Annotated in this window: 43 protein-coding genes, 1 tRNA gene and 12 pseudogenes (2 of these 56 only partly in view); 26 read left to right on the forward strand and 30 right to left on the reverse strand. The window is 70.8% G+C overall.

Going from position 1 to position 57671, the window contains the following annotated elements:
* Positions 1-1811 (reverse strand): annotated as a pseudogene (locus tag WJ438_RS24470) (S41 family peptidase); it reaches 1594 nt to the left of the window's first position.
* Between the two features lie 182 nt (positions 1812-1993).
* Here WJ438_RS24470 and WJ438_RS24475 point away from each other — a divergent pair.
* The 5 genes from WJ438_RS24475 to WJ438_RS24495 all read left to right on the forward strand — a co-directional run bounded on the left by WJ438_RS24475 (position 1994) and on the right by WJ438_RS24495 (position 6805).
* A complete protein-coding gene (locus WJ438_RS24475) occupies positions 1994-2593 on the forward strand; it encodes a TetR/AcrR family transcriptional regulator (protein WP_406727149.1) in 600 nt (199 codons plus the stop codon).
* Between the two features lie 113 nt (positions 2594-2706).
* Positions 2707-4935, forward strand: a complete 2229-nt coding sequence (locus WJ438_RS24480) for an MMPL family transporter (RefSeq protein WP_406727150.1) — start codon at positions 2707-2709, stop codon at positions 4933-4935.
* Positions 4936-5139: 204 nt separating this feature from the next.
* A complete protein-coding gene (locus WJ438_RS24485) occupies positions 5140-5472 on the forward strand; it encodes a hypothetical protein (protein WP_406727151.1) in 333 nt (110 codons plus the stop codon).
* Positions 5469-6314: an EamA family transporter gene (locus WJ438_RS24490; RefSeq protein ID WP_406727152.1), complete on the forward strand. Its 846-nt coding sequence runs from the start codon at positions 5469-5471 to the stop codon at positions 6312-6314. The genes WJ438_RS24485 and WJ438_RS24490 overlap by 4 nt, the downstream gene beginning before the upstream one ends.
* Before the next feature lie 206 nt (positions 6315-6520).
* Entirely contained in the window at positions 6521-6805 is a 285-nt protein-coding gene (locus tag WJ438_RS24495) for a DUF1876 domain-containing protein (protein WP_406727153.1), read from the forward strand.
* 15 nt (positions 6806-6820) lie between these two features.
* Here the strand turns inward: WJ438_RS24495 and WJ438_RS24500 are convergent, their stop codons facing one another.
* On the reverse strand, positions 6821-8005 hold the full coding sequence (locus WJ438_RS24500) for a serine hydrolase domain-containing protein (RefSeq protein WP_406727154.1): 1185 nt from the start codon (positions 8003-8005) through the stop codon (positions 6821-6823).
* Between the two features lie 229 nt (positions 8006-8234).
* Here WJ438_RS24500 and WJ438_RS24505 point away from each other — a divergent pair, with 229 nt between their 5' ends.
* Positions 8235-8606, forward strand: coding sequence for an SsgA family sporulation/cell division regulator (locus WJ438_RS24505; protein WP_406727155.1), 372 nt, complete (start codon positions 8235-8237; stop codon positions 8604-8606).
* Between the two features lie 45 nt (positions 8607-8651).
* Here WJ438_RS24505 and WJ438_RS24510 read toward each other — a convergent pair whose 3' ends face one another.
* The 3 genes and pseudogenes from WJ438_RS24510 to WJ438_RS24520 form a co-directional block, all read right to left on the reverse strand.
* The gene (locus tag WJ438_RS24510; RefSeq protein ID WP_406727156.1) at positions 8652-10325 is read right to left on the reverse strand and encodes a penicillin-binding transpeptidase domain-containing protein; all 1674 of its coding nucleotides are present in this window, start codon (positions 10323-10325) and stop codon (positions 8652-8654) included.
* Positions 10326-10480: 155 nt separating this feature from the next.
* On the reverse strand, positions 10481-12130 hold the full coding sequence (locus tag WJ438_RS24515) for a penicillin-binding transpeptidase domain-containing protein (RefSeq protein ID WP_406727157.1): 1650 nt from the start codon (positions 12128-12130) through the stop codon (positions 10481-10483).
* A gap of 294 nt (positions 12131-12424) precedes the next feature.
* Positions 12425-12638: pseudogene (locus WJ438_RS24520) on the reverse strand (ATP-dependent endonuclease); the annotation flags it as partial.
* 99 nt (positions 12639-12737) lie between these two features.
* Between WJ438_RS24520 and WJ438_RS24525 the strand changes: the two are divergent.
* Complete coding sequence (locus WJ438_RS24525) at positions 12738-14168, forward strand: S41 family peptidase (RefSeq protein WP_406727158.1); 1431 nt, start codon at positions 12738-12740, stop codon at positions 14166-14168.
* Between the two features lie 146 nt (positions 14169-14314).
* On the opposite strand, the gene WJ438_RS24530 is transcribed toward WJ438_RS24525, so the two are convergent.
* Positions 14315-14725 (reverse strand): DUF6069 family protein, encoded by a 411-nt coding sequence (locus WJ438_RS24530; protein ID WP_406727159.1) that lies wholly within the window; start codon positions 14723-14725, stop codon positions 14315-14317.
* A complete protein-coding gene (locus WJ438_RS24535) occupies positions 14722-15333 on the reverse strand; it encodes a TetR/AcrR family transcriptional regulator (protein ID WP_406727160.1) in 612 nt (203 codons plus the stop codon). The genes WJ438_RS24530 and WJ438_RS24535 overlap by 4 nt, the downstream gene beginning before the upstream one ends.
* Positions 15334-15562: 229 nt before the next feature.
* Between WJ438_RS24535 and WJ438_RS24540 the strand changes: the two are divergent.
* A pseudogene (locus tag WJ438_RS24540) lies at positions 15563-15761 on the forward strand (transposase); the annotation flags it as partial.
* Positions 15762-15949: 188 nt separating this feature from the next.
* Here the strand turns inward: WJ438_RS24540 and WJ438_RS24545 are convergent.
* Positions 15950-16507 carry a hypothetical protein gene (locus tag WJ438_RS24545; RefSeq protein WP_406729796.1) on the reverse strand — a complete coding sequence of 186 codons (558 nt, stop codon included), beginning with the start codon at positions 16505-16507 and terminating at the stop codon, positions 15950-15952.
* 121 nt (positions 16508-16628) lie between these two features.
* On the opposite strand from WJ438_RS24545, the gene WJ438_RS24550 reads away from it, so the two are divergent.
* Complete coding sequence (locus tag WJ438_RS24550; protein WP_406727161.1) at positions 16629-17672, forward strand: hypothetical protein; 1044 nt, start codon at positions 16629-16631, stop codon at positions 17670-17672.
* On the opposite strand, the gene WJ438_RS24555 is transcribed toward WJ438_RS24550, so the two are convergent.
* Together WJ438_RS24555 and WJ438_RS24560 are read right to left on the reverse strand one after the other, a co-directional pair.
* A complete protein-coding gene (locus WJ438_RS24555; protein WP_406727162.1) occupies positions 17594-18151 on the reverse strand; it encodes a hypothetical protein in 558 nt (185 codons plus the stop codon). The two genes, WJ438_RS24550 and WJ438_RS24555, sit on opposite strands and share 79 nt — an antisense overlap.
* Positions 18152-18523: 372 nt before the next feature.
* A complete protein-coding gene (locus WJ438_RS24560) occupies positions 18524-20287 on the reverse strand; it encodes a dolichyl-phosphate-mannose--protein mannosyltransferase (RefSeq protein ID WP_406727163.1) in 1764 nt (587 codons plus the stop codon).
* A gap of 115 nt (positions 20288-20402) precedes the next feature.
* Between WJ438_RS24560 and rsmI the strand changes: the two genes are divergently transcribed.
* From rsmI to WJ438_RS24580, 4 genes and pseudogenes are all read left to right on the forward strand, one after another.
* Entirely contained in the window at positions 20403-21251 is an 849-nt protein-coding gene (gene rsmI, locus WJ438_RS24565) for a 16S rRNA (cytidine(1402)-2'-O)-methyltransferase (RefSeq protein ID WP_406727164.1), read from the forward strand.
* A gap of 150 nt (positions 21252-21401) precedes the next feature.
* Positions 21402-22292: a TatD family hydrolase gene (locus WJ438_RS24570; protein ID WP_406727165.1), complete on the forward strand. Its 891-nt coding sequence runs from the start codon at positions 21402-21404 to the stop codon at positions 22290-22292.
* A gap of 34 nt (positions 22293-22326) precedes the next feature.
* The gene (gene rsmA, locus WJ438_RS24575; protein WP_406727166.1) at positions 22327-23205 is read left to right on the forward strand and encodes a 16S rRNA (adenine(1518)-N(6)/adenine(1519)-N(6))-dimethyltransferase RsmA; all 879 of its coding nucleotides are present in this window, start codon (positions 22327-22329) and stop codon (positions 23203-23205) included.
* A pseudogene (locus tag WJ438_RS24580) lies at positions 23202-24097 on the forward strand (4-(cytidine 5'-diphospho)-2-C-methyl-D-erythritol kinase). Before rsmA ends, WJ438_RS24580 begins: the two are co-directional and overlap by 4 nt.
* Positions 24098-24118: 21 nt before the next feature.
* Here the strand turns inward: WJ438_RS24580 and WJ438_RS24585 are convergent.
* A pseudogene (locus tag WJ438_RS24585) lies at positions 24119-24699 on the reverse strand (Uma2 family endonuclease); the annotation flags it as partial.
* A 156-nt stretch (positions 24700-24855) separates the two neighbouring features.
* On the opposite strand from WJ438_RS24585, the pseudogene WJ438_RS24590 reads away from it, so the two are divergent.
* The 4 genes and pseudogenes from WJ438_RS24590 (at position 24856) to WJ438_RS24605 (ending at position 31718) form a co-directional block, all read left to right on the forward strand.
* Positions 24856-26663 (forward strand): annotated as a pseudogene (locus WJ438_RS24590) (ABC-F family ATP-binding cassette domain-containing protein).
* Positions 26664-26950: 287 nt separating this feature from the next.
* Positions 26951-28773 (forward strand): annotated as a pseudogene (locus tag WJ438_RS24595) (PQQ-binding-like beta-propeller repeat protein).
* Positions 28774-28885: 112 nt separating this feature from the next.
* Positions 28886-30772, forward strand: coding sequence for a PQQ-binding-like beta-propeller repeat protein (locus WJ438_RS24600; RefSeq protein ID WP_406727167.1), 1887 nt, complete (start codon positions 28886-28888; stop codon positions 30770-30772).
* 220 nt (positions 30773-30992) lie between these two features.
* The gene (locus WJ438_RS24605) at positions 30993-31718 is read left to right on the forward strand and encodes a LuxR C-terminal-related transcriptional regulator (protein ID WP_406727168.1); all 726 of its coding nucleotides are present in this window, start codon (positions 30993-30995) and stop codon (positions 31716-31718) included.
* A gap of 55 nt (positions 31719-31773) precedes the next feature.
* Here the strand turns inward: WJ438_RS24605 and WJ438_RS24610 are convergent, their stop codons facing one another.
* The gene (locus WJ438_RS24610; protein WP_406727169.1) at positions 31774-32109 is read right to left on the reverse strand and encodes a hypothetical protein; all 336 of its coding nucleotides are present in this window, start codon (positions 32107-32109) and stop codon (positions 31774-31776) included.
* A gap of 30 nt (positions 32110-32139) precedes the next feature.
* Positions 32140-33822: a sodium:solute symporter family protein gene (locus tag WJ438_RS24615; RefSeq protein ID WP_406727170.1), complete on the reverse strand. Its 1683-nt coding sequence runs from the start codon at positions 33820-33822 to the stop codon at positions 32140-32142.
* A 225-nt stretch (positions 33823-34047) separates the two neighbouring features.
* Here WJ438_RS24615 and galT point away from each other — a divergent pair.
* From galT to galK, 3 genes and pseudogenes are all read left to right on the forward strand, one after another.
* A pseudogene (gene galT, locus WJ438_RS24620) lies at positions 34048-35132 on the forward strand (galactose-1-phosphate uridylyltransferase).
* The gene (galE, locus tag WJ438_RS24625) at positions 35129-36109 is read left to right on the forward strand and encodes a UDP-glucose 4-epimerase GalE (protein WP_406727171.1); all 981 of its coding nucleotides are present in this window, start codon (positions 35129-35131) and stop codon (positions 36107-36109) included. The pseudogene galT and the gene galE overlap by 4 nt, the downstream one beginning before the upstream one ends.
* A 29-nt stretch (positions 36110-36138) precedes the next feature.
* Positions 36139-37316 (forward strand): annotated as a pseudogene (gene galK, locus WJ438_RS24630) (galactokinase).
* A gap of 194 nt (positions 37317-37510) precedes the next feature.
* Here the strand turns inward: galK and WJ438_RS24635 are convergent.
* A complete protein-coding gene (locus WJ438_RS24635) occupies positions 37511-38008 on the reverse strand; it encodes a GNAT family N-acetyltransferase (RefSeq protein ID WP_406727172.1) in 498 nt (165 codons plus the stop codon).
* A 313-nt stretch (positions 38009-38321) separates the two neighbouring features.
* Between WJ438_RS24635 and WJ438_RS24640 the strand changes: the two genes are divergently transcribed.
* Positions 38322-39089, forward strand: a complete 768-nt coding sequence (locus WJ438_RS24640) for a LuxR C-terminal-related transcriptional regulator (RefSeq protein ID WP_406727173.1) — start codon at positions 38322-38324, stop codon at positions 39087-39089.
* Here the strand turns inward: WJ438_RS24640 and tamR are convergent.
* Positions 39048-39545: a MarR family transcriptional regulator TamR gene (tamR, locus tag WJ438_RS24645; protein ID WP_406727174.1), complete on the reverse strand. Its 498-nt coding sequence runs from the start codon at positions 39543-39545 to the stop codon at positions 39048-39050. The genes WJ438_RS24640 and tamR overlap by 42 nt on opposite strands.
* 113 nt (positions 39546-39658) lie before the next feature.
* Between tamR and WJ438_RS24650 the strand changes: the two genes are divergently transcribed.
* Together WJ438_RS24650 and WJ438_RS24655 are read left to right on the forward strand one after the other, a co-directional pair.
* Entirely contained in the window at positions 39659-40480 is an 822-nt protein-coding gene (locus tag WJ438_RS24650; RefSeq protein ID WP_406727175.1) for a trans-aconitate 2-methyltransferase, read from the forward strand.
* 3 nt (positions 40481-40483) lie between these two features.
* Entirely contained in the window at positions 40484-40846 is a 363-nt protein-coding gene (locus WJ438_RS24655) for a VOC family protein (protein ID WP_406727176.1), read from the forward strand.
* 13 nt (positions 40847-40859) lie between these two features.
* Here WJ438_RS24655 and WJ438_RS24660 read toward each other — a convergent pair whose 3' ends face one another.
* The 3 genes from WJ438_RS24660 to WJ438_RS24670 form a co-directional block, all read right to left on the reverse strand.
* On the reverse strand, positions 40860-41009 hold the full coding sequence (locus tag WJ438_RS24660) for a hypothetical protein (RefSeq protein WP_406727177.1): 150 nt from the start codon (positions 41007-41009) through the stop codon (positions 40860-40862).
* A 133-nt stretch (positions 41010-41142) separates the two neighbouring features.
* A complete protein-coding gene (locus tag WJ438_RS24665) occupies positions 41143-41820 on the reverse strand; it encodes a TetR/AcrR family transcriptional regulator (RefSeq protein WP_406727178.1) in 678 nt (225 codons plus the stop codon).
* A complete protein-coding gene (locus tag WJ438_RS24670) occupies positions 41817-42839 on the reverse strand; it encodes an acyl-CoA desaturase (protein WP_406727179.1) in 1023 nt (340 codons plus the stop codon). Before WJ438_RS24670 ends, WJ438_RS24665 begins: the two co-directional genes overlap by 4 nt.
* 290 nt (positions 42840-43129) lie before the next feature.
* Here WJ438_RS24670 and ppc point away from each other — a divergent pair, with 290 nt between their 5' ends.
* A complete protein-coding gene (gene ppc, locus WJ438_RS24675) occupies positions 43130-45871 on the forward strand; it encodes a phosphoenolpyruvate carboxylase (protein ID WP_406727180.1) in 2742 nt (913 codons plus the stop codon).
* 95 nt (positions 45872-45966) lie between these two features.
* Here the strand turns inward: ppc and WJ438_RS24680 are convergent, their stop codons facing one another.
* The 10 genes and pseudogenes from WJ438_RS24680 to WJ438_RS24725 all read right to left on the reverse strand — a co-directional run.
* Entirely contained in the window at positions 45967-46485 is a 519-nt protein-coding gene (locus WJ438_RS24680) for a hypothetical protein (RefSeq protein ID WP_406727181.1), read from the reverse strand.
* A 68-nt stretch (positions 46486-46553) separates the two neighbouring features.
* Positions 46554-47181: pseudogene (gene pth / locus WJ438_RS24685) on the reverse strand (aminoacyl-tRNA hydrolase).
* A 103-nt stretch (positions 47182-47284) separates the two neighbouring features.
* A complete protein-coding gene (locus WJ438_RS24690) occupies positions 47285-47869 on the reverse strand; it encodes a 50S ribosomal protein L25/general stress protein Ctc (RefSeq protein WP_406727182.1) in 585 nt (194 codons plus the stop codon).
* A gap of 302 nt (positions 47870-48171) precedes the next feature.
* Positions 48172-49152 carry a ribose-phosphate diphosphokinase gene (locus WJ438_RS24695; protein ID WP_406727183.1) on the reverse strand — a complete coding sequence of 327 codons (981 nt, stop codon included), beginning with the start codon at positions 49150-49152 and terminating at the stop codon, positions 48172-48174.
* A 163-nt stretch (positions 49153-49315) separates the two neighbouring features.
* Positions 49316-50764 (reverse strand): bifunctional UDP-N-acetylglucosamine diphosphorylase/glucosamine-1-phosphate N-acetyltransferase GlmU, encoded by a 1449-nt coding sequence (gene glmU / locus WJ438_RS24700; protein WP_406729797.1) that lies wholly within the window; start codon positions 50762-50764, stop codon positions 49316-49318.
* A gap of 134 nt (positions 50765-50898) precedes the next feature.
* Positions 50899-50974: transfer RNA gene (locus tag WJ438_RS24705), tRNA-Gln, on the reverse strand.
* 14 nt (positions 50975-50988) lie between these two features.
* Complete coding sequence (locus WJ438_RS24710; protein WP_406727184.1) at positions 50989-51237, reverse strand: hypothetical protein; 249 nt, start codon at positions 51235-51237, stop codon at positions 50989-50991.
* Positions 51231-51482 (reverse strand): hypothetical protein, encoded by a 252-nt coding sequence (locus WJ438_RS24715; protein ID WP_406727185.1) that lies wholly within the window; start codon positions 51480-51482, stop codon positions 51231-51233. Before WJ438_RS24715 ends, WJ438_RS24710 begins: the two co-directional genes overlap by 7 nt.
* Positions 51479-53203: an IS1182 family transposase gene (locus WJ438_RS24720; RefSeq protein WP_406727186.1), complete on the reverse strand. Its 1725-nt coding sequence runs from the start codon at positions 53201-53203 to the stop codon at positions 51479-51481. Before WJ438_RS24720 ends, WJ438_RS24715 begins: the two co-directional genes overlap by 4 nt.
* 66 nt (positions 53204-53269) lie before the next feature.
* Positions 53270-53695, reverse strand: a pseudogene (locus WJ438_RS24725) (hypothetical protein); the annotation flags it as partial.
* A gap of 166 nt (positions 53696-53861) precedes the next feature.
* Here WJ438_RS24725 and WJ438_RS24730 point away from each other — a divergent pair.
* A pseudogene (locus WJ438_RS24730) lies at positions 53862-55183 on the forward strand (sensor histidine kinase).
* 41 nt (positions 55184-55224) lie between these two features.
* Here the strand turns inward: WJ438_RS24730 and WJ438_RS24735 are convergent.
* Positions 55225-55665, reverse strand: a complete 441-nt coding sequence (locus WJ438_RS24735) for an SUKH-3 domain-containing protein (protein WP_406729798.1) — start codon at positions 55663-55665, stop codon at positions 55225-55227.
* Positions 55666-55821: 156 nt separating this feature from the next.
* The gene (locus WJ438_RS24740) at positions 55822-56352 is read right to left on the reverse strand and encodes a YwqJ-related putative deaminase (RefSeq protein WP_406727187.1); all 531 of its coding nucleotides are present in this window, start codon (positions 56350-56352) and stop codon (positions 55822-55824) included.
* A gap of 353 nt (positions 56353-56705) precedes the next feature.
* Between WJ438_RS24740 and WJ438_RS24745 the strand changes: the two genes are divergently transcribed.
* Positions 56706-57671, forward strand: partial view of an SMI1/KNR4 family protein gene (locus tag WJ438_RS24745; protein WP_406727188.1) — the 5' portion only. 24 nt of this gene lie beyond the right edge of the window; 966 of the gene's 990 nt are visible here — the first part of the coding sequence; it begins with the start codon at positions 56706-56708; its stop codon lies off the right edge, out of view.

Here is a 57671-nt window from a genome sequence, read left to right on the forward strand (position 1 = left end):
GTCTCGACGGTCACCGTGCCGCCGCTGTCGCCGCTGTCGTCCCCGTCGTCGGCCTCCACCGGGTCCAGGCCCCCGGCGGCCGGCCCTCGGGGCTGAGGGCGAACGGGGAGAGGGTCGCCGAGGACAGCGGTACCAGGTACGGGCGGCAGCCCAGCGGGAAGGACAGGTCACCGGTGTGCACGTCGTAGACCGGGTCGAAGCCGCGCCAGGACAGGAAGGCGAGGTAGCGGCCGTCCCGGGTGAAGACCGGGTTCTCGTCCTCGAAGCGGCCGTTGGTGACGTCGATGACGAACCGGTCCTTGATCCGGGCCAGTTTGATCTGCCGCAGCGTCCGCCCGACGCCGGGGTGCGACCAGGTGAGCCACCCGCCGTCGGGCGAGAACGCGAGGTCGCGCACGGGCCCGTTGACGGACCGGATCAGCTCGGTGACCCGGTTGTCGGGATCGGGGCCGGGGCCGGGGTCGGGGTCGGGGGAGCTGTCGGCGATGCCGGGGCCCTCGCCACCGGAAGCCTCCTCGCCGCCGGGGCCGGAGCCTTCGCTGCTGCCCCCGCCCAGGCCGTTGTCGGCCTCGCTGATGTCCACGAGTAGCAGGCGGCCGTCGTGGGAGGCGACGGCCAGGCGTTCGCCGTCCGGGTCGGCCACCATCTCCAGCACCCGGCCCAGCCTCCCCGAGGCCAGCCGTCGGGTGGGGCGGCGGCCGCTCGCCCGGGGCAGGGAGACGACCTCGATCGCGTCCTCGCCCTCGGCGTCCGTCACATACGCCACCCGCCCGCTCGCGCCGAGCATCTCCGGCAGCCGCACCCGCACCCCGGGGGTGTCGGTGAGGGTGCGCGCGGGGCCGTCGCGGTGGGTGAGCCAGTACAGGCTGCCGCGTACGACGACGGCGCTGGCGCGGCCCGTCTCGTCCACCGAGACGCCGTCCAGGTGGTGCGCGGCGGGCACCTGGTAACGGCGCCGCCCGGCGCGCGGCCCGCTCAGCGTGACGTCCAGCCGGCGCGGCACGGAGGCCGGGGACAGGTCGTCGACGAGCCACAGGTCACCGGCGCACTGGTAGACGACCCGGGTGCCGTCGCTGGACGCGTGCCGGGCGTAGAACGCGTCGTGGTCGGTGTGGCGGCGCAGGTCGGAGCCGTCGTACGCGCAGGAGTACAGGTTGCCGACGCCCTCGTGGTCGGAGAGGAAGGCGACCCGGCCGCCGACGAACATCGGGGAGTGTAGATGTCCGTCGACCTCGGCGAGCCCGTCGTGCCCGTCGAGCAGGCGCCGTCCGTGCAGCCACAGCCTGCCCGTCGCCCCGCCCCGGTACCGCTTCCAGGAGGCCGGCTCGTGCGGCGGGGTGCCGGTGAGCAGCAGGGTTCTGCGTTCTCCGGCGATCTCGGCGACCTGGATGTCGGCCACCGGGCCCCAGGGCAGTTTGCGGCCCGGACCGCCGTCGGTGGAGAGCTTGTAGGACCAGGTGAAGTACGAGAACGGCTCGCCGTGCGAGGCGACGGCGAGGATCTCGGGACTCCCGTCCCCGTTCGGGGGCGCCCAGCCGCAGACCCGGGTGTCGGAGCTGCCCCAGTAGGTCAGACGGCGGCCCGGACCGCCGTCCACCGGGACCAGATGGACCTCGGGGTCGAGGCTGCGCCAGCTCGTGTACGCGATGTGGCGGCCGTCGGGGGAGAAGCGGGGGTGGCCGAGCTTGGTGCGGTCGACGGTGAGTCGCCAGGCCCGGCCCGGGGCGTTCGAGCGGGGCGAGCCAGAGGTCGTCCTCGGCCACGAAGCACAGCAGGTCGCCGTTGAGGTGCGGCAGGCGCAGATAACTCACTCTTCCCATGCTTTTCCGGGCTACGGACCGCAGCAACTCGTGCGGAGCGACGGCGGCTCTCCCGGCGTGACCCAGCGAACGTACGAAACGGTTTCGTTCCTCTAGGGTCTGCGGTACATTCTTCGTGTACGAAACCGTGTCGTTCGGCGCGGTGAGATCCGGAGCGAGAAGAGGTGAGCGGGATGACCGAGGTCGCACCGGCGCGTCGCAGCCGGATCACCCCGGAGCGCGAGGCCGAGATCTACGCGGCCGTGCTCGACCTGCTTCGCGAGGTCGGGTACGACGCCCTCACCATGGACGCCGTGGCCGCCCGCACCCGGTCCAGCAAGGCCACCCTCTACCGCCAGTGGGGCGGCAAGGCCGAGCTGGTGGTGAGGGCGATGCGGCATCAGAAGCCGGGTGGCCTCGGCGATGCCGACACCGGTTCCCTGCGGGGTGACCTGCATGCCCTTGCCGGCCGCCAGGACGACTGCGCCATGGAGCAGAGCGCCGCCCTGATGCGGGCGCTCGCCATGGCGGTGCACACGAACGACGACCTGCGACGTGCGTTCAGGGACCTCCTCGTCGAAACGGAGATCGAGGAGGTCCAGCGGATCGTCCGGCGCGCGGTCGACCGTGGCGAGATCCGCCCGGACAACCCTGCGCTGGAGCACTTGGTGCACATGCTCGTCGGCGCGTTCGTCGCGCGGCCCCTGATCGACGATCTGCCGCCCACGCGGGAGTTCCTCACCTCGTACATCGACGCTGTGCTCCTCCCTTCCCTCGGGGTCCCCCTCCCCTGACCGATCCCCCTCAGACCGCCCCCCGGTCGACCACCGCCTGACATCACAGCTCCGTCGTCGGGCTGCTCCCCCCTGCCCTGAACAACCCGCGATCAGACCGGGAGTACTCTCTCGTGGCCACTTTCCTCTATCGACTCGGTCGTTTCGCCTTCAGGCGACGGCACTTCGTAGCCCTGCTCTGGGTGGCGCTGCTGGCGCTCGCGAGCGTCGGCGCTGCCGGCGCGCCCGCCACCGGCAACTCTTCCATCTCCATCCCCGGCACCGAGGCGCAGAAGGCCTTCGACCTGCTCGAGGAACGTTTCCCCGGCACCAGGGCCGACGGGGCGACCGCACGTGTCGTCTTCAAGGCCCCCGCCGGCGAGAAGATCACCGACGCCGGTCACAAGGCGACCGTCCAGCAGACCGTCGAGGAGCTCTCCGAAGGCTCCGAGGTGGCCGGTGCCACCGACCCGTACCAGGGTGGAGGCGTCAGCCAGGACGGCACCGTCGCCTACACCTCGGTGAGCTACAAGGTCTCCGTCCTGGAGTTGCAGGAGTCCTCGCGCGACGCCCTGAAAGGCGCTGCCGGGGACGCCCGCGACGCCGGGCTGACCGTGGAGATGGGCGGTGACGCGCTGCTGGCCACCGTCCCGCCCACCGGTGCCGCCGAGATCATCGGGATCGGTGTCGCCGCGCTCGCCCTGGTCATCACCTTCGGGTCGCTGCTCGCGGCCGGTCTGCCGCTGCTCACCGCGCTCATCGGCGTCGGTATCGGTGTGTCGGGCATCACCGCGCTGGCCAGCCCCCTCGACCTCAGCCCCACCACCTCCACCCTGGCCATGATGATCGGCCTCGCGGTCGGCATCGACTACGCGCTGTTCGTCGTCTCCCGCTACCGTGCGGAACTGACCGAGGGACACGGGCGTGAGGAGGCGGCCGGCCGCGCCGTCGGCACGGCGGGCTCCGCGGTCGTCTTCGCCGGGCTCACAGTCGTCATCGCCCTCGTCGGCCTCTCGGTCGTCAACATCCCGATGCTGACCAAGATGGGTTTCGCCGCCGCAGGAACGGTCGTCATCGCCGTACTGATCGCCCTCACCCTGATTCCGGCACTGCTCGGCTACGCGGGCCGCAAGGTCCGTCCGGCCGGTGAGAAGAGCAAGCTGCTCGGTGGTGGCCGCACCGAGAAGAAAGCGCAACGCCCGAACATGGGCACACGATGGGCGAGCTTCGTCCTACGCCGTCCCGTGGCCGTCCTCCTGCTCGGCGTCGTAGGCCTCGGTGCGGCGGCCATCCCGGCGGCCTCTCTGGAACTGGGTCTGACCGACGAGGGCTCGCAGCCGACGTCCACCACCCAGCGCCGCGCCTATGACCTGCTCTCCGAGGGCTTCGGCCCTGGGTTCAACGGTCCGCTGGTCGTGGTGGTAGACGCCAAGAACAGCGACGACCCGCAGGCCGGCTTCCGGCAGACCGTCGACGACATCGAGGGCCTGGAGGGCGTGGTCTCGGTGAGCCCGGCGTCACCCAACACGGCCGGTGACACGGCGACGATCACCGTGGTCCCGGACTCCAAGCCCTCGTCCCTGGCGACCGAGAACCTGGTGCACGACATCCGGGACGCCGGAGCGGACATCAAGGCCGACGCCGACGCCGACGTCCTGGTCACCGGTGCCACGGCGATGAACATCGACGTGTCGCAGAAGCTCAACGACGCGCTGCTGCCGTATCTGACCCTGGTGGTCGGGCTGGCGTTCCTGCTGCTGATCGTGGTCTTCCGGTCGATCCTGGTCCCGCTGAAGGCGGCCCTCGGCTTCCTGCTCTCCGTGATGGCCGCCCTGGGCGCCGTGGTCGCGGTCTTCCAGTGGGGCTGGCTGTCCGGCCTGGTGGGCGTGGAGGAGACCGGCCCGGTCATGTCGATGATGCCGATCTTCATGGTCGGCGTGGTCTTCGGACTGGCCATGGACTACGAGGTGTTCCTCGTGACCCGGATGCGGGAGGCCTACGTCCACGGGGAAAGCCCCAGCCAGGCCGTGGTGACCGGCTTCCGGTACAGCGCCCGGGTCGTGACCGCCGCAGCGGTGATCATGATGGCGGTCTTCGCCGGCTTCATCGGCTCCAGCGAGCCGATGATCAAGATGATCGGCTTCGGTCTCGCCGTCGCCGTCTTCTTCGACGCGTTCGTCGTCCGCATGGCGATCGTCCCGGCGGTGCTTGCCCTGTTGGGCAAGAAGGCCTGGTGGCTCCCGAAGTGGCTGGACCGCTTCCTGCCCAACGTGGACGTCGAGGGCGAGGGCCTGCGCACCGGCACCGACGCCGGTAAGAAGGGCGGAAACCCGGACGACGACCGGGACCTGGTCCGTGTGTGACAGCAGCGGATGACAGCACCGGACCGCAGGACGTCAGGTCCTGCGGTCCGCAGTACCAGCCGGTGAGGGCCCTGTGGGGACGGGGAGCCCTTACCGGCTTTTTCGTGCGCCTGACGCGCCTGACGCGCCTGACGCGCCTGACGCGTCTGCCGGCTGGGACGGCCGGGTCGCCCGCGGCCCGCGCCGGCCGCTAGCGTGCCCCGCATGACGACAGCCGCCACCGACAACGAGGGCTCCGCGGCCCACCCCCGATTCGCCGAGGCCCTGCGGGACTTGGGGCTCGCGGAGGTGGCCGGGCAGGTCCGGCGCTTCCCCGGCGCCGCCCGTACCGCCCCCGAGGCCGCCGCCGCGATCGGCGGCGTACCGCCCTTCGGGCACCGCACCACGACGCGCGTCCTCGCCGACCGCTCCCTCCTCGACCACGACCTCGTGCGGGCGGCGGCCGGCACCCCGTACACCGTCTCCCCGAGGGAACCCAAGACGCTGATCGCCCACGCCGGCGGCACCCTGGCGGACGTGCGCGAGCGCTCCGAGTGACCCCACTGGTCACCGCGGCCGTCCTGCTCGCCGCGGTCACCCACGCCGCCTGGAACGCCATCGCGCACCGGATCACCGACAAACTGGCCGGCTTCGCCCTGATCTCGGGCGGCGGCCTGCTGATCGGGCTCGCGCTGCTGCCGTTCGTGCCGTTACCGGCGGCGGGGGCATGGCCGTACCTGCTCGGTTCGGCCGCGATCCACCTGGCCTACTACGCACTGCTGATGAAGTCCTTCGAACTGGGCGACTTCGGGCAGGCGTACCCCCTCGCGAGAGGCAGCGCGCCCCTGCTCGTCACGGTCCTCGCCGCCGTGTTCGCGCACGAGGTGCCCGACGGGTGGGCCGCCGCCGGGATCGGGCTGTCCTGCGCGGGACTGACCGGCGTCGCCCTGTGGGGGCTGCGCGGGCACCGGCCCGACTGGGCGGCGATCGGGGCGGCACTGGCGACCGGCCTGACCATCGCCGCGTACACCGTCGTCGACGGCCTCGGCGTACGCGCCTCCGGCTCCTCCCTCGGCTACATCGCCTGGCTCATGACCATCCAGGGCACGGTGATCCCGGCGTACGCGCTCTGGCGTTGGCGGGGCGGCACAACCGCCCTGCTCCGCCCGTACGCCGCCCTCGGCCTGCTCGGCGCCGCCCTCTCCGTCACCGCGTACGCCCTCGTCCTGTGGGCCCAGACCCGCGCCCCCCTCGCCCCGGTCGCGGCCCTGCGGGAATCGTCGATCATCGTGGGAGCCGGTATCGGCGCGCTGTTCTTCAGGGAACGCTTCGGCGCCCCGCGCATCGCCGCGGCCGGCCTGCTGGTCGTCGGGATCGGGCTGATGCTGCGCGCCGGATAGGGGCGGCGTGAGCATCCGCGGCCGATGTGTCCGCGGCCGATGTGTCCGCACGGGCCTCAGAGGAGCGGGGTGTGAGCACTTCGCCGGGAAGTGCTCACGCCTTTCGTGGAGAGCCCACCCGCAGCTCGGGATGCGGCGGGCAACGGCCGGGTGCGATCGGGCGGGGGAGGGGCACCCTGGAAGCAGGACTTCCGGAGGTGATCGTCATGGCGGGCACGATGCGCACCACGGTCGGGTGGCACGTCGAGATGGAGTTCATGGAGGACGACCAGCACACGCGCGCGGTGGCGCTGCTCCGGCTGCCCGACGGGACCGAGGTACGGGCCCACGGGCACGCGAGCCGGCACCACGTCGACGCGAATCAGCCCAGGGTCGGGGAGGAGGTCGCCGGCGCACGCGCGTTGAACGAACTCGCGATGCGACTGCTGACCAAGGCGCACGACGAGATCGACGAGGTGTCCGGCCGGACCTCGCACCCGATCCACATATGAGCGACGGCGGGTGAGCTAGCCGGCGAGGGCGGAGCGCACCGCCCGTACCAGGGCCTGGGCGCGGGGGTCCGAGGTCACCGTCGTGCGGAAGCCGTTGGTGACGTAGCCGAAGGCGATGCCCGTCTCCGGGTCGGCGAAGCCGAGGGAGCCGCCGCGGCCGGGGTGGCCGAAGGAGCCCGGGGTCAGGAAGGGCGACGCGCTGCCGTGCAGCATGTAGCCGAGGCCGAAGCGGGTGCCCACGATCAGGACGCGGTCCGGGCCCGCCGACTCCTCGGCGCGGGCGCGTTCGACGGTGGCCGGGTCGAAGAGGCGTACGCCGTCGACCCGCCCGATCAGTGAGGCGTAGAAGCGGGCGAGCCCGTCCGCCGTCGCGATGCCGTTGGCGGCGGGCTGGGCCACCGCGCGGAACGCCGGGTCGTTCGGGTCGGGGAACGGACTGATCGCGGCGAAGGCCCGGCGGGTGACGGAGGAGGGGTCGCCGTAGGCCGCGGTGACCGAGCGCTTGGGGCGGGCGCGGAGCGCGCCGGACGGCTCGGGCCCCTCGACCGGGCCGACCCGCCCCACCCGGCCGGCCTCCGCGTCCGGCAGCCCCAGCCAGAAGTCGAGCCCCAGCGGAGCGGCGATCCGGTCCACGATCCACTCGCCGGCTCCCCGGCCCGTCACGCGCCGAACCAGCTCGTCGAGCAGCCAGCCGTAGGTGAGGGCGTGGTAGCCGTGGTCGGTGCCCGGCTCCCACACGGGTGCCTGGGCGGCGACCGCCTCGGCGCCCCGCAGCGGGTCGAGCGCCTCCGTCGGGGTGAGCGGGCGGTCGAGGAGAGGGATTCCGGCCCGGTGGTTCAGTACGTGCCGGACCAGCACCCGTTCCTTGCCGTGGGCCTTGAACTCGGGCCAGTAGTGGCCGACCGGTGCGTCCAGGTCCAGTGCGCCGTGCTGGTGCAGCAGCAGGGGTACGGCGGCGGCGACGCCCTTGGTCGCCGAGCGCACGATCTGGGCCGTGCCCCGCTGCCAGGGCTCGGTACCGTCTGTGCCGTCCGTGCCCTCGATGTTCTTGACACCGGCCCACAGGTCGACGACCCGGCGTCCGTTCCGGTAGACGGCGACGGCGGCGCCCCGGTCCCCGAGGCGTTCGAAGTTCCGTGCGAACGCTTCCCCGACCGGCTCGAAGCCCTCGGTCACTGTGCCGTGCACTTCGACGCCCACGTCGGCCGGTCCTCTCTGTTCGTCTGTCGCCAGTCCCGTCGTTCACCTCTGACATGGGGTGCAACAGCGGCCGTCCGCCTGCGATTCCTGGGCCGTGTCGGCCCGGTACCGGCACCGGCTCCTCAGTGACGAGGCGCACACGGAGAGTGGGATTCCGGAATGTGTGCGACATTGGAGGAACGAACGGGTATGCGGCTTTCGTACAGTTGGCGCACCGTGAGGGGCCCCCATGAACGTAGTCGAGCAGTACGCACGCGCTCAGATCGTCACGGACGCGGACGCCCCGCAGGCCGTGGGCCGTGGGGCGGTGTCCGTGATGCTGTACTACGACGCCGAGCGTGACCCCCGCACCGTGAGGGTGAGGCTGCCCGGCCTCGCGCACCGCGAGTGGGCCCTCCCCCGTGAACTGCTGGAACGAGGGCTGCGCACCCCCGTGGGAAGCGGTGACGTGCAGGTGTGGCCGTGCGGCCGGGTGCAGACCGTCGTGGAGTTCCACTCCGCGCAGGTGGTGTCGGTGGTGGAGTTCGAGACGAAGGCCCTGACACGGTTCCTGCGTCGTACGTACGCGGCCGCGGCAGCCGCCGAACCGGTCCCGCACTGACCGCACCGACGGGCGTCGGCCGGCGAACCGCCGCCGGCGCCCGGGTCAGCCGCCGAGCTTCAGCAGGCTCGCCACGATCGGGCCCGCCGTCGAGCCGCCGTGGCCGGCCGACTGCACGACACCCGCCGCCGCCAGGTCCCCGCGGTACGCGGTGAACCAGCCGTTGGGCTTCTTCTGGCCGTCGACCTCGGCCGACCCGGTCTTCGCGCCCTTGTCACCGCCCACCCCGGCCATCGCCTCCGCCGCCGTGCCGCTGGTCGCCGTGTACGACATCAACTCCCGCAGCTGCGCCAGCGTTGCCGGCGACATGGTGCGCGAGGCCGTGGCCAGCTCGCGGTTGTCCACCTCCGGCGACACCAGGTACGGCTGGTGGAACACGCCCGCCTTGACGGTCGCCGACACCGACGCCATGTTCAGCGGGTTCATCCGCACCCCGCCCTGGCCGATCAGGGAAGCCGCCATGGGGGCGTCCTTCTGCACCGGCACCGAGCCGTCGAAGGAAGACACCCCGATCTGCCAGTCGTTCTTCGAGAGCCCGAAGACCTGCTGCGCCTGCTTGGTCAGGTCGTCGTCCGCCAACTCGGGCGCCTGGCTGATGAAGGCGGTGTTGCAGGACGCGCCGAAGCTGTCCCGGAACGTGCCACCCTTGATGTCGAACTTGTCGAGGTTCTGGAACTTCCAGCCGCCGTAGCTGAAGTACTTCGGGCACGGGTGCTTCTCGTCGATGGACGCGAGGCCCTTCTCGATCAGCATCGAGGCGGTGAGCACCTTCATCGTCGAGCCGGGGGCCAGCGACCCCTGGAACGCGGTGTTGAAGCCGCGCGAGGCGTTCGCGGCGGCGAGGATCTCGCCGGTCGACGGCCGCAGCACCACCACCGACGACTTGGCCTTCTTGGCCACCTGCTCCTCGGCCGCGGCCTGGAGGGCCGGGTCCAGCGTGGTCCTCACCGTGCCGGGGGTGCCCTTGCTCAGCTCCAGCACGGTCTTGTCGGAGGCCTCCGCCTTCTTGGACTCCTTGCCGCGGACGACGCGCAGTTCGATGCCGGCCTCGCCGCCCGCCGTCTTGCCGTACTTCTCGCGCAGTCCGTCCAGGATCAGCCCGATGGACGGATAGGCGTCGGTGGTCAGTTCGCCGCCGTCCCGGTCCAGCGCCTTGACCGGCGGAGTGCCCGCCTCCCCGGTGACCAGCTTGTCGCCGTCCTTGAGATCGGGGTGCACGACGGAGGGCGCCCACGCCACCCGCGGTTCGCCGTCTTCGTCCCCGCGTACGACGGTCAGCGCGCTGTCGTAGGTGAGCGGCTCGGCGAAGTCCCCGTACGCCACCGTGCCCTTGACGGAGAACGGGACCTCGGCGCCGGTGCGGGCACCGGCGGTGAGGGTGACGTCCTCGACGCGGGCGTCCTTGGTGTAGCCGGTGAGCAGGGCGGTGGCCGCCTCCGGGTCGTCGGTGGCCTCGGCGGCCTCGCTCACTTCACCCTGCTGCCAAGCGGTGAGGAAACGGTCGGCCGCGGCGGTGACCTCGGCGGCGGACAGCGGACCGGTCTTGGCGTCCTTGGCCTGCTGGGTGGAGGACGTCCGGGTGTCGTCCTCGCCCCCGTCCCCGCCCCCGAACAGCGCGTAGGCGCCGAACCCGGCACCGCCGACGACGACGGCGATCACCCCGCCGAGCACGGCGGGCGGGGTCTTCCGTCGCTCGGCGACGCGCTTTCTGTTGCCCACTGCTTGTCCGATCCTCCGCAAAAAAAATTCCGCCGGGCTCCCCCGATGCCCGCACGCTGCCCTCGTGACGCTCACCCGCCGTGGCTCTCACCCGCCATGGCGCACACATGCCAACGACGGCCACCAGCCTAGAGTCCCCCTCCCGCGCGTCGCGCTCAGCCACCCGCTCGTAGCACGGCTGCGACAATCGGGCCTGCCGCGTCGCCGCCGTGGCCGCCCTGCTGGGTCATGGCCGCCGCCGCGACATCGCCCCGGAAGCCGGTGAACCAGCTGTCGGAGGTGGCGTTGCCGTCGACCTCGGCGGAGCCGGTCTTCGCGCCGATGTCGCCGCCGAGCCCGGCCATGGCCCGCGCGGCGGTGCCCTGCGTGGCGGTGAGCCGCATCATCTGCTTCAACTGGGCGGCGGTACCCGCCGGCAGGCCCTTCGCCTGCGCCAGCTGCCGGCCGTCGAGCTCCGGGGAGACCAGGTACGGCTGGCGGAAGGCACCGGTGATCGCGGTCGCCGTCACCGACGCCATGTTCAGCGGGTTCATCTGCACCTGGCCCTGGCCGATGGCACCGGCGGCACGGTCCGGACCCGCGACGGCGGGAACACTGCCGTCGAAGGAGACGATGCCGGTCTTCCAGTCGTCCCGGCCCAGCCCGAACCGCTCCTCGGCCTCCTGGCTGAGCGAGGCGTCGGTGAGCGGGTCCTCGTCGATGAGCTTGACGAAGGCCGTGTTGCAGGAACGCAGGAAGCTGTCGGCGAGGGTGGCGTTGTCGTTCGGCTCCATGCCGGTGAGGTTCTTGAAGGTCTGGCTCTGCCAGGTGGCGGTGGGCGGGCAGGGCGCCGGGCCGTTCATCGAGGCCACGCCGTTGTCGATGAGCATGGCCGCGGTGACGATCTTCATGGTGGAGCCGGGGGCGACCCGGCCCTGGAACGCCGCGTTGAACCCGTCCTCGCGGTGGTTGGCCACCGCCAGCACCTCGCCGGTGCTCGGCCGCACCGCCACCACCGACGACTCGGCGAACTCCTTCACCGCCTTCTCGGCCGCGGCCTGCACCCCCGCGCCGAGCGTCGTACGCAGCCGGCCGGGCCTGCCCTTGGCGAGGGTCAGCAGCGTGGTGTCGCCCGCGCCCTCGCCCGCGGTCCCGTCGGCGTGACGGATCACCAGCTCGACGCCGGGGGTGCCGCCCGCCTTGTCGCCGTACTTCTCGCGCAGGGTGTCCAGGATCGGGCCGAGGGAGGGGTACTTCTCCTTCGTGAGCACCGTGCCGTCCCGGCCCAGGGCCTCGATCGGCGGCTGCGCCGCCTCCCCGGTGATCAGGGTGTCGCCGTCCTTCAGATCCGGGTGGACGACGGACGGCTGCCAGTCGACCAGCGCGCGCCCGGTGGTCTTCCCGCGCACAACGGTCAACTCGCTCTTGTAGCTGAGCGGTTCGGACTTCCCGTCGTACGAGACGGTCGCCCGCACGCGGAACGGGACGGTGGTGCCGGTGGCCGTGCCCGGCGTGATCTCGACGTCGGCTATGCGGGCGTCCTCGCCGTAGGCCGCCAGCAGCGGGCCCGCCTCCCCGGCGTTGTTCGTGTACGACGCCGCCCGCTCCGCCTCCCCCTTCTCCCAGGCCGCGAAGAACGTCCCGCTCGCCTTCGCCACCTCCTCCTTGTCCGGCGGCCCGGACTTCCTGGTCACGGCCGCGTCCGAACCGCCGCTTTTCCCGTCGCCGTTCACGGCCGACACGATGTTGTGGACCCCGTACCCGGCCCCACCCACCATGACCGCGAACACACCACCGATGACGGTGGCCCTGACCCCCTTGCCCATCGGGCTTTTCCCCTCCCCGCCGGACCCCCCACGCCTTCTGAACGTGTTCGGGAAGTTCGGCGAGTGAGCACTTTACGCACAAGGAGTGACGACCGGGACGGCTGTTTCCGATTGTTGTCCGAACGGAGACGGGTGGTCCGGGTGGTCCGCCCTCAGCCGGTGGTGGGGTGCCGGCCACCGGCGCGCATGAGGAGATCCACTACCTGCAGGGCTCCGGTCACTTCGGTCCGGGTGAGTCGGGGGTCGAGCGGGGGCGGAGACGCGGTCCGGGTCGAGGGCCCCGACGAGGATGCGGCCCGTGAGGCGCAAGGCCAAGCCGGGGGGCCCGAGAACGCGGGCGAAGCGCCCGACGCTCATCGCACCGCCCATCACCAGGACGCGGACCCCCCTCCGGCCCCTCGGTCTCCAGATCCTGGTCGCGCCGCGCGGCCGGCTCGCGCGCGGGGCCGCCGGGCCCACCCGTCGCCCACACGGCGACCACCTCCCGGAACGCCTCCACGTCAGCCAACCGACGTCCGGCTGACCCCCGAGCCGCTCGCCCGGTTCGACGCCCTCCGGCGACCGGGGCGGCCGGATCGCTCAAAAGGCTTACGGTACGTTCGCGTTCATGGCACGGAAACAATGGCTGCTGGTGGGGCTCGCCGCGGTGCTGACCGCTTGCTCGGGTCCGGGCCGCACCACTGGCGACCGGACCGCGGCGATCGAAGGGGCATGGCAGAGCACCGGATACGGTTACGTCTTCGACATCGCCCGGGACAGTGCGGGGAAGACGCAGCTCACCTCCTACGACCAGACATCGGTGAGCTGCCTCGGCGGGGACGTGTCGGCACCGGTGGGCCGTGAGGGCGATGCGACGTCCTTCGGTGAGGACGGTGAGGCCGAGCTGGTCGTCCGCAGGCAAGGAGGCCATCTGATCGTGCGGGAGCCGGGGTCGTCCGGGCACATCCGCATGAACCGGCTCGAGGAGCTGCCCGGCTGCCCGTCTGCGATCTCGGGGAACGCGGCTGACCGTCGTCTGCAGACCTTCGACGTCTTCTGGCAGAACCTCGCCGAGCACTACCCGCCCTATGCGCACCGGAGGCTCGATGCGGCGGGCAGAGAGCGCGACCGGGCGGCCCTGGCCGAGCGCAACACCGACCGGATGCTCGGCAAGCTGCTGGGTGGCACAGTCCGCGAGCTCGGCGATATGCACACCGGTATCGAGGGGGAGGCCCTCAGCCTCTACGGCAAACGGCCGGGCACACGCGACTCGGCCGACATGGACACCGATGCCTTCCGACCCGCGATCGAAGCGAGGCTGGGCACGCAGCTCACACCCGTCATCGACGGCAAGGTGGAGTACGCCGGCGGGCTGCCGGGCCACCTGGGATACCTGCGCATCACACAATTCGACGACTTCGCGGACGAGTCGTACGACGTCGACCGGAAGAAGTTCGAACAAGCCCTGGACACGGTGTTCGCCGTCGCGGAGCAGGACGGCTGGCGCGGCCTCGTGCTCGATCTGCGCCTCAACGACGGCGGTTTCGACGGCCTCGGCCTCGAACTCGCCTCCCGGCTGACGGACAAGGCCCACTTCGCGTTCCAGAAGCGGGCACGCAACACGCAGGCAGCCTCCGGGTTCACGCCGTACGAGAAGCTGCAGGTGACGCCCAGCGCTCGCCCCGGCTTCCACGGACCGATCGCGCTGCTGGTCAGCGACCTCACGGTGAGCGCAGGCGAGACGGCGGTCATGACGCTGCTGAACCGTTCGCCAAAGCCCACGTTGATCGGCCGCCCGACGCAGGGCGTCTTCTCGGACCAACTGTCGCGGACACTGCCCGGCGGCTGGTCCCTCGACCTCAGCAACGAGGACTACCGGAATGCGGCCGGGCAGAGCTTCGAGGGCCGTGGCATCCCGGTGCCGCAGGAATTCCGTACCCCTGTCTTCACGGCCACAGAGATCAGACGCCGCTGCGATTCGGCCCTCGCCCGTGCCCTCGACCATCTCGCGGACAAGCCGCCGGCAACGACGGCGCCATGCCCCCGCGGATCCACCTGATGGCATTGCCACGTGGGCCGGCCTGGGATGACCCTGAAGTTGATCACGCCAAGGAGAGGAACGCCGTCGAGCGCCCGATCAGCAAGCTGAAGGCCTGGCGGAGCTGCCCCCTCTGGTGCCGTTCGCGGCGTACCTGGTGCCGGCGGTCACCCCCTGGCGGCACCGGCCCCCGCCCCCAGGGACCTGCCGCCCAGCCCCAAGATCAGCACCGCCGCCACCGCCAGGTGCATCAGAGCGAGAAAGACCCGGGTGCCGCCGTCCATGCCGTCGCCGGTCAACGGCAGGAAGGACACGGCCAGTACGGCGCCGGCCACCCCGGTCCAGACGGCGCGGGCGCGCCGTACTCCGAACCGCTCCAGGGCGGCCAGCAGTCCCCAGCCGGCAAGCGACGCGAGCAGTGCGACGACCGCCACGGGCCCGGCGCCGATGTCGAGTGTCTGCTCGCCGTCGGCGATCCGCAGCCGGTGCCCCAGCAGTGGGTCCGCGACCAGCCACACCAGGACGGGCGCCAGGACGGCCAGGGCCGTCGCCCCCAGGCGCCTTCTCCGCGCGCTCACTGGGCGCCCCCCGAGAGCGCCCCGTGCAGGAAGACCTCCACCAGCTCCTGCGAAGTCAGGTCGGGCTCGTCCTCCGTACGCGGCTGGGCGAAGAGCAGCCCGAAGAAGAGGGCCGCGATCTGCTCCGGCGGCCGGCGCAGGGCGGCCCTGTCGGGCTCCAGCAGCTCCGCGAGGGCCGCGCGGATACGGGTCGTCGACTCGTCGCGGCCCGCGCCGCGCACCGTGCCGGGGTGCTTGCCGCCGCGATGCCCCAGCGAGCCGGCGATCGCGCCCATCCGGGACAGGTGCGCCTGCAGCGCCTCGGCCGCCTCCGCGAGCCGGTCGGGCAGCGGCTGGGACACGTCGATCGCGTCGAGCTCGCGGACCGCGTGCTCGGGGGAGAGCGCCTCGGCCATGCAGGCCTGCAGCAGCTCGTCCTTGTCGGCGAAGACCCGGAAGATCGTGCCCTCGCCGATGCCCGCGGCGCGGGCGATCTTCGCGGTCGTCACCGTGGCGCCGTACTCGGCGATCAGCGGGATCGCGGTCTGGATGATCATCGCGCGCCGCTGCTCCGGCGACATGCCGGGGGCGCGGCGGCGAGTGGTCTGGTTCTCCTTGGGTGCTGTCATGGCCGCGAGAATACGGAGTGAGGACTCACTCCGTCAATGAGTGAGTCCTCACTCCGCTCATTTTCCCCGTACCCGCCTGCTTGCCGAGGGCGGCCCACCAAGATCCACGACTACGGCTGGAGTGCTAGGCCCTTGTTCCCGCGCCCGTCGGAGGCACTTCCCAGGTGAGTAAACGTATCGGGTCGTACCCGCGTACCCGCGTGTCCGTGTCGCGGGTGAGAGTCGCCGGGTGGTCTCGCAGGCCGGCGGGGTGCTGCTGGGGGAGACGGCCCGCCAGAGCGGACTGGACACGGTGATATCAGCGGCGCTGGCCCCGTGGCGTAAGCCCAGGGTGGTTGCGCGATCCGGGCAAGATCCTCCTGGATGTCGCGCTGGCGGTCGAGCTCGGCGGGGACTGCCTGGCCGATGTCGCGATGCTGCGGGCTGAGATCGAGGGATGCTCGGTCGCCAAGTTGAGGGCTTCGAGGTCGAGGTCGTCCGCGGTCAGGGGTGACCGGTGGCCGTCGTGCTCGTCGAGTGACCACCGCACGTGCTCGTTGGGCCGGCCCGACAGGAACGACTTCCACAGTCGCAGCCATAACCACCGCACGGTAACGCGCGTCACTGACAACGCCGTTCACTCACCGTCGGCGGTGGGCTCGCCCTCCTCCCGTTCGCCGTCCGGTCCCTGGGCCCGCACCCGCTGGACGTGCTCCAGGGACTCACGCAGTTCGGTGAGCCAGTCGTCGGCGTGCCGCTGGACCAGGCGCACGCACCAGGCCAGCGCCTCGCTGCGGCTGCGGGCCACCCCGCCGGCGATCAGCGTGTCGAGGACCAGGCGCTCCGGCTGGCGCAGCCGGGTCATGACGGGCGCGGCGACATGGGTGAACAGGGCGCGCCGCCCGTCGCACTCCAACCCCCAGGAGACCTTCCGGCCGAAGCGGTGCTCCGCGTCCCGGGCGACCGCGATCCGGGCGTCCCGGGTGCGTTCCCGGAACTCCTGGATCCGGCCCTCGATCGCCGCTTCCCGCTCGGCCGGAGAGGCGTCCTCGACCGGCCGGGGTCCGGAAATGCGTCCGATCACCGTGATTTCCTCGCGGTCGACCGTGACCTCGGCCAGTTCCTCGAAGAGGTCGTCGGGGAGCCGGCCGGTGAACCAGCCCCGCAGCTGCTCTTGCTGCTGTGCCGTAATCATGTAATAACGATTACTCGGCATCTTCATGAACACAAGGGGGTGCGGAACGGTCTGCCGACAGCAGAATCGGAATGTCTCAGGCCCATTGACCTCGCGCTTTCATGAAGCGGGCTCGGGCTTCATGATGTCCTACCCATGCTCTCGCTGCGGGACGGAGGACAAGCTCCACCGCGCACGGCTCTGCACTCGATGCACCATCGCCGACCGGCTCGACGAGCTGCTGGATGACGGAACCGGCCGCATCCGCCCAGAACTCCTCCCGCTGGCCGACTCGCTCCTGGCCATGGACCGCCCACTGTCCGGCCTCCCCTGGCTGAACAGGCGCAAAGGGAACCCCGGCTCCACCGCTGACCTCCTCCGGCGGCTCGGTCGAGGCGACATCGAGCTGACCCACGAAGCCCTCCCTCATTTCCAGCCTTGGCGAGCCGCCGCCCACTTGCGGGAACTCCTCACGGCATGCGGCATCCTGCCCGCCGTCGACAAACGAATCTGCTCGTTCGAACGATGGCTCATCGGGCATGCCGCCGACATGCCCGACCCCGCCCACGCACAGGTCATCCGCCGATTCGCTACCTGGGAGGTGCTGCCGCGGCTACGGACCCGCGCCGAGAAGAAGCCGATCACACCAGCCGCCCGCAGACGCGTCGCGGACCAGGTCAAGCAGGCCACCGCGTTCCTCGACTGGCTCGCCGATCGGGACCACACCCTCACCACCTGCGACCAGACCGGCATCGACGCCCGGCACGCCGAGCACAACGAATACGCCCGCAACACCATCCAGAGCTTCCTGCTGTGGTGGTCGGCCAACAAGCTCACCCGGCCCTTCCGGCTGCCTCCAGTACAGATCAGCCGGGCCACACCGATGCCGCAGACCGAGCGCCTGGAGCTGATCGGCCGCCTTCTCACCGCCCCGAGCCTGCCTCTGCGACCCGGGCTCGCAGAGGCAGGCTCGGGTCGCGGGGAGCATCGTCCTGCTCCGTGCCCAGCCGCTCAACCGCGTCGTCCGCCTCACGCTGGACGACATCATCCCGCCGAACAGCAGCCCCTTCTCCGGCTCGCCCGTCGAGGGCGTCGGACTGCGGCGCGTCAGACGGTTCGCGGTGTCCAGGTCTTCGGCGACGGGTTGTCGGCCGCCGACCGGGGAACCTTCGCGCAGGAGGTGTAGCCCGATAGGAAGAGGGAAGTGACCGAGTCGTTCCACGCCAGGTCGAACTGGTCGCCCGTCGCCGGGTTCTGGACGCGGAAGCCGAACTCGACGAAGTCCTTGCCCCGGCGGTTGCCGTCGTGGGTGAGGGTCCAGCCCGCCGAGGTGAACTTCCGGCGCAGGCGAGCCTCCGTGGCACGGGCGACATCGGCTGGGATGTCTTCGACCGTCCAGCTGAGGTCGAAGGTGACGACGTCTGGCAGAGTCTTTTCGATGCTGAGGCCGCCCGCGTAGCAGCTGTGGCCGGGGAGCACCTGGACGGGCCTCACTGCCTCGTGGGGCGGCAGGGCCATGCCGTCGTACGCCCACTGCGCGCGGTCCGTCAGGCGCTGGGAGAGCGTCGCAGGGTCGGCGGAGGGGTACTCCCGCTCCAGCACGGAGCAGCCCGTGGTCGTCAGGGCGGCGAGCAGCAGGGCCAGGAGCGCGGCGGTCTTCCTCATGGATTCGACCGTACGAACGAGGCGGCGCCGGCCGCATGAGCACAGGTACTCAAGCCCCGCAGGGAGGATCCGGGGGCGAGGTGCCAGCCTGGCAGCAGCAGCGGGACTCCTCGGGGGACTGACGATAGTTGAACAGGCGAGCCCGCCGGTATCACACCCAGTTCAGGCGGACCGGTGAAGTGCCAGGAAGACTGGACGGAACCGGCGGGATCATGACCGCTCGGGTCCGGTAGTCCCGGGGCCAGAACCCAAGATCTTCATGAGTCTTCCAGGCCGGACCGTCCTGGGGCCGTTCGAGGGGGACAGACGAGGACCACCAACGACCACGACGGCGCGGCGGTCTGCCGCGCCATCGTGGTCGTGTCTGCCCGGCTAGACCCAGGTGTCCAACCACATCCGGGACCGCCAGTCGTCGATGGGGAGGGAGGTGCCGGTGTAGATGGGCCAGAAGTAGATGAAGTTCCAGGCGATCAGGAGGGTCAGGACGCCTGCCGCCGTCGCGCCCGCGACCCTGCGGGTGTCGCTGGAGCGGGGCGGACCGACGAGCGCGCCCAGGAGCATCGCCACCGCCAGGCACAGGAACGGGAGGAAGACGATGGAGTAGAAGAAGAAGATCGTGCGCTCCTGGTACAGGAACCACGGCAGGTAGCCGGCCGCGACGCCGCAGGCGATGGCGCCCGCCCGCCAGTCACGGCGGAAGAACCAGCGCCACAGGACGTAGAGGAGCGCGAAGCAGGCCACCCACCACAGCATGGGCGTGCCGAGGGCCAGCACCTCGCGGGCGCACTTCTCGCCCGCGTCGGCCGGGCAGCCGTCCGTACCGGGCGCCGGGGACTCGTAGAAGTAGGAGACCGGGCGGCCGGTGACGATCCAGCTCCACGGGTTGGACTCGTAGGTGTGCGGCGAGGACAGGCCGACGTGGAAGTCGTACACCTGGTTCTCGTAGTGCCAGAAGCTGCGCCACCAGTCGGGGAACAGCCAGGACCAGCCGCTGTCCTTGCCGTCGGTCACCGCCCAGTCGCGGTAGTAGCCGCCGCTGCCGTCGTCCGCGGAGAGGAACCAGCCGAGCCACGAGGCGATGTACGTCGCGAGCGCGACCGGGACGGTGGAGAGGAACGCCCAGCCCAGGTCGCGCCTCAGCACCGCCCGGCGGGGGCGGCGGGCACCGGCGGTCCGGCGCGCGCCGACGTCCCACAGCACCGCCATCACACAGAGCGCGGCCATGACGTACAGCCCGTTCCACTTCGTGGCGAACGCCAGGCCCAGCATCAGCCCCGCCGCCGGCCGCCAGGGCCGCAGGCCCAGCCGGGTTTTCTCGGCGACGTCCGGGTCCGGCAGGGTCCGGCCGTCGGGGCCCACGGGCAGCGCGGCGGCGAGCCGCTCCCGGGCCCGGTCCCGGTCGACGACCAGGCATCCGAAGGCCGCGAGCACGAAGAACATCAGCACCCCGTCGAGCAGCGCGGTGCGGCTCATCACGAAGTGCAGCCCGTCCACCGCCATCAGCGCGCCCGCGAGGCAGCCCAGGAGCGTGGAACGGAACAGGCGCCGGCCGATACGGCACAGCATCAGGACCGAGAGCGTCCCGAGCAGAGCCGTCATGAACCGCCAGCCGAACGGGTCGAACCCGAACATCAGCTCGCCCAGCCCGATGACGTACTTGCCGACCGGCGGATGCACGACGTACGCCGCTTCGATCGGGATGGGGACGTCTCCGCCCCTGGAGAGGATCAGGTCGTTGGCGTTCTTGTCCCAGTTGACCTCGAAGCCGCGGTGGACGAGCGCCCACGCGTCCTTGGCGTAGTACGTCTCGTCGAATATCACCGCCTTGGGGCTGCCCAGGTTCCAGAACCGCAGCACCCCCGCGAACAGGGTGACCAGCAGCGGGCCGCCCCACGCCGACCAGCGGGTGATCCGGTCGGCGAGCACCGGCGGCACCCCGAGCGTCGTCCACAGCCTGCCGGACGGCTTCGTGTACGGCGGGACCAGGCGGTCACGGATGTCGGGAACCTCGGGGACACTGCCTCTGGGTCCCGTCACCGGGTAGCCGAAGCGGTGCAGCCGCTGCTGCCATGACGGTTGCCGCTCCTGCGGCGACTGGTCCTGCCGGGTGTCCGTGGAGGACGCGGTACTGGTCACCGCGCCATCGTAGGGAACGGCGCTGCGGGAGTCCCGCGCATGGGCGGTATGCCCGGCTCCGTCGGTTCGGACCGCCCGGACCGCCCGGCCCCTTCGGCCCTGGGAGGATGGGGGAGTGACCGGAACCCTCGTACTCGCAGGCACCCCCATCGGCGACGTCTCCGACGCCCCGCCCCGGCTCGCCGAGGAACTGGCCGGCGCCGACGTCGTCGCCGCCGAGGACACCCGGCGGCTGCGGCGGCTGGCCCAGACGCTCGGCGTCACCCCCAAGGGCCGGGTGGTGTCGTACTTCGAGGGCAACGAGTCCGCCCGTACGCCCGAACTGGTCGAGGAACTGGCCGGCGGCGCGCGCGTGCTGCTCGTGACGGACGCCGGGATGCCCTCCGTGTCCGACCCCGGATACCGGCTGGTCGCGGCCGCCGTCGAGCGGGACATCAAGGTCACCGCGGTGCCCGGCCCTTCCGCCGTGCTCACCGCGCTCGCCCTGTCCGGGCTGCCCGTCGACCGGTTCTGCTTCGAGGGGTTCCCGCCCCGCAAGGCCGGGGAGCGGCTCGGGCGGCTGCGGGAGGTGGCCGGGGAACGGCGCACCCTCGTCTACTTCGAGTCCCCGCACCGGCTCGACGACACGCTCGCCGCGATGGCCGAGGTGTTCGGCGCTGAGCGCCGGGCCGCCGTCTGCCGCGAACTGACCAAGACGTACGAGGAGGTCAAGCGGGGCTCACTCGCCGAGCTGGCCGCGTGGGCGGCCGAGGGCGTGCGCGGGGAGATCACCGTCGTGGTCGAGGGCGCGCCGGACCGGGGGCCCGAGGAGGTGGACGCCGCCGAGCTGGCGCGCAGGGTGCGCGTGCGCGAGGAGGCGGGGGAGCGGCGCAAGGAGGCGATCGCGGCGGTCGCGGTGGAGGCGGGGGTGCCCAAGCGGGAGGTCTTCGACGCGGTGGTGGCGGCGAAGCGCTCCGCGGGGTAGCCGACCGGCTCGGGGAGTGCCGTTGGGAGCGGTCCGCCGCGGGGTGGCGGTGGGTGGTGGCTGGGCGCGCCCACGCGGCGGAGCCGCAGATCGATACGGCCCCGCGCCCCTTCGGGGCGTACGTCCGAGGCTCTTAAATAGGATGGGGCCATGGCCTCGAACGACCCCGGCAAGAACGCCGCCCCGCCGCTCCCGGAGCCCCTGCGGGTACCGGTCGCGGATTCGCACACCCACCTCGACATGCAGTCCGGCACGGTGGAGGAGGGGCTCGCCAAGGCCGCGTCCGTGGGTGTGACGGCGGTGGTCCAGGTCGGCTGCGACATCGAGGGATCACGTTGGGCGGCACGGACGGCCGCCGCGTACGACAGCGTCCACGCGACCGTCGCGCTGCACCCGAACGAGGCCCCGCGCATCGTGCTCGGCGATCCTGGGGGCTGGTCGCGGCAGGGCGCGCGGGAGGCGGGCGGGGACGCCGCCCTGGACGAGGCGCTCGCCGAGATCGACCGGCTGGCCGCGCTGCCCCAGGTCAAGGGCGTCGGCGAGACCGGACTGGACTACTTCCGCACCGGGCCGGAGGGCAAGGAGGCGCAGGAGCGGTCCTTCCGCGCCCACATCGAGATCGCCAAGCGGCACGGCAAGGCCCTGGTGATCCACGACCGCGACGCCCACGCCGACGTGCTGCGGGTACTGAAGGAGGAGGGCGCACCGGAGCGCACCGTCTTCCACTGCTACTCGGGCGACGCCGAGATGGCGGAGATCTGCGCCCGTGCCGGGTACTTCATGTCGTTCGCCGGCAACGTCACCTTCAAGAACGCCCAGCACCTGCGCGACGCGCTCGCCGTGGCCCCGCCGGAGCTGGTCCTGGTGGAGACCGACGCCCCCTTCCTGACGCCGGCGCCGTACCGCGGCCGGCCCAACGCCCCGTATCTGGTGCCGGTCACGGTGCGTGCCATGGCGGCCGTACGCGGCGTCGACGAGGACACCCTCGCCACGGCACTCGCGGCGAACACGGCCCGCGCTTTCGGTTATCCACAGGCGTGACCTGCGGGGTCCCCGCGCCCCGTACCCTTGTCCCGTGACCAGCCCCACCCCCGACGCCCTCCTGGGCCCCGCCGACGTCCGCGAACTCGCGGCCGCCCTCGGCGTACGGCCCACCAAGCAGCGCGGCCAGAACTTCGTGATCGACGCGAACACGGTCCGCCGTATCGTCCGCACCGCCGAGGTCCGCCCCGACGACGTGGTCGTCGAGGTCGGCCCGGGGCTCGGCTCGCTCACCCTGGCCCTGCTGGAGGCCGCCGACCGGGTCACCGCCGTCGAGATCGACGACGTGCTGGCCGCCGCGCTGCCCGCGACCGTCGCGGCCCGCATGCCGGAGCGCGCCGAGCGGTTCACGCTGGTCCACTCCGACGCGATGCACGTCGGCGAGCTGCCCGGCCCCGCCCCGACCGCACTGGTCGCCAACCTGCCCTACAACGTGGCCGTCCCGGTGCTGCTGCACATGCTGGAAACCTTCCCGAGCATCGAGCGCACCCTCGTCATGGTCCAGGCGGAGGTCGCCGACCGGCTCGCCGCCCCGCCCGGTTCGAAGGTGTACGGCGTGCCCTCGGTCAAGGCCAACTGGTACGCGGAGGTCAAGCGGGCCGGTGCCATCGGGCGGAGGGTGTTCTGGCCGGCGCCCAATGTCGACAGCGGGCTGGTCTCCCTCGTCCGCCGGAGCGAGCCGCTGAAGACCACCGCTTCCCGGCGCGAGGTGTTCGCCGTCGTCGACGCGGCCTTCGCCCAGCGCCGCAAGACCCTGCGGGCGGCCCTCGCCGGCTGGGCGGGCTCGGCGGCGGCGGCGGAGACCGCCCTCGTCGCCGCCGGGGTGTCGCCGCAGGCGCGCGGCGAGTCCCTGACCGTCGAGGAGTTCGCGCGCATCGCCGAACACAAGGAGACCGAGGAGTCCGCCGCGTGAGCGTCACCGTCCGGGTGCCCGCCAAGGTCAACGTCCAGCTCGCGGTCGGCGCGGCCCGCCCCGACGGCTTCCACGACCTGGCCAACGTCTTCCTCGCGGTCGGCCTCTACGACGAGATCACCGTCATGCCCTCCGCCGACGGCCTGCGCGTCACCTGCGAGGGCCCGGACGCCGCCGAGGTGCCCCTGGACGGTACGAACCTCGCCGCACGCGCCGCCCTCGCGCTCGCCGGGCGGTACGGCCGGGACGCCGACGTGCACCTCCACATCGCCAAGGACATCCCCGTCGCCGGCGGCATGGCGGGCGGCAGCGCGGACGGCGCGGGCGCGCTGCTGGCCTGCGACGCGCTGTGGGGGACCGGCGCCTCGACCGAAGAACTGCTCGACATCTGCGCCGAGCTGGGCAGCGACGTGCCGTTCGCGCTGGTCGGCGGGGCGGCACTGGGCATCGGGCGGGGCGAGAAGCTGACGGCTCTGGAGGTGGGCGGCACCTTCTCCTGGGTGTTCGCGATGGCCGCGCGCGGGCTGTCCACTCCGGCGGTCTTCCGGGAGTTCGACCGGCTGGCGGAGGGCCGGGACCTCCCCGAGCCCGTGGCCTCGCAGGACCTGCTCGCCGCCCTCGCCAAGGGCGACCCCGACGCGCTCGCCGCGGCCGTCTCCAACGATCTCCAGCCGGCGGCGCTGTCGCTGTTCCCGAACTCACCGGCACCCTGGCCGCCGGACGCGGCGCCGGCGCCCTCGCCGCCCTGGTCTCGGGCTCGGGCCCGACCACGGCCTTCCTCGCCCGGGACGTGGAGGCGGCGGAGGCGATCGCGGACGCGCTGAGGGCCTCCGGCACCTGCCGCACCGTGCGTACGGCGGCGGGGCCGGTGCCGGGGGCGACGGTCATCTGAAGGGAGTTCGGCTCGAAGCTCGTCGATGGCGGTGAGGTCAATGTCGATGGCATACGGCTGGCCGACCTTGACGCGCTCGCGCTGCATCCCCATATGCACATACGCGCGAGTGAGCGGGTCCAGCTCGTAGACGTGGACCAGCGGGCTGCCGCCGTCCGTCGCGCTCGACGCGCCAGAAGTTGGGGATTCCGGCAGCCGCGTACTTCTGGGGTTTGGTCGTGCGGTCGCGTGACTCCGAGTCCGGGGAAACGACTTCGACAGCCAGCAGTACGTCCTGAGCCTGATAGCTCGTCTGGTCGGGTCCGCTGACCGCATCGGTCAGGACGACGCTCACATCGGGCTCCGGGCCGTTGCGCCGGTCGAGGATGATGGTCATCTCCCGCTTCACCTGAACTTCTTCGGCACGCTTCGCCGGAGGCCGCTGACCAGCAGGTCGATCACGTTGCGTGGAAATTGCGCTGCGGACTCACGAGTACGAGGCTCCCGTCGATCAGCTCGGTGTGCGGCGGGAGATCGGGCAGTGTGACCAGGTCGTCCACGGTGTAGCCGTCCCTGGGCGGCACGTGCCAGTGGCAGTGCCGCTTCACGGACTCGGCGGTCATGGTTCCTCCCATGGACGGGATCCGGCTGCCTGCCCCCCACGGTAGCCGCCCGTTTCGGATCACGTCATCACAAGGAGTTACTGCCCCCTCGCGCCCCGGCCGTCCTCGGGGACGCCCTACGCTTGAAAGCTGATCGATCCCCCAGGCAGGAGAGAAATGGCCGTCAATCTGGTCAATGTCGAGAACGTCAGCAAGGTGTACGGCACCCGTGCCCTCCTCGACGGCATCTCCCTGGGCGTCTCGGAGGGGGACCGCATCGGTGTCGTCGGACGCAACGGCGACGGCAAGACCACCCTCATCCGGATGCTCGCCAAGCTGGAGGAGGCGGACACCGGGCGGGTGACGCACTCCGGCGGGCTCCGTCTCGGCGTGCTCACCCAGCACGACTCCCTCGACCCCGCCGCCACCGTCCGGCACGAGGTCATCGGCGACATGGCCGACCATGAGTGGGCGGGCAACGCCAAGGTCAGGGACGTACTGACCGGGTTGTTCGGCGGGCTGGACCTGCCCGGGTTCCCCAAGGGACTGGACACCGTCATCGGACCGCTGTCCGGTGGTGAGCGGCGCCGGATCGCGCTCGCCAAGCTGCTCATCGAGGAACAGGACCTGATCGTCCTCGACGAGCCCACCAACCACCTCGACGTCGAGGGCATCGCCTGGCTCGCCCGGCATCTGCGGGAGCGGCGCTCCGCGCTCGTCTGCGTCACCCACGACCGCTGGTTCCTCGACCAGGTCTGCACCCGCATGTGGGACGTGCAGCGCGGTGACGTGTACGAGTACGAGGGCGGCTACTCCGACTACGTCTTCGCCCGCGCCGAACGCGAGCGCATCGCCGCCACCGAGGAGACCAAGCGGCAGAACCTGGTGCGCAAGGAGCTGGCCTGGCTGCGCCGCGGGGCACCCGCGCGGACGTCCAAGCCGCGCTTCCGCGTCGAGGCCGCCAACGAGCTGATCAAGGACGTCCCCCGCCCCGGGACACCGGCGAGCTGATGAAGTTCGCCTCGTCACGGCTCGGCAAGACGGTGTTCGACCTGGAGGACGTCACCATCCAGGCGGGGCCCAAGGTGCTGCTCAAGCACATCACCTGGCAGCTCGGCCCCGGCGACCGGATCGGCCTGGTCGGTGTCAACGGCGCGGGCAAGACGTCCCTGCTGCGGGCCCTGACCGAGGCGGCCCGCACCGAGGGCGAGGCGCAGCCCGCGGCGGGCCGGATCAGCGTCGGCCGTACCGTCAAGCTCGCCTACCTCTCCCAGGAGGTCGCCGAACTCGACCCCACCTGGCGGGTGCTCCAGGCCGTGCAGGCGGTGCGGGAGCGCGTCGATCTCGGCAAGGGGCGGGAGATGACCGCCGGGCAGCTGTGCGAGACCTTCGGCTTCAACAAGGACAAGCAGTGGACGCCGGTCGGCGACCTGTCCGGCGGTGAGCGGCGGCGGCTCCAACTGCTGCGGCTGCTCATGGACGAACCCAATGTCCTCTTCCTCGACGAGCCCACCAACGACCTCGACATCGAGACCCTCACCCAGCTCGAGGACGTCCTCGACGGCTGGCCCGGCTCGATGATCGTCATCTCCCACGACCGGTTCTTCGTCGAGCGCACCACCGACCGGGTGTTCGCCCTGCTCGGCGACGGCACCCTGCGGATGCTGCCGCGCGGCATCGACGAGTACCTGGAGCGGCGCAAGCGGATGGAGGAGGCCGCCGCGGCCACCGCGCCCGCGGCGAAACCGGCCCCGGACGTCGCCGAGAAGAGCGCCGCCGACGTGCGCGCCGCCAAGAAGGAACTGCAGAAGATCGAGCGGCAGCTGGACAAGGTCTCCGAGAAGGAGGCCAAGCTGCACGCCGCCATCGCCGAGCACGCCACCGACTTCGCGAAGGTGGCCGAACTCGACGCGGAGCTGCGCGAGACGGCCGGTCAGCGGGAGGCGCTGGAAACGCGGTGGCTGGAACTCGCCGAGGACGCCTGACCCCCGCACACGGGTCCGCGCGGAGGTCCGCACGGGTCCGCGCGTAGGTCCGTGCGCGGGGCGCGCGTGGTGTGAAGGGCGTGTGGAGGTGCGTGGGGGCGCGTAACGAGGGCATCACAGGCCGGTCCTCCCTTGGGAACAGGGGTGGACGCGGCCCGGTGATCCGCCGGTGCCGGTGATAGAAAGACCCCGTCTGAGAACTGTAAGTACCGGCTTTATACGACTCTGGGAACATCACGTCCCTCAGGGTGTGGCTAAAAATCAGTGAGCAAGGGGGGAACGCGCTGATGGCTCAGCCGCCCAACCAGCCGCCGCAGGGCGGCTTCGGGGCACCACAGGATCCGCCCGCGTCGGGTGGCGGCTTCGGGGCTCCGACCCCGCCGCCCCCGCAGGGCCCGCCCCAGACCCCGCCGCCCCCGCAGGGCCCGCCGCCCGGTGTGTTGCCGCAGCCGGGGTACGGCTACCCGCAGCAGACTCCACCTCCGCAGCAGCCGGGTCCGTACGGCCAGCAGTCGGGTCCGTACGCTCAGCAGCCGGGTCCGTACGCCCCGGCCCGTACGCTTCCGGGCCCTACGGCCAGCCGCAGCAGCCCGGCCCGTACGGGCAGCCGGGCTACGGCTACCCGCAGCCGCAGTACCCGGGCGCGCCCGGCACCCCGCCGCCGGGGTCCGGCCCCCGCAGCTCCTTCAAGGGCAAGCCCGCCGTGATCATCGGTGCCGCGGTGGTGGCGGCGCTGCTGGTCGTCGGCGGCACCGTGTGGGCGGTCTCCGGCGACGACGGGAAGAAGGACAAGAAGCCCGTCGCCCAGAAGAGCGACGACCCCAAGCCCGACGCCTCCGGTGCCCCGGTCGACCCGGGCGACGGCAGCGGCGACGGCGGCTCGGACCCGGAGGACCTCAACGAGGGCCGCAAGTCCGGCGAGTCCAAGGTGCTCTGGTACAAGGAGGCGCCCGACGCGCCCGGTTCCGGAGCCGACGCCCCCGGCATGTGGATCACCGACAAGACGGCGGTGAAGGCGGCCTATAAGGAGCTCTCCGCCTACAACGTCGCCGACGGCAAGCCGACCTGGGAGCCCCTCACCTTCCCCCAGAAGATCTGCGCGGTCACCACGGAGAAGACGTCCGACGACAAGGTCGTCATCGCGTACATGAGCGGCGGCAGCGACCGCGCCAAGTGCAACCAGCTCCAGCTCGTCGACCTCAACACCGGCGAGAAGGGCTGGCAGCAGGAGGTTGAAGACGGCGCGCTGTTCGACTCCGTGCTCTCCATCGAGATGACCCTCAGCGGCAACACGCTGATGGTGGGCCGCTCGCAGTCCGGCACGGCGTTCGACGTCACGTCCGGCGACAAGATGTACGACAAAAAGAAGTACGGCGACGCCTGCTTCCCCGCCGCTTTCGCGGGCGGCGAGCGGCTGATCCAGGTCGCGTCCTGCGGCGCCGGTGGCGACAACGAGCACGACGAGGTCCAGGAGCTCGACCCGAAGACCGGCAAGGTGAAGTGGACCCAGAAGTTCGACAAGGGCTGGCGCGTCGAGCGCGCCTACTCCGTCGACCCGGTGGTCATCTACAGCACCAACAAGGACAAGAAGGCGTGGAACATCTCCACGCTCGGCTCCAGCGGCTCGTTCCGCTCCCAGGTCGCCGTCGACGAGGACTTCGCCCCCCAGTGCGGCTGGGCCATCCTCGCCCGTGACCTCCAGGGCTGCGAGGGCGTAGCCGCCGACGCGGACACCCTCTACCTGCCCACCAAGGCGACCACCGGGGCCAACGAGATCGTCGCGGTCAGTCTCGCCACCGGCAAGGAGACGTGGCGGGTGAAGTCCCCGGCGGCGGACTCGATGGTGCCCATGAAGGTCGAGGGCGGCAAGCTCATCGCCTACGTGGAGCCGTCGTACGACGCGGGCGGCAGGATCGTGTCCATCCCGACCACCGGCAGCAGCCACGAGCCGGTCACGCTGATGCAGAACCCGCAGGGCGTCGCGAAGATCGAGAACGGCTTCTTCAGCAAGTCGATCGACTGGGTCGACGGCCGTTTCTACCTCTCGACCACCCGGTTGTCCGGCAATGACGAGTCGAAGGAGAAGCTGATGCTCGCCTACGGCAAGTGAGGCGCGCAGCAGTGGTGAGGTGCGTCGGCCGGGTACGGCCGGCGCCCTCGCTCCGTCCGGTCACTTCCCCGCCGCCCGCCCCCTCCTTCGATTCCTTCGAGGTCTACACGTCATGACGCAGCCGCCCCAGCCGCCCAACCAGCCTCCGCAGCAGCCCGGCTTCGGCCCGCCGCCGGAGCCGTCGCAGCCGGCGGGTCAGCAGCCGTCGGCCGCCCCGGGAGGGCCGGACCTCAACAAGGCCCCGGAGCCGGGGTACGGCTACCCGCAGCAGACTCCGCCTCCGCAGCAGTCGCCGCAGGCCGCCCCGCAGACACCGCCCACGCCGACGGGCCCGCCGACGCCGCCCGGGTACGGCTACCCGCAGCAGCCCCCGGCCGGTTACGGCTACCCGGGCCAGCAGCCGGGACAGCCGGGCCCGTACGGGCAGCCGCAGCAGCCGTACGGCCAGCCCGGTGCGTACGGGCAGCCGCAGCAGCCGTACGGCCAGCCCGGTTACGGCTATCCGCATCCGACCATGCCGATGCAGCCGCACCCCGGCGGGCCCGGCGGCGGACGGAAGGTCAACGCGCAGCTGGCCATCATCGTCTCGGCGGTCGTGGCCATCGCCCTGATCGTCGGCGCCGGCGTCTGGTACTCGTCCTCGTCCGGCGGCGGCGACAAGGAGACCACCGCGGACTCGGGCGGCACCGACGGCGGCAAGAAGGACGCCGAGAACGGCGGCGGCTCCACCACCGGCGGCAAGGAGAAGGCCCCGGCCGACCCCGCCGCCGAGGTCCTCTTCCAGATACCGGCGCCGAAGGTCCCGAAGGACAGCTCGACCATCGTCGTCTCCGGTTCCTGGCTGACCGACACGGTGTACGCCAAGAGCGGCGTCGCCGAGGTCGTCGGCTACGACGCCGTCAAGGGCAGCGAGCTGTGGACGCTCGACCTGCCCGGACCGGTGTGCGAGGCCAGCGACCACGTCACCGAGGACGGCAAGACGGCGATCGTCTACAAGCCGAGGATGCCGACCAAGAACGATCCGCAGCGGTGCACGCAGGTCGCGGCCTTCGACCTCGCCACGGGCGAGAAGCTGTGGTCCGAGACGGCCAAGTCCGGTACCCAGGAGATCAGTTTCAACAACGTCACCGTCAGCGGGAACACCGTCGCGGCGGCCAGCACCAGCGGCGGCGCCGCCTGGGACATCACCTCCGGCAAGCCCCTGTGGGCGCCCAAGACGTCCGACTCCTGCTACGACTCCGGCTACGGCGGCGGCCCGAAGCTGGTCGCGGTGCGCAAGTGCGGTTCGTACGACCAGCGTCAGCTGCACATCCAGAACGTCGACCCGAAGTCCGGCAAGGTGATCTCCGAGTACAAGATGACCGAGAGTATCGAGTACGCCGCGGTCGTGTCCACCGACCCGCTGGTCGTGGCCGCCGACGTCGGCGACTCCGCCGGTGACGGCAGCGGCATCTCGGACTTCTTCTCCATCGACAGCAAGAGCGGCAAGCTGCGTACCCGCATCTCCGCCCCCGGTGACGACTTCGCGGCCCGCTGCGACGGCATCACCAGGATCGAGCACTGCAGCGGGCTGGCGGTCGGCAACGACCGGCTGTACATCCCGACCGAGGAACACGAGGGTACGGGCGAGTACAGCCGGACCAACGAGATCGTCGCCTTCGACCTGGCCACCGGCAAGCAGACCGGCCAGCGCGCCGACGCGGGCGACGGCTACACGATCACCCCGCTGCGCATGGACGGCGGCAACATCCTGGCGTACAAGCGGCCGCCCTACGACAAGGGCGGGCAGATCGTGAGCATCGACGGCGGCACCTTCAAGCAGACCAAGCTGCTGGAGAACCCGGCGACGGAGTCGGTGCGGGACGTGGAGACGGGGATGTCGCCCGGGCACTCCGAGATCCTGTTCTCGCAGGGACGCCTGTACATGTCGGAGGTGTACGCCAGCGAGTCCACTTCGGACAGGGAGGAGTACCTGGCGATCGCCTTCGGTACCGACTGATCGTTCCGCCGGCCCGTTCGTACGGCCCCGCTCCTGTTCCGGGGCGGGGCCGTACGCGTACCGCTGATCAGGTGCCCCTCGCCACCGAATGCGAGAATTTCGGTGATCCGGGGCGATTCTCGCCGATAGGGGGAGCGCGACGTCGAACAAGCGTGTAGCTTCCGGGACCGGACGGGGAGGCGGCGCACGGGGGTGCGCTCGCGGTATGGGGGGTTGATACATGGGCGTGCGGTTGATGGTGGTCGACGACCACCGGCTGCTCGCCGAGGCGTTGGCCTCGGCGTTGAAGCTGCGGGGGCACCGGGTGCTGGCCGCGGCGGCACCGGTGGCGGGGGCGGCGGATCTGGTGATCAGCAGGGCGCCGGAGGTGTGCCTGCTGGGGACGGCGGCACCGGCGGAGCCCGGCATCTTCGACCCGGTGGTGAAGGTCAAGCGGGAGCGGCCGCAGGTGGCGGTGCTGGTGCTGGGCCCGGTGCCCAGCCCTCGCGGGATCGCGGCGGCGTTCGCGGCGGGGGCGTCCGGCTATGTGCGGCACGACGAACGCATCGAGGGCGTGGAACGGGCGATCATGAAGGCGCGGGCCGGTGAGGCCGCGGTGGCGCCGCAGTTGCTGCAGGGGGCGTTCGGCGAGCTGCTGAATCCGGCGGCGCAACCGGACGACGAGGGGCAGCGGTTGCTGCGGATGCTCACCCCACGCGAGGTGGAGGTCCTGGTCCGGGTGGCCGACGGTGAGGACACCCGGCTGATCGCGGCGGGCATGGGCATAGCACCGTCCACCGCGCGGACGCATGTGCAGCGCGTGCTGATGAAGCTGGGCGTGGGGTCCAGGCTGGAGGCCGCGGCACTGGCGGCCCGGACGGGACTGCTGGACCGGGCGGGACCGGTGCGGGGGGCGGCGCCTTCCGAGGAGTGGGGGAGCGGGGGAGCAGGGGAGCGGACGGAGTAGGGGTGCCCGCGGTGCGGACACCCCGTCCCGTCATCTTCCCGCCGGGGCGGGGCGGTCACGCGCCCCGCTGTTCCTCCGGTGCGCCGTCCGTGATGTCCACGGGCGGCGGAGCGATGGGCCTCAGCTTCAGCCAGACGAGGAAGAACAGGCCCAGGGCCAGCATGCCCAGGCCGGTCCACAGATTGATGTTGACGCCCTGGGCCTTGTCGATGTCCGCGTCGGACGCGGTGATGCCCGCGAGGGTGACGATGACGCCGTACACCACGAACAGGACGCCGATGAGGCGGCGGATGTCGAAGAGGCGGGCGGCGGTCACGGACTTGGTCCGCAGTTCGGAGACCTCCTCCTGGAGGTCCTTGTCCGAATAGTGTTCGGAGTGGTGCTCGGACATGGTCTCTCAGACTCCTCGGTCGGAACGTGGTCAGAACGAGAACGGGATGTAGCAGGCGGCCGCCAGAACCACCGCGCCCCAGCCGAGCAGCGCCGGCCTGCGGTACCAGGCGTCGTCGCCCTCGGCGGGCGGCTCGGCCATACCGGGCGAGGTGGTGCCGTAGACCAGGCCCTGGAGATCCTCGGCCGGCTTCGGCGCGGTGAACAGTGACACCGCGACCATGACCACCGCGCCGGCGACGAAGCCCGCGATCGCGGAGACGAAGTTGGCGCCCTGGTCGGAGGGGATGCCGACGATGCCCTGCTCGTAGAGGACGAAGTAGTTGACCATCGCGGCGGTGGTGCCGGCGAGCAGGCCCCAGAAGCCGGACTTCATCGACGCCCGCTTCCAGAACATGCCGATGATGAAGACCACGAACATCGGCACGTTGAAGAAGGAGAACAGCGTCTGGAGGTAGCTCATGATGTTAGAGAACGACGAGGCCAGGAAGGCCGTGCCGATCGACGCCAGGACCCCGATCACGGTGATCAGCCGGCCGAAGCGGACGTAGTACGCGTCCTCGCGGCCCCGTCGCACGTAGCGTGCCCAGATGTCGGTGGTGAACACCGTGTTGAAGGAGGAGATGTTGGCCGCCATGCCCGCCATGAACGCGGCCAGCAGACCGGTCACCGCGATGCCCAGGACACCGTTGGGCAGCAACTGCTCCATCAGGTAGGGGATGGCGTCGTTGTACTGGAGATCCGATTCGGGGGTGCCGATCGTGGGCACCAGGACGGCCGCGACCAGGCCCGGGATCATCACCAGGAAGACGATGAAGATCTTCGGGTACGCGGCGATGAGCGGGGTGCGCTGGGCCGCGGAGAGGTTCTTCGCGGACAGGGCGCGCTGCACCTCGGCGAAGTTGGTCGTCCAGTAGCCGAAGGACAGGACGAAGCCGAGACCGAGGACGATGGTCAGCCAGTTGGCGCCGAGCGGGTTGTCGCTGCCGATGCCGGTGCCGCCCCAGGAGGTCATGAAGTCGGCGCCGCGGGACTCGGTGAGGGACTCGGACAGCCCGTCCCAGCCGCCGACGCTCTTCAGGCCGAGCACGGTGATCGGGATGAGCGCGGCGAGGATGACGAAGAACTGCAGCACCTCGTTGTAGATGGCCGACGAGAGGCCGCCGAGGGTGATGTACGCCAGGACGAAGAAGCCGGCGACGACGATGGCCACCCACTGCGGCCAGCCCAGGAGGGCCTCGACCACGATCGCCAGCGCGTAGAGGTTGACGCCGGCGATGAGGATGGAGGCGCAGGCGAACAGGAGCGAGCTGAGCAGGTGGGCCGCCTTGTCGAAGCGCAGCAGCAGGAACTCGGGGACCGAGCGGACCTTGGAACCGTAGTAGAACGGCATCATCACCAGGCCGAGGAAGACCATCGCCGGGATGGCGCCGATCCAGTACCAGTGCGTGGTGTAGACGCCGTACTGCGCGCTGTTGGCCGCCATGCCCAGGATCTCGGTGGCGCCCAGGTTGGCGGCGATGAACGCCAGACCGGTGACCCAGGCGGCCAGGGAGCGGCCGGAGAGGAAGAAGTCGAGGCTGGTCTTGACGGAGCGGCGGGCGGCGAAGCCGATGCCGAGGACGACGACGAAGTAGATCCCGAGGATCGTGTAGTCGAGCCAGTTCGTGGGGAGCCGCAGCTCGGCCGCGAGGTGGTATGTGGGGGTTTGCATGAGTACTCGCTTCGTTGCGCGAACCGATACGTTGCGGAACCTACGCCTCCGCGCTCAGCGATTGAACACTTTTGATGGTGCTCTTTGTTTGATCGTGAGGGGGCTGGTCGTGGTGAGTTGCGTTTTGGTATGTTGGGTTATGTTGGAAGAGTGTGAAGGTAGTGCAGTGAACAAGGCAGCGAACAAGCCAGAGCAGCAGTGAACGGCTCGAATGGAGCGTCCGGCGTGAAGAAGACCTCGACCCGACTGGCCGACGGTCGCGAACTCATCTACTACGACCTGCGCGACGACACCGTGCGCGACGCGGCCGACCGCCGCCCGCTGGACGCCACCGTCACGACGTCCGAGATCCGCCGTGACCCGCTGCTCGGCGACCGTGTCGCCATCGCCTCCCACCGCCAGGGCCGCACCTACCACCCGCCGGCCGACGAATGCCCCCTGTGCCCCTCCGAGGGCGACCGGCTCAGCGAGGTCCCGGACTCGTCGTACGACGTCGTGGTCTTCGAGAACCGCTTCCCCTCGCTGGCCGGCGACTCCGGCCGCTGCGAGGTCGTCTGCTTCACCTCGGACCACAACGCCTCCTTCGCCGCCCTGAGCGAACGGCAGGCCCGGCTGGTCCTGGACGCCTGGACGGACCGGACGTCGGAGCTGTCCCATCTGCCCTCCGTTGCACAGGTGTTCTGCTTCGAGAACCGGGGGGCCGAGATCGGCGTCACCCTCCAGCACCCGCACGGGCAGATCTACGCCTACCCGTTCATCACCCCCCGCACCGCCCTGATGCTGCGCCAAGTGGCCGCACACAAGGAGGCGACCGGCGGGGAGAACCTGTTCGACGCCGTCCTGGAGGGGGAACTCGCGGACGAGCGGGTCGTCCTGGAGAGTGAACACTGGGCTGCCTTCGTGCCGTACGCGGCGCACTGGCCCTACGAGGTCCACCTGTACCCGAAACGCCGGGTGCCCGACCTGCTCGCGCTCGACGAGGCGGCACGCACAGAGTTTCCCCGGGTCTACCTGGAACTGCTGCGGCGGTTCGACCGGATCTTCGATGGGCGGGACGGAGGGGAAACTCCGAGGGCGAGCCTCCGACGCCGTACATCGCGGCCTGGCACCAGGCCCCGTTCGGCACGCTGGAGGAGTTCGACGGCGTCACGCGCGACGACTTCGCGCTCCACCTCGAGCTTTTCACCATTCGCCGCACATCCGGCAAGCTGAAGTTCCTCGCGGGCTCCGAGTCCGGCATGAACGTGTTCATCAACGACGTGCCGCCGGAGCGCGCGGCCGAGCGACTGCGAGAGGTAGCGAGTTCATGAGCGGGAAGTACCTGGTCACCGGTGGCGCGGGCTATGTCGGAAGTGTCGTGGCCCAGCATCTGCTGGAGGCGGGCCACGAGGTCGTCGTCCTCGACAACCTCTCCACGGGCCTGCGCGAGGCCGTACCGGACGGTGCTTCCTTCCTCGAGGGAGACATCCGCGGCGCCGCCACCTGGCTGGACCCCTCCTTCGACGGCGTCCTGCACTTCGCCGCGTTCTCCCAGGTCGGCGAGTCGGTCGTGCGGCCCGAGAAGTACTGGGAGAACAACGTCGGCGGCACCATGGCTCTGCTGGAGGCGATGCGCTCGGCGGGTGTGCGCCGACTGGTCTTCTCCTCGACCGCGGCGACCTACGGCGAGCCCGAACAGGTCCCGATCCTCGAATCCGCCCCGACCCGGCCCACCAACCCCTACGGCGCCTCCAAGCTGGCCGTCGACCACATGATCACCGGCGAGGCGGCGGCGCACGGCCTGGGCGCGGTCTCGCTGCGCTACTTCAACGTGGCCGGCGCCTACGGCCAGTACGGCGAGCGGCACGACCCCGAGTCCCACCTGATCCCGCTCGTCCTCCAGGTCGCCCAGGGACGGCGCGAGGCGATCAGCGTCTACGGCGACGACTACCCGACGCCGGACGGCACCTGCGTACGCGACTACATCCACGTCGCCGACCTGGCCGAGGCGCACCTGCTGGCGCTGACGGCGGCGGCCGCCGGCGAACACCTGATCTGCAACCTCGGCAACGGCAACGGCTTCTCCGTCCGCGAGGTCGTCGAGACGGTCCGTCAGGTCACCGGCCACCCGATTCCCGAGGTCGTGGCACCCCGCCGGGGCGGCGACCCGGCGGTCCTGGTGGCGTCGGCCGCCACGGCCCGCGAGAAACTGGGCTGGAAGCCGTCCCGCGCCGACCTCACGGGCATCGTCGCGGACGCGTGGGAGTTCGCGCAGCGGCACACCGGACGGGGCGTTCAGCGTACGTGAGGAACGTGACGAAGGGGCAGGGGCAGGGCATGAGCGAGTCCAACGCCGGCGAGGCGGCCGCGGGGACGGTCGGCGGACGATTCCGGGAACTGTACGGAGCCGCACCGCACGGCGTCTGGGCGGCACCGGGCCGGGTCAACCTCATCGGCGAGCACACCGACTACAACGACGGCTTCGTCATGCCGTTCGCCCTGCCGCACACCGCGGTCGCGGCGGTCTCCCGGCGCGACGACGGCGTCCTGCGCCTGCACTCCGCGGACGTGGACGCGCCCGTCGCGGAGCTGACGGTGGACTCCCTCGACCCCGGCACGGACAAGAACTGGACCGCCTACCCGGCGGGCGTCGTATGGGCCCTGCGCGAGGCCGGCCACGCGGTGACCGGCGCGGACATCCACCTCGCTTCGACGGTCCCGGCCGGCGCCGGTCTGTCCTCCTCGGCGGCCCTGGAGGTCGTCGTCGCCCTGGCCCTGAACGACCTGTACGGACTGGGCCTGCGCGGCTGGCAGTTGGCCCGCCTGTGCCAGCGCGCGGAGAACGTCTACGTCGGCGCCCCCGTCGGCATCATGGACCAGACGGCGTCCGCCTGCTGCGAGAGCGGTCACGCCCTGTTCCTCGACACCCGCGACCTCTCCCAGCGGCAGATCCCCTTCGACCTGGCCGCCGAGGGCATGCGCCTGCTGGTCGTCGACACCGGCGTCAAGCACAGCCACAGCGAGGGCGAGTACGGCAAACGCCGGGCCGGCTGCGAGAAGGGCGCGGCCCTGCTGGGCGTCGACGCGCTGCGGGACATCCCGTACGCCGAGCTCGACGCGGCGCTGGCGCGGCTGGGCGACGAGGAGGGGGTCCGCCGCCTGGTCCGCCACGTCGTGACCGAGAACGAGCGGGTGGAACGGGTGATCGCCCTGCTGGAGTCGGGCGACACCCGCGCCATCGGCCCGGTACTCGTCGCCGGCCACGCCTCCCTCCGGGACGACTTCCGCGTCTCCTGTCCCGAACTCGACCTGGTCGTCGACACGGCCCTCGCCTCCGGCGCCCTCGGCGCCCGCATGACCGGCGGCGGCTTCGGCGGCTCCGCCATCGTCCTTGCGGAGGCGACGGACGTGGACGCCCTCACCAAGGCGGTGGAGGAAGCCTTCGCGACGGCCGGCTTCAAGTCCCCCGCGTCTTCGAGGCGGTGCCTTCGGCGGGAGCCCGACGGGTCCGCTGAACACCGGGGGCCGCCGCGCGACAGGAGAAGCGAAGGCCCTCATGAAGGAGGAACAGCTCCTCGCGTATTCCGATGGCCGAGACACCGCGGAGATCACGCCGAGAGGCTGCGCATCGGTGGGGGTGTCGAGGCGGACGAGGAACGAATTCGCGCTCCCCGCTCGGGAAGTTCGGAGTGCCGGGCGGGGGGCGGCGTCACCTCCGATGTGCTCGACGTGCTCGACGAGTTCCGGCGTCCGGCTCCAGGCGTTTCGTCAGCGTGTACTCCGTGATGCCCGGTGGGTAGTCGGGGATCGTGCAGACCACCTCGTAGCCGTGACGCCGGTAGAACTTCGGGGCCTGGAAGTCCCAGGTCTCCACGCGGGAGGAGCGGCAGCCGCGCTGGTCGGTGGCGATGCGTTCCGCCGTGGAGAGGAGGAGGGTGCCGAGGCCCGCGCCGCGGTGGCGTTCGTCGACCCAGAGGTAGGTCACGTGCAGCCAGGTCGTCCAGGTGTGGCCGACCAGGCCGCCCGCCAGGTCGCCGGCCGGGTCCGATGCCCACACGTGCAAAGGGGACTCGCGTTCCTGCGGGGTTCCGCGCAGGGCGCGCAGCACCGGGGACGCCGCCGTGTTCGTGTCCCGCAGCCTCCTGCGGAGCAGATCACGTCGGGCTTTGTCGAATTCTGTCTCAAGACGAAACATGCGGCTCACCATAAACGCGCAGGAGCGCCAGTTCTGCGAATAGCCTTCCCCTCCGGGCCCCCGTCCGTACTCTGATGAACAGCGCCGGTGGGGGCCGGCGCTGTTCAGGGGGCGAGACACTCGGGTACGCGATCCGGGGCGGGGCGGTGGTGATGCGCGGCGGCGGCCGGGCGGCTCCCGGCGGCCCGCCCCGGGAGCGGTGGTTCCGGTCGGGGCCCGTTGGGCCGGAACCGGACTCCGGCGTCGTACCCGTGCCGATGACCGGTGTCGTCTTCCGACGACGGGTAGTCCCCTGCTCTGCGGAGAGCATGGGGAAGGGGGTTTCGTGCAACGTATCCGAGTGCTGGTCGTCGACGACCATCGCATCTTCGCCGAGTCGCTCGCCGCGGCCCTGGCCGCCGAGCCGGACGTCGAGGTGTCCGCGGCGGGCAGCGGCCCGACCGCACTGCGGTGCCTGGAGCGGGCGGCCGCCGAGGGGCGGCGGTTCGACGTCTTACTCGTCGACGCCGACCTGGGCGGCACGGTGCTGTCCGGCCCCTCCGCCGTACCGGCGCGAGCGGGCGACGAGGACGGCATCGTCGACGGGATGTCCCTGGTCACCGGCGTGCGCTCGGTCCACCCGCGGGTACGGATCGTCGTCCTCGCCGAGAAGGACGACCCGCGCCGTGCCGCGCTCGCCCTGCAGGCCGGCGCCGGCGGCTGGGTCGCCAAGGACTGCTCGCTGAGCCGGCTGCTCACCGTCATCCGGGGCGTACTGCGCGACGAGACACATCTGCCGCCCGCCCTGCTCACCGGGGTGCTGCGCGAACTGACCGCCGCGCGCAAGCACCGCACCGAGAGCGAACAGCTCGTGGAGTCCCTGACCCCGCGCGAGCGGGAGGTGCTGCGGTGCATGGTCGCGGGCCTGGGGCGCAAGGCCGTCGCCGAGCGCCTGTACCTGTCCCCGCACACCGTCCGTACGCACATGCAGAACGTGCTCGGCAAGCTGGGCGTGCACTCCACCCTCGCCGCCGTCGCCCTCGCCCGGCGGGCGGGCGTGGGGCCCGTCGACCTAACCGGGGATGTTGTCGAACGGGGCGGTCAGTTGGCGTAGCAGGCCCGCCAGTTCGCCGCGCTGGGCGCGGGAGAGCTCGGCGAGGATCGCCCGCTCCTGCGCCAGCAGCCCGGCCAGTGCCTGGTCGGCGCGGTCGCGGCCCTCGTCCGTGAGGCGGACCAGGACGCCGCGCCGGTCGTTGGGGTCGGGCAGGCGCTCCACCAGACCCTTCTTGGTCAGGCGGTCGATGCGGTTGGTCATCGTGCCCGAGGTGACCAGCGTCTGCGTGAGGAGCTGCCCGGGCGAGAGCTGGTAGGGGGCGCCCGCGCGGCGCAGCGCGGTCAGGACGTCGAACTCCCAGGGCTCCAGCCCGTGCTCGGCGAAGGCCAGCCTGCGGGCCCGGTCCAGATGCCGGGCGAGCCTGCTCACCCGGCTGAGCACCTCGAGTGGTTCCACGTCGAGGTCCGGGCGCTCCCGGCGCCATGCTGCGACCAGCCGATCGACCTCGTCCTCCATGGCGATCAGTGTAGTGGTTGTGTCGACATGAAGTCTCTTGAAGCCAAGCTTCTTGACGACGAGATAATTCTTGCGGGACGCTGGGTACCCGTCGGCCGACTCCAGGAGGCTCCATGCCCGCGGTCACCGATCCCCTCTGGGATCCCGTCCAGTACCTGCGCCACGCCGGGCCCCGTACCCGCCCCTTCCTCGACCTCCTCGCCCGTGTCCCCGAACTCCCCGGCGACCCGCCCCGCATCGCCGACCTCGGCTGCGGCGCCGGCAACGTCACCGCCCTGCTCGCCGGCCGCTGGCCGGCCGCCCGCATCACCGGCTACGACAACTCGCCCGAGATGCTCGACGCGGCCCACGTCGCCCACGAGGGCCCGACCCCGGGCGGCGGCCGACTGGACTTCGCCCGCGCCGACGTCCGCACCTGGACGCCCGGCCAGGCGTACGACCTGATCGTCAGCAACGCCACCCTGCAGTGGATCCCCGGGCACGCGGACCGGTTCGCCGACTGGATCGCCGGACTCACCCCCGGCGGCACCCTCGCCTTCCAGGTGCCCGGCAACTTCGACGCCCCCAGCCACGCCCTCATGCGTGAACTCGCCCACTCCCCACGCTGGCGCTCCCGCCTCCGGGACACCCTGCGCCACGCCGACGCCGTCCTCACCCCCGCCGCCTACCTGGACCACCTCACCGGCACCGGCTGCACGGCCGACGCGTGGGAGACGACGTACATCCACCTGCTGCACGGACAGGACCCGGTCCTGGACTGGGTCAGGGGCACCGGCCTGCGGCCCGTTCTCACCGCCCTCGCAGACGATCCCGAGGCGCGCGACGCCTTCGTCGACGAGTACCGCACCGCCCTGCGCGCCGCCTACCCGGCGGGCCCGCACGGCACCCCGTTCCCCTTCCGCCGCGTCTTCGCGGTCGCCGTCAAGGAAGCGTGACGGATGCCCACCGCCGTCGACCATGTGCGGCTCGCCGCCCCGCCCGGCTCCGAGGACCGTCTCCGCGCGTACTACGCCGCTGTCCTCGGCATGGCCGAGGTGCCGAAGCCGCCTATTCCGGCCGTGCGCGGCGGCTGCTGGTTCCGGGCGGGGGACATACGGCTCCATCTGGGCATCGAGGACGACTTCCGGCCCGCCTGGAAGGCCCACCCCGGCCTGAGGGTGACCGGCATCGAGGCGTACGCCACCCGCCTGGCGTGTCACGGCGCCCCGGTCATCTGGGACGACGGCCTCCCCGGCCACAGGCGCTTCTACTCCGAGGACCCGGTGGGCAACCTGCTGGAGTTCCTGGAGCCGAGCGGCTGACGTTCCCGTCGGCTCACGGACGCAGGCCCAGCAGGCGCCCGACCTCCGCGTGCGGAATGCCCTCTTTGAGGGTCCCCTCGGCCTTCCGGCGCCGGTAATCGGCGATGGCCAGGGCGTCTTCCAGATCCTCGATCACCCGGGGAGCGACGAGGGGCGCGGTCACGCCGCCCTCGTCGGCGAGAGCGAGGGGCTCGCGGCCGCCTCCCAGCCGGTGGACCGGATCCTCCAGAGGGAGGCGGCCTCGCTGATCGTCATCTCGGTCATGGGCACACGATCCACGCGGCCGGGCCGCGGATTCAGCTCTTGCGGTGGCCCATCAGGCGGGGCTTGGGCTCCAGGCCGTCCAGGCCGTGCCACGCCAGGTTCACCAGGTGCGCTGCCACCTCCGCCTTCTTCGGCTTGCGGACGTCCAGCCACCACTGGCCGGTCAGCGCGACCATCCCGACCAGTGCCTGCGCGTACAGCGGGGCCAGCTTGGGATCGAAACCGCGGCTCTTGAACTCACGGCCCAGGATGTCCTCCACCTGGGTTGCGATGTCCGAGATGAGGGAGGCGAAGGTCCCCGTCGACTGCGGGATCGGGGAGTCGCGGACCAGGATGCGGAAACCGTCCGTGTACTCCTCGATGTAGTCCAGCAGCGCGAACGCCGCCTGCTCGCACAGCTCCCGCGGATGCCCCGCGGTCAGCGAACCCGTCACCATGTCCAGCAGGCGCCGCATCTCGCGGTCCACCACCACCGCGTACAGGCCCTCCTTGCCGCCGAAGTGCTCGTACACCACCGGCTTGGAGACCCCGGCCTTCGCCGCGATCTCCTCCACCGACGTGCCCTCGAAACCCTTCTCCGCGAACAACGTACGGCCGATCTCCAGCAGTTGCTGACGGCGCTCCGCACCGGTCATCCGGGTGCGGCGCGTCCGCCGGGGCTTGTCGTTGCCTGAGGTGCTGCTGGAGTCGGTCGCCACGGCGACCATCATGCCGCCTCGGCGGTCTCCCGCCCGCGCCGGGAGCCGCCCTCCGTGGTGTGACGACGTGAATCGATACGCGAGCGTGACGGCCACCGCACGTCGTACGCCCAGCCCAACTGCTCGAACCAGCGGATCAGTCGGGCCGAGGAGTCCAGCTGCCCCCGCTCCACCCCGTGCCGCGCGGACGTCGGGTCGGCGTGGTGCAGGTTGTGCCAGGACTCACCACAGGACAGGACCGCCAGCCACCACACGTTGCCCGAACGGTCCCGCGACTTGAAGGGCCGCTTGCCCACCGCGTGACAGATCGAATTGATCGACCACGTCACGTGATGCAACAGAGCCACCCGGACGAGTGACCCCCAGAAGAAGCCCGTGAACGCCCCCCACCACGACATCGTCACCAGACCACCGATCAGCGCCGGCAGCGCCAGCGACAGCGCCGCCCACAGAATGAACTGGCGGGAGATCGCACGCAGCGTCGGGTCCTTGATCAGATCCGGCGCGTACTTGTCCTGCGGGGTCTGCTCCTCGTCGAACATCCAGCCGAGATGGGCCCACCACAGGCCCTTGAGCAGCGCCGGCACCGACTCCCCGTACCGCCACGGCGAATGCGGATCGCCCTCCGCGTCCGAGAACTTGTGGTGCTTGCGGTGGTCCGCCACCCAGCGCACCAGCGGCCCCTCCACCGCCATCGAACCCGCCACCGCCAGCGCGATCTTCAACGGCCGCTTCGCCTTGAACGAACCATGCGTGAAGTGACGGTGGAAACCGATGGTGATGCCGTGGCAACCGAGGAAGTAGAAGAACACCAGCAGCCCGAGATCCAGCCAGCTCACCCCCCAGCCCCACCCCAGCGGCACCGCCGCCAGCAGTGCCAGGAACGGCACGACGATGAAGAACAGCAGAGTGATCTGCTCGAGGGAACGCTTGCGCTCGCCGCCCAGCGTGGCGGACGGGACGGCGGCGGCGTCGGAGTCGGGCGCGGGCCTCCTGGAGGCTTCGTCGATGACGTCGGGGCTTGAGGTCATGCGTGTCCCCTGTGAGGTATGAGGGTTGGGGGTGATGCCGGGTCGGCGGAACCGCACCACACTTCCTACGGTTCCGTAACCTACTGCGTCGTAAGTATGACAGTGCGCGGCCCGGCGGCACGAGCCCACGAACCTGCGCGTCCCGGCCGACACCTATCCTGGAAGTCGGTCGGACAGCGCGGTCCGCTCTGATTCCTTCCCGGATGCCCGGCCCGTATGCGGCGCCAGCCGCCCGAGACGCCGTCCGGGTTCCCTCCAGACCAGCTTCCACACTGCAAGGAGCCGCACCTGTGAGCAGTGCCGACGACCAGACCGTGTCCACGGCGAGCACGAGCAGCGAACTGCGGGCCGACATCCGCCGACTGGGTGACCTTCTCGGAGAGACCCTCGTCCGCCAGGACGGCCCCGAACTCCTCGCCCTCGTCGAAAAGGTACGCCGACTCACCCGCGAGGACGGCGAGGCCGCAGCCGAACTGCTGCGCGGCACCGAACTCGAAACCGCCGCCAAACTGGTCCGCGCCTTCTCCACCTACTTCCACCTGGCCAACGTCACCGAACAGGTCCACCGCGGCCGCGAACTGCGCGCCCGACGCGCCACCGAGGGCGGACTGCTCGCCCGCACCGCCGACCGGCTCAAGGACGCCGACCCCGCACACCTGCGGGAAACCGTGCGGCACCTCAACGTCCGCCCCGTCTTCACCGCCCACCCCACCGAGGCCGCACGCCGCTCCGTCCTCAACAAGCTGCGCCGCATCGCCGCGCTCCTGGACACCCCCGTCATCGCCTCCGACCGGCGCCGCCTCGACACCCGCCTCGCCGAGAACATCGACCTCGTCTGGCAGACCGACGAACTGCGCGTCGTCCGCCCCGAACCCGTCGACGAGGCCCGCAACGCCATCTACTACCTCGACGAACTCCACGCCGGTGCCGTCGGCGACGTCCTCGAGGACCTCACGGCGGAACTCGAACGCGTCGGCGTCAAGCTCCCCGACGACACCCGCCCCCTCACCTTCGGCACCTGGATCGGCGGCGACCGCGACGGCAACCCCAACGTCACCCCCCAGGTGACCTGGGACGTCCTCATCCTCCAGCACGAACACGGCATCAACGACGCCCTGGAGATGATCGACGAACTCCGCGGATTCCTCTCCAACTCCATCCGCTACGCCGGAGCCACCGACGACCTCCTCACCTCTCTGAAGGCCGACCTCGACAACCTCCCCGAGATCAGCCCCCGCTACAAGCGCCTCAACGCCGAGGAGCCCTACCGGCTCAAGGCCACCTGCATCCGGCAGAAGCTCGAGAACACCAAGCAGCGCCTCGCCAAGGACACCCCGCACCAGCCCGGCCGCGACTACCTCGGCACCGGCGAGCTCCTCACCGACCTGCGGATCATCCAGGCCTCACTGCGCGAACACCGCGGCAGCCTCTTCGCCGACGGCCGGCTCGCCCGCACCATCCGCACCCTCGCCGCCTTCGGCCTCCAGCTCGCCACCATGGACGTACGCGAACACGCCGACGCCCACCACCACGCCCTCGGCCAGCTGTTCGACCGGCTCGGCGAGGAATCCTGGCGCTACACCGACATGCCCCGTGACTACCGCACCAAGCTCCTCGCCAAGGAACTGCGGTCGCGACGTCCCCTCGCCCCCACCCCCGCGCCCGTCGACGCGGCCGGCGAGAAGACCCTCGGCGTCTTCCAGACCGTCAAGCGGGCCCTGGAGATCTTCGGACCCGAGGTCATCGAGTCCTACGTCATCTCCATGTGCCAGGGCGCCGACGACGTCTTCGCCGCCGCCGTCCTCGCCCGCGAAGCCGGACTCATCGACCTGCACGCCGGCTGGGCGAAGATCGGCATCGTGCCCCTCCTCGAGACCACCGACGAGTTGAAGGCCGCCGACACCATCCTCGAGGACATGCTCGCCGACCCGTCCTACCGGCGCCTCGTCTCCCTCAGGGGCGACGTCCAGGAAGTCATGCTCGGCTACTCCGACTCCTCCAAGTTCGGCGGCATCACCACCAGCCAGTGGGAGATCCACCGCGCCCAGCGCCGACTGCGCGACGTCGCCCACCGCTACGGCGTACGCCTGCGCCTCTTCCACGGCCGCGGCGGCACCGTCGGCCGCGGCGGCGGCCCCACCCACGACGCCATCCTCGCCCAGCCCTGGGGCACCCTCGAGGGCGAGATCAAGGTCACCGAACAGGGCGAGGTCATCTCCGACAAGTACCTCATCCCCGCGCTCGCCAGGGAGAACCTGGAACTCTCGGTCGCCGCCACCCTCCAGGCGTCCGCCCTGCACACCGCACCCCGCCAGTCCGACGAGGCGCTCGCCCGCTGGGACGCCGCCATGGACGTCGTCAGCAACGCCGCCCACGACGCCTACCGCCGGCTCGTCGAGGACCCCGACCTGCCCGCCTACTTCTTCGCCTCCACCCCCGTCGACCAGCTCGCCGACCTCCACCTCGGCTCCCGGCCCTCCCGCCGCCCCGACTCCGGTGCCGGCCTGGACGGCCTGCGCGCCATCCCCTGGGTGTTCGGCTGGACCCAGTCCCGGCAGATCGTCCCCGGCTGGTACGGCGTCGGCTCCGGCCTCAGGGCCCTGCGCAAGGCCGGCCTGGACACCGTGCTCGACGAGATGCACGAACAGTGGCACTTCTTCCGCAACTTCATCTCCAACGTCGAGATGACCCTCGCCAAGACCGACCTGCGCATCGCCCGGCACTACGTCGACACCCTCGTCCCCGACCACCTCAAGCACGTCTTCGACACCATCCGCGCCGAACACGAACTCACCGTCGCCGAGGTGCTCCGCGTCACCGGCGAGAGTGAACTCCTGGACGCCGAACCGGTGCTCAAGCAGACCTTCGCCATCCGCGACGCCTACCTCGACCCCATCTCCTACCTCCAGGTGGCCCTGCTCAAGCGCCAGCGCGACGCCGTCACCGCCGACGCGCAGCCCGACCCCCTGCTCGCCCGAGCCCTCCTCCTCACCGTCAACGGAGTCGCCGCCGGCCTGCGCAACACCGGCTGACCCGACCCGCGTACGACACGACACAGGTGCCCCCGGGCCGGTGTGCGGCTCGGGGGCACCTGTGTCGTGTCACCGGACCGCCGGCGAACCCGCCCTCACCTCACCAGGAACGCCGCCGTCACCAGCGCCACGCCCGACAACCCCATCACCCACGCGGGCCGCGTCCGCAGCAACCCGCCCGCCACCACCACCGACGCCAGCATCAGCGCCCCGCCCAGCGGAACCCACGCGTGGAGCACCCCCGCCGGACCGGAACGCACCACCTCGGTCCCGCCCGGCTTCACCACCACCGTGTACGTCCGGCCCTCCGCCACGGCCACCGTGTCCTCCAGCACCACCTCGGCCCGCGGCTGCGACCCCGGCGACAACGGCGTGTACGCCCCCTCGCAGGTCCCCGCACCGCACGACGTCACGGCGACCGTGCCCCGCTCCCGCCCCTTCGTCAGCATCGCGTACTGCGCCGTACCCCACGACGCCCACACGCCCGCGATCAGGATCAGCACGGTGACCGTGCCCATCGCCGCGAACCGGCCGAACCGCAGCGCGGCGGAGAAACCCCGGGAGGGAGAGCCCCGGGAGGAGGAGCCCCGGGAGGAGGAGACGGCAGCAGGCATGGCCGAGATCCTTGGCCATGCCTGCACGGTCGGTCAACCTCGGCCGGGTGTGAGGCACCGAATCCGGCTCAGGAGTTGTACGTGCCCTGCGCCCGCTCCAGACCCTCGATCACCAAACACTCCACCGCGTCCGCCGCCCGGTCCACGAAGTAGTCCAGCTCCTTGCGCTCCGCCGACGAGAAGTCCCGCAGCACGTAGTCCGCCACCTGCATCCGCCCCGGCGGCCGCCCGATCCCGAACCGCGCCCGGTGGTACTCCCGCCCGAACGCCTTCGTCATCGACTTCAACCCGTTGTGACCGTTGTCCCCGCCCCCCAGCTTCAGCCGCAGCGTCCCGTAGTCGATGTCCAGCTCGTCGTGCACCGCCACCACATGAGCCACCGGCACCTTGTAGAACTCCCGCAGCGCGTTCACCGGACCGCCCGACAGGTTCATGAACGACATCGGCTTCATCACGATCACCCGCCTGGCCTGGACCCGGCGGCCCGATCCGCCCCTCCACCACCTGCGCCTGGGCCTTCCCGGCCCGCTTGAACCGGCCCCCGACCCGTTCCGCCAGCAGGTCCGCCACCATGAACCCCACGTTGTGCCGGTTCATCGCGTACTCCGGCCCCGGATTGCCCAGTCCCGCGATCAGCCAGGGCGCCGCCGCATCGGTCGTCACGTCCGTGTCTCCTTCATTCACGCATCCGCGCATCCGCGTCCTCATACGCGTCGGCCGCTGCCCCCGCACGGGAACAGCGGCCGACGCGCAGTGAAGAACACGAAGCCTCCACAGGCAACGAAGCCTACGAGGACGATCAGGCCTCGGCGGCCTCCTCCTCGCCCTCCGCTGCCTCCTCGGCCTGCGCGGCCAGCACCTGCAGCACCACGGTGTCCTCTTCCACCGCGAGCGTCACACCGGCCGGCAGCACCAGGTCCTTGGCGAGGATCGCGGCACCGGCCGCCAGGCCCTGCACCGAGACCGTCACGCCGTCCGGAATGTTCGTCGCCTCGGCCTCGACCGGCAGCGCGGGAATGACGTGCTCCAGCAGGTTGCCGCCCGGGGCCAGCTCGCCCTCGGGGTTCACGTGGATCTCGACGGTGACCCGCTCGCCCCGCTTCACCTTCAGCAGGTCCACGTGCTCCAGGAAACCGCGCAGCGGGTCACGCTGCACCGCCTTCGGGATCGCCAGCTGGCTGCCCTCACCGTCGATGACCAGCTCGATCAGCACGTTCGGCGTACGCAGCGCCATCAGCAGCTCGTGGCCCGGAAGCGTCAGGTGCAGCGGCTCGAGACCGTGCTCGTACACCACACCCGGAACCTTGTTGTCACGACGGATACGACGCGCGGCACCCTTGCCGAACTCGCTCCGCGTCTCGGCGTGCAGCTTCACCTGGGACATGCTCACTCCTCGAAGTCAGTTACCGGTGGGGGTACCCCCTGCTCCTTGGAGCTTGGGGGAGGTCACCCGGCCACGAACGGCCTGCTACGAAGAGCGCGTCGATTACGGACCGCCGTACCCCTCACGAAGTGGTACGGCCTCCCTCGCCGAGCAACTGCAGCAGTCTACTCGGACAGGGAGGCCATACCCAAAACGATCACCCGGGCGATGACCGGGGCCCCGGTGGGCCCCGCCGGGGCCCACTGCAGAACCCTTCCTGCACGATCAGCGCCCAGTCAGCACAAGCCCCAGGGGGCTACCGCCTACTGCTCGTCGAACAGGCTCGTCACCGAACCGTCCTCGAACACCTCACGCACCGCACGCGCGATCGTCGGCGCGATCGACAGCACCTTGATCTTGTCCAGATCGCCGTTCATCTCACCCGGCGTCGGCAGCGTGTCCGTGAACACGAACTCACTCACCCGCGAGTTCTTCAGCCGGTCCGTCGCAGGACCCGACAGCACACCGTGCGTCGCCGTCACGATGACGTCCTCCGCGCCGTGCGCGAACAGCGCCTCCGCCGCCGCACAGATCGTGCCACCGGTGTCGATCATGTCGTCCACCAGGACACACACGCGGCCCTTCACCTCACCGACCACCTCGTGGACCGTGACCTGATTCGCCACATCCTTGTCCCGCCGCTTGTGCACGATCGCCAGCGGCGCGCCCAGCCGGTCGCACCAGCGGTCCGCCACCCGCACCCGGCCCGCGTCCGGCGAGACCACGGTCAGCTTCTCCCGGTCCACCTTCGCGCCCACGTAGTCCGCGAGCAGCGGCAACGCGAAGAGGTGGTCGACGGGCCCGTCGAAGAAGCCCTGGATCTGATCCGTGTGCAGATCCACCGTCAGCACCCGGGTCGCACCCGCCGTCTTCATCAGATCCGCGATCAGACGCGCCGAGATCGGTTCACGCCCCCGGTGCTTCTTGTCCTGCCGCGCGTAACCGTAGAACGGCACGATCACCGTGATGGACCTGGCCGACGCGCGCTTCAACGCGTCGATCATGATCAACTGTTCCATGATCCACTTGTTGATCGGTGCCGTGTGGCTCTGCATCAGGAAACAGTCGGCACCACGAGCCGACTCCTCGTACCGCACATAGATCTCGCCGTTGGCGAAGTCGAAGGCCTTCGTCGGGACAACCTCGACCCCCAGCTGGCGGGCGACGTCCTCGGCAAGCTCGGGGTGGGCGCGGCCGGAGAAGAGCATCATCTTCTTCTGGCCGGTCGTCTTGATCCCGGTCACAGCACTTTCTCCTCAGAGGTTTCGCAGGTATCGCGGGGAATCGCGGGGTAACGCGGCTCGGTCACGAGCGGCCTCTCGGCCTGTACGCGAGGAGCCGTCTCAGCAGGTGGGGTGCGGATGTGCATTTATCACGGTACGCCGCATCAGGCGCGCCGTTTTCCGGTCAACCCTCCTCGGCCGACCCCCGCGAAGCCGCCTCCGCCGCCTTCGCGGAAGCACTCCCCGGACGCTTACGAGCCACCCAACCCTCGATGTTCCGCTGCTGGCCACGGGCCACGGCCAGTGAACCGGGCGGCACATCCTTCGTGATCACAGAGCCTGCAGCCGTGTAAGCACCGTCCCCGACGGTGACAGGTGCCACGAACATGTTGTCCGACCCCGTCTTGCAGTGCGAGCCGACCGTCGTGTGATGTTTGTCCTGCCCGTCATAGTTCACGAACACGCTCGCCGCACCGATGTTCGAAAACTCGCCGATCGTGGCGTCCCCCACATACGACAGATGCGGAACCTTCGTCCCCTCACCGATCGACGCGTTCTTCGTCTCCACGTACGTACCGATCTTGCCCTCGCGCCCGAGCCGCGTCCCCGGACGCAGATACGCATACGGCCCGACGGTCGCCTCCGGTCCGATCTCGGCACCCGCCGACACCGTGTGGTCCACCCGCGCGCCGGCCCCCACCCGCGTGTCCGTCAGCCGCGAGTTCGGACCCACCTCACAGCCCTCGGCGAGATGCGTCGCACCGTGCAACTGCGTCCCCGGATGCACCACCACGTCCCGCTCGAACGTCACCGCCACATCCACCCACGTCGTGGCCGGATCGACGACCGTCACCCCGGCCAGCATGGCCTCCGTCAGCAGCCGGTCGTTGAGGACCCGCCGCGCCTCGGCGAGCTGCACACGGTTGTTGATCCCCGCGACCTCCCGGTGGTCATCCGCCACCGACGCACCCACCCGGTGCCCCGCCTCACGCAGGATCCCCAGGACGTCGGTCAGGTACTCCTCACCCTGACTGTTGTCCGTCCGCACCTTCTTCAGCGCCTCCGCCAGCAACGCCCCGTCGAACGCGAACACACCCGAATTGATCTCACGCAGCGCCCGCTGCTCGTCGGTCGCGTCCTTGTGCTCCACGATCGCGGTGACGGCCCCGGACGCCCCGTCCCGCACGATCCGCCCGTACCCCGTCGCGTCCGGCACCTCGGCCGTCAGCACCGTCACCGCGTTCCCGTCGGCGGAGTGCGTGGACGAAAGCCGCCGCAGCGTCTCACCCGTCAGCAGCGGGGTGTCGCCACAGACGACCACCACGGTCCCCTCCACCGAACCGCCCAGCTCCTCCAGCCCCATCCGCACTGCGTGCCCGGTGCCGTTCTGCCGTGCCTGCACCGCGGTGCGGACGTCGGGGGAGATCTCGGCGAGGTGCGCGGCCACCTGCTCGCGGGCGTGGCCCACGACGACGACCAGGTTCTCCGGCTCCAGCTCACCGGCGGCGGCGAGTACGTGGCCCACCAGGGAACGGCCGCAGATGTCGTGCAGGACCTTCGGTGTGGCCGATTTCATACGGGTGCCCTCACCCGCTGCGAGTACGACGACGGCTGCCGGGCGGTTGGCGCTCACAAGGATGCCCTTCGGCTGTAAGGGGGCGGGGGTGGACAACCGCAGGATACCGGGGTGTTTCGAGGGGGACATGAGTGCGGGTCCTGACCGGGGGTTCGACCGGTCAGGACCCGCACTCATGTCTTGGTGGGCTGTGGCTCCCCCGCAAGGATTCGAACCTTGTCCTACTAGATCCAAAATCTAGTGTGCTGCCAGTTACACCACGGGGGACAGCGCCTCAGACCTTACCGGAGACGTGCTTGCGCGTGGGTCACGATGGCGCCCCACCAGCCCTCGATGCGACGGTACAGCTCACTGCCCTGTCGCACAGTGAGGACGAGGCACCCACGGTAGCTGTCGCCCGTGTTCTTACGCACGGTGTTCGGGTTATGCCGTTTCAGCGTTGTCTTGCCGAAGGCGCTCCGGTCGGCTTGGACCAGGTCCGCCCAGTACCTCTCGGCAGCCTCGACGTTGGCCGACTCGTGAATCACCATGCGTACCCGATGCGCCCCCGCTCCACTGAGAGTAGGTCCAGCCAGGCAAGGAAGAGACGGATCATGTCGGGGTCGCTGTTGACGAACGCGACGCGCTCACGCCGGGCGTGAGGTTTGTCTTTGGTGCCCTCGGCCCAGTAGAGGGCGACCCCGGTGAGAAACAGCTCGCGGGAAGTCATGGTGCCGATCTCACTCGCGGCGACTGCTTTGGTCCGCTGACGGACTCTGCTGCGCAATTCGTTCATGCGGAAAGTCGGTAGCTGAGTCGTTCGAGCCTGCTGCTGCGAGGGCGGTCGAGGGGCAGGGGCCCGGTGGTCCAGTGGGTGTCGAGTCTGACGAGGTTGAGTGCCGTGGCGGAGAAGGCGTGTTGAAGGCGGACTTTCGGCAGGCCGCGGTAGCGAGCCCGGCGGATGCCGGTGACATCGAGGGCCTGGTTGATGGTGCCCTCGACGCCGGCGCGCAGGGCGTACTTGTTCTTCCAGGTGTCGGTCTTCTGCTCGGCGCGGGCCCGGGCGAGGTTCTCGTGGAGTTCCTCGGGACGCAGGGTGAGCATGCGGCGCCCGGGTTTCGAGGTGGTGCACTGCTTCTGGAAGAGGCAGTCGCGGCAGGTCAGGACACTGAAGGTGATCACGATGGCGTCCTTGCCGTGCTGCTTGACCGGGTTCCAGTGGGAGCTGGTGCGACCGGCGGGGCAGCGGACCTGACGGGTCTTCCAGTTGATGGTGAAGGCGTTCTTGTCGAAGCCTTCGGCGGCCTTGGCCTGCGCGGAGTGGTCCAGGAGGACCGGGGTGACCATGCGGATGCCGTCCTGCATGGCCTTGGTGATCAGGTCTGCTGAGGGGTAGCCGGAGTCGAGGTAGTGCTCGGCGGGTTTCACGCCGCGCTCGGTGAGCTTGCGTTGGATCGGTGCGGTCGCCTTCACATCGGGCACGGTCGCGTCGGTGGTATGCACGTCGGTGATGAGGTTCGGCACCACCCCTGTCCCAGAACCTGCCCCAGACCCGGCGGCGGCGTCGGGGAGTGTGCCGCACGTCTCGGTCAGGTGGATCTTGTAGCCCATCCAGAACAGGTCCTCACCCTTGGCCGCCCACCGTGCGTCACGGTCATAGGGGGAGGACAGGCGGAGTTGACCGGGCGGGACACCGTCGTCGGCGTCCCGCTTCCTGATCACCTGCCGTCCCCGCGCGTCGCTGCGGATGAGGTAGGTCTGCACGAGGACCTGCCGCAGCAGGTCCACCGCCTCGATCTCGCGGATCCACCCCGGCGCGTCCTCGGCCCAGGCCGCCCGGCACAAGGCGAGGGCATCCTGCCCGAAGACCTGGGCGAGACGGTCGCGTCTGGTCTGCGAGGGCGGCATGCGCCAGCCGTCGGCCCGCGGCCCGTACCGCTCGGCGAACTCGGTGATGTCGATCTGCCCGGCCAGCCAGAGCGGGGCCGCGACCGCCAGGGCCTCCAGCGCCGCCCGCACGCTCTCCCCGGCCAGCTCCAGACGGTTCAAGTCCCGCACCGCACTGATCACATGGGTGGAATCGGTACGCTGCTTGCCGCCGGCCGCCACCAGACCGGCCTCCTTGCAGTGCGCCAAGAGCCGGTCGAAGACCACCCGCTCCATGCCGCTGTCCGCGAGCCGGGTACGGAACCTGGACAGGACACTGGCGTCGAAGCCGGTGTCGGTGAGCTCCGCACCGAGGGCGTACTTCCAGTCGATCGCCCGTACCGCCATCGCCGCGGCCTGCCGATCGGTGAGGTCCTCGGCGAACTGCAACACCGTCACCAGCGACAACACCCCCGGCGACAGGCCCGGAGCCCCACGCACCCCGAACGCGGCGGAAAACGGCTCATCAGCGAAGACCTCCGCCAGACGGTCCCGCACCCGTATCGCCAGACTCCCCTTCGGGAACGCCGCCCGGGCCACCATCACGGTCTGCTCCGGGATCTCCGGCAGCCCCGCCGGCCGCATCGACATCCGTACCGCCTCCACGGCCGCACGACAGAGAAGCGACCCCAGGAACGATCATCGCGGACCCGACCTCACCCCCGCAGCGAATTGCGCAGCAGAGTCCTGACGCTCTTCGTCCCGCACCGCCAGTTCGTGCTCCCACCTCTTCCGAGCCGCGAGCTTCGCCTGTTCCGTCGGGTCGCGTCGCTCTGGTTTCGGCAGGTCCCTGACCCACAGGGAGATCGAGCTCTTGGAGCAGCCCAGCACCACTTGGATCTGGTCGTACGTCCAGCCCTGGAGTCGGAGTTCTCTCGCCTTCTCGCGCAGGTCGTCCTTCGCGTTCGGGCGCTCCGTCCACTCCGGCGGCGGCTCACCCTGCAGGAGGCGGTTGAGGATGTCGTTGTTGTCGCCGTGGAGTCGGTCGCGGATCTGGCGGCGGCTCAGTCCCGCCTGCCGCAGCGCCACCGCCTGCTCCCGCAGTCCCTCGGAGTCGGCGTACTTGCCCGGTGCGTGTGCCATACGCATACCGTCCGGGCGGAATACGGGCTTCCGGGGTCGAACGGTGTGCGATTCAGCAGTTCGAGGGATTTCGGGCCGTATCGCATCCGAACGGTCACGGAACGTGGTGGGATCAGTCGGGGAAACTGCCCGGAAAACCGGCACCGCGCGCCCGTAGGCTGGAGGCATGACCACGACGGGGGAAGAAGACCATGTGGCGGCCCGGGGAGGGCCGTGGTGGTGGGACAGGCGGCGGAGTGCCGCGCTGGATGTGAGCCTTGCGGCGGTGTCCGCGCTGGAGTGCGGGCTGGAGGGGATCCCGTTCGCGCGGGACGCGGGGATTCCGGTGGCCGCGGGGGTCGTCTTCGGGCTGCTGGCGGGTTCCGTGCTGGTGGTGCGGCGGCACTGGCCGATCGCCGTGGTGCTGGTGGTGATCGCCATCACGCCGGCCCAGATGGGCTTCCTGATGGGCCTGGTCGGCCTGTACACGCTGGCCGCCTCGGAGTTGCCGCGCCGGATCATCGGGTCGCTCGCGGGGATGTCGCTGGTGGGGACGCTCATCGTGACGTTCGTGCGGGTGCGGCAGGACATGGCGCGGGGGAGCTGACCCTGGGGGACTGGTTCGTCCCGTTCGCGTCGATCACGACGTCGCTGGGCCTCACGGCGCCGCCGGTGCTGCTGGGGCTGTACGTGGGGGCGCGGCGGCGGTTGATGGAGAGTCTGCGGGAGCGGGCGGACAGTCTGGAGCGGGAGCTTCAGTTGTTGGCGGAGCGGGCCGAGGAGCGGGCCGAGTGGGCGCGTAACGAGGAGCGGACGCGGATCGCGCGGGAGATGCACGACGTGGTCGCGCATCGGGTGAGTCTGATGGTGGTGCATGCGGCGGCGTTGCAGGCGGTGGCGCGGAAGGATCCGGAGAAGGCGGTGAAGAACGCCGCGCTGGTGGGGGACATGGGTCGGCAGGCGTTGACGGAGTTGCGGGAGATGCTCGGGGTGCTGCGGGCCGGTGGGGACGGCGGGGGCCGGGGTGCGGGGGATTCGGTGCCGCTGGTGGCGGTGGGTGTGGCGGCGGCCGCGGCCGCGTCGCGGGCGGTGGACGAGGCCCGGGGTGCGGGGGGTGAGGGGCCGAGTCTGGCGGAGATCGACGAGTTGGTGGAGCAGTCGGCGGCTGCGGGGGTGGTGGTGGATCTGTCGGTGGAGGGTGAGGGCCGGTCGTATGCGGGGGAGGTGGAGTCGACGGCGTACCGGGTGGTGCAGGAGGCGTTGACGAATGTCCACAAGCATGCGCCGGGGGCGAAGACGTATGTGCGGCTCGCGCATCGGGTGTCGGAGATCGCGATGCAGGTGGAGAACGAGCCGCCGCCGGAGGCGGGGGCGTCGGCGCGGTTGCCGTCGGGTGGGAATGGTCTGGTGGGGATGAAGGAGCGGGTGTCGGCGCTGGGTGGGGTGTGCGTGTCGGGGCCGACGGATGCGGGGGGTTTCCGGGTGTCGGCGGTGATTCCGGCGCCGTAGCCGGGTGGCCGGGAGCTCGGCACGCGGTCCCGGAGGCCTGGTCAGCCGGTGGTGAGGCGGGCGGGTCGGGTGCCGGTGACGAGGGCGGTGAGGGCCTGGTCGATGTGGTGGCCGAGGTACCAGTCGCCGGTGTGGTCGAGGGCGTAGACGCGGCCTTGGGTGTCGATGGCGATGAGGGTGTGGGTGTCGGTTTCGGCGCCGAGGGGGCAGACGTCGGTGTCGAGGGCGCGGCCGAGGTCACCGAGGGTGCGGGCCATGTGGAGGCCGTGCAGGGGGTCGAGGTGGAGGGTGGCGGGGGCGAGTTGGCGGCCGGTGCCGGTGGGGGTGAGGTGGAGGCCGCCGAATTCGGCCCAGGCTTCGACGGCGGCGGGGAAGACGGCGTGGCGGTGTCCGGCGGGTGAGGTGTGGCCGCGCAGGGTGTCGGCCCAGATTTCGGCTTGCTTGATGTCCCAGCGGCCTGGTTGCCAGCCGGCGGTGCGCAGGGCGGCGTCGACGGGGTCGGGGAAGCGCGGTGGGGTTCCCCGGGCTCGGGTGGGGCCGGGCGGTGGGGGGAGGGGGTGCGGTCGGTGTGCATCTGCCGTTCGTTCGTCGTCGTGGTGGCCGGTCGGTGCGCGGAGGGTGGAAGTGGGGGGCGGAGGTTATCCGGGGTCGACGACGCGGACGCCGAAGTGGGCGGTGAGGGCGGTGCAGGCGCGGCAGGGGGCGGCGAAGCTTCCGTGGAGGGGGTCGCCGTCCTCGCGGATGTGACGGGCGGTGAGTTTGGCGTGTTTGAGCGCTTTGCGTGCTTCGCCGTTGGTCATGGGTTTGCGTGCGGCGCGTTTGCTGCGGGCGCTGTCGGCGGCGGTGATGTGCCGGGAGATGAGGATGGTTTCGGCGCAGCGGCCGGTGAAGCGGTCGCGTTGGCCGCTGGGGAGGGTGTCGAGGAAGTCCTGGACGAGGGGGTGCAGGTCGGGGGGTGTGTCACCGCGGGCGGCGGTGCCGGTGAGGGTGGCGCCGCGGAGGGAGAGGGCGGCGGCGATGGTGGGCAGGATGCCGTCGCGGCGGTGGTGGAGGAGGGGGGTGGGGAGGGCGTCGGCGGCGCTCCAGCCGACGCGGGGGTCGCCGGTGCGGGGGGCGCCGGGTCGACCTGTGTGGGTTCCCGTGTGGATCCCTGTTCGCGTCATATTCATGGTCGTCTTTTCCTCCCGCGCATCCCCCGGAAGGTCACAGAGTGCCAAATGGCGTGGCTGATGGGGAAGCTGGGGCGGGGTGACACGCCCAGGTTTGGGCTGACTGTCACGGGAGGGTGACGTTTGGTCACGGAACCGGAGGGGTGAGCGGCCGGTGCCCGGTGACCGGTGTCGTCGTACCGCATAGGCTGTCGGCACCGCGATTCCTGCGGTGATCCGTGCGGATGGAGTGCGGGGCGCCGGCGGGGGTACGGCGGTGAGCAGTCGAAACAGACGTGACAGTCGAATACGTTCCGTAGTGGCCCGAGGGTGGTCGGTGCGGGCCGTACAGAGTGCCGCAGGGGGCAACCGCCATGACGACAGGTCGGCTCGGGCAGAAAACCGTGCCGCCGAATGCGGCCTACGCCGGGCAGGTCGTGCACTTCCCGGATCCGGTACGGGCGGCCCGTCACCCGAGAGGGGTACGGGTGGACGAGCGTGGTTACCCCGATTTCTCGCCGTACGCGCGTGCGGCCGCGGAGATCGCGGAGCCGCCGGAGGGTTTCGGTGTCGACGAGCTGCGGCTGACGGACTACGTGTCGGCGAACGCGGCGCTGGCGGCGACCGGTCATGAGCTGTGGGACACGGTGCCGGCGGTGGCGACGCCGCACGGCTGGACGTGGCATCACGCGGTGGCGTCGCGGCGGCTGGAGCTGGTGCCGGTCGAGGTGAAGGCGTTGCTGCGGCACCACGGTGGGGTGGCGACGTCGGGCGTGGACCAGGACAAGCGGGGGACGCGGCCGTTGCAGGAGACGCGTCCGGCGCATTTCGGGCTGCCGAAGTCGGGGCTCGCGGTGACCGAGGCGCAGGTGCTGGAGGTCGAGGAGGATCTCGGGTACCGGCTGCCGGGCGCGTACCGGTCGTTCCTGAAGGTGGCGGGCGGTTGCGCCCCGGTGGGGACGGCGCTGGACGCGGAGCTGGGGCTGCTGGTCGATCAGCCGTTCTTCACGGTGCGGGACGAGGCCGCGGTCAACGACCTGGTCTATGTCAACAAGTGTCTGCGTGATCACCTCACCAAGGACTACCTGGGTGTCGCTTTCGTCCAGGGCGGTCTGCTGGCGGTGAAGGTGAAGGGCGACCGGGTGGGTTCGGTGTGGTTCTGCGCGTACGACGACGCGCGGGACGTGGATCCGTCGTGGCCGCCGGCGGAGCGGATGGAGCGGCTGCTGCTGCCGTGCGGGGACGACTTCGACGCGTTTCTGGCACGGTTGGCGGGGTCGCCGCCCGAGTTGGAGACGGTGGCGAATCTGATGGTGGACGGCGGCTTCGCGCAGGTCGTT

Source organism: Streptomyces sp. GD-15H, assembly GCF_045291515.1.
Classification (GTDB): Bacteria; Actinomycetota; Actinomycetes; order Streptomycetales; family Streptomycetaceae; genus Streptomyces.

Bases quoted from the DNA above. Each gene is read 5' to 3' on its own strand.
- WJ438_RS24635 (WP_406727172.1), bottom strand. From the start codon at position 38,008: ATGGTGAGCCGCATGTTTCGTCTTGAGACAGAATTCGACAAAGCCCGA.
- WJ438_RS24690 (WP_406727182.1), bottom strand. From the start codon at position 47,869: ATGTCCCAGGTGAAGCTGCACGCCGAGACGCGGAGCGAGTTCGGCAAG.
- WJ438_RS24615 (WP_406727170.1), bottom strand. From the start codon at position 33,822: ATGCAAACCCCCACATACCACCTCGCGGCCGAGCTGCGGCTCCCCACG.
- WJ438_RS24670 (WP_406727179.1), bottom strand. From the start codon at position 42,839: ATGACCTCAAGCCCCGACGTCATCGACGAAGCCTCCAGGAGGCCCGCG.
- WJ438_RS24650 (WP_406727175.1), top strand. From the start codon at position 39,659: ATGCCCGCGGTCACCGATCCCCTCTGGGATCCCGTCCAGTACCTGCGC.
- WJ438_RS24570 (WP_406727165.1), top strand. From the start codon at position 21,402: ATGGCCTCGAACGACCCCGGCAAGAACGCCGCCCCGCCGCTCCCGGAG.
- WJ438_RS24515 (WP_406727157.1), bottom strand. From the start codon at position 12,130: ATGGGCAAGGGGGTCAGGGCCACCGTCATCGGTGGTGTGTTCGCGGTC.
- WJ438_RS24715 (WP_406727185.1), bottom strand. From the start codon at position 51,482: ATGAACGAATTGCGCAGCAGAGTCCGTCAGCGGACCAAAGCAGTCGCC.
- WJ438_RS24525 (WP_406727158.1), top strand. From the start codon at position 12,738: ATGGCACGGAAACAATGGCTGCTGGTGGGGCTCGCCGCGGTGCTGACC.
- WJ438_RS24665 (WP_406727178.1), bottom strand. From the start codon at position 41,820: ATGATGGTCGCCGTGGCGACCGACTCCAGCAGCACCTCAGGCAACGAC.
- WJ438_RS24710 (WP_406727184.1), bottom strand. From the start codon at position 51,237: ATGGTGATTCACGAGTCGGCCAACGTCGAGGCTGCCGAGAGGTACTGG.
- WJ438_RS24555 (WP_406727162.1), bottom strand. From the start codon at position 18,151: ATGAGGAAGACCGCCGCGCTCCTGGCCCTGCTGCTCGCCGCCCTGACG.
- WJ438_RS24740 (WP_406727187.1), bottom strand. From the start codon at position 56,352: ATGAATATGACGCGAACAGGGATCCACACGGGAACCCACACAGGTCGA.
- tamR (WP_406727174.1), bottom strand. From the start codon at position 39,545: ATGGAGGACGAGGTCGATCGGCTGGTCGCAGCATGGCGCCGGGAGCGC.
- WJ438_RS24550 (WP_406727161.1), top strand. From the start codon at position 16,629: ATGATGTCCTACCCATGCTCTCGCTGCGGGACGGAGGACAAGCTCCAC.
- WJ438_RS24680 (WP_406727181.1), bottom strand. From the start codon at position 46,485: ATGCCTGCTGCCGTCTCCTCCTCCCGGGGCTCCTCCTCCCGGGGCTCT.
- WJ438_RS24505 (WP_406727155.1), top strand. From the start codon at position 8,235: ATGAACGTAGTCGAGCAGTACGCACGCGCTCAGATCGTCACGGACGCG.
- WJ438_RS24485 (WP_406727151.1), top strand. From the start codon at position 5,140: ATGACGACAGCCGCCACCGACAACGAGGGCTCCGCGGCCCACCCCCGA.
- galE (WP_406727171.1), top strand. From the start codon at position 35,129: ATGAGCGGGAAGTACCTGGTCACCGGTGGCGCGGGCTATGTCGGAAGT.
- WJ438_RS24535 (WP_406727160.1), bottom strand. From the start codon at position 15,333: ATGACAGCACCCAAGGAGAACCAGACCACTCGCCGCCGCGCCCCCGGC.
- WJ438_RS24600 (WP_406727167.1), top strand. From the start codon at position 28,886: ATGACGCAGCCGCCCCAGCCGCCCAACCAGCCTCCGCAGCAGCCCGGC.
- WJ438_RS24495 (WP_406727153.1), top strand. From the start codon at position 6,521: ATGGCGGGCACGATGCGCACCACGGTCGGGTGGCACGTCGAGATGGAG.
- WJ438_RS24720 (WP_406727186.1), bottom strand. From the start codon at position 53,203: ATGTCGATGCGGCCGGCGGGGCTGCCGGAGATCCCGGAGCAGACCGTG.
- WJ438_RS24475 (WP_406727149.1), top strand. From the start codon at position 1,994: ATGACCGAGGTCGCACCGGCGCGTCGCAGCCGGATCACCCCGGAGCGC.
- WJ438_RS24655 (WP_406727176.1), top strand. From the start codon at position 40,484: ATGCCCACCGCCGTCGACCATGTGCGGCTCGCCGCCCCGCCCGGCTCC.
- WJ438_RS24605 (WP_406727168.1), top strand. From the start codon at position 30,993: ATGGGCGTGCGGTTGATGGTGGTCGACGACCACCGGCTGCTCGCCGAG.
- WJ438_RS24545 (WP_406729796.1), bottom strand. From the start codon at position 16,507: ATGATTACGGCACAGCAGCAAGAGCAGCTGCGGGGCTGGTTCACCGGC.
- WJ438_RS24610 (WP_406727169.1), bottom strand. From the start codon at position 32,109: ATGTCCGAGCACCACTCCGAACACTATTCGGACAAGGACCTCCAGGAG.